A 55,408-nucleotide genomic window follows, 5' to 3' on the forward strand; every position below is an offset into this window, starting at 1 on the left:
TGCAGCGGGAACCCGACATCGTCCTCGGTGTACCAGGAATGCATCCGGTCAATCAGGTCCTTGGCGAACTCGATGAAACTTGCGGGCTCACGGAACCCGCCGCCAAAGCCCGGCCAATAGCTCGTGTGCACATCCTCGACGATATACATCCCCCGGTCGCGCAGACGGGGCCAGAGATGGCGGAAGCTGGTGATCTGCTGGTGCATCTTGTGACCGCCATCGTCGACGATCAGGTCAAAGGGGCCGTAAGCGGCACCAACCCGTTCCAGAAAGGCAGGATCGGCCTGATCGCCGATCTCGACCTGCGTTCCCGGCAGCTCCAGCGCCTTGCAGGCCGGGTCGATGTCCAGGAACAGCAGCCGCGACTGCGGCCCGAGGAACCCCTGCCACAGCGGCAGCGACCCGCCCTTGTAGATGCCGATCTCCAGAAACGACAGGTCGCGTCCCTGCCGATCGGCCAGAAGCTCGTCGTAGATCTCCAGATAATGCTCCATCTTGAACAGCATCCGGTTGCCGGTTCGGGCCGGGAAGTCCCGGAAATATCGCGTCATCACCGGGCCTCTCCCGCTTGCTGTCCCGAACCAGTGTCGCGGCTTCGCAGGCCCCGGTCCAGCCACAAGGCTACATGATCGGCGCGTCGCTTGTTTCGAAGACCAGCGTCGGCAAGGCACCCGTCGCGTCGGCGTCCGGAGCCGCCCGGGTAGCGATCAACCGCTGGCTCCACACCGTCTTCTGCCCGGCCTGAGCAACCAGCCGCAGCCGCAGATGCGCGCGGTCCTCGCTCCAGGCCCCCTCGATGTGCAGGTCAAGGCCCTCGGGGATCGGTTCGCCCGCAGTGTCCCGCAGCAGGTATTCGGCCGCCATCCGGGCAATCGCGCCGGCCAGGTCGCGGGCGATCCCGACCTCGGTGCCTTCGGGCAGGGCGCCAAGCCGCAGCCGGAACGGCTGGGCCAGGCCGGACCGCGTCCCGGCGCCGACCCCGAACCGCTGCGCCAGCCGCTGCCGTTCCTCGGCCAGCCAGTCGCGGAACGCCGCGTCCATGATGTCGATCCCTTCCAGGAAGTCGCGGCCCTGGCTCATGGCCAGCCGCACGGCGTCGGGATCCTGCTGGATGTCGGTGACAAACCCCGTCAGCCTCACGCAGTCGCGGTCGCTTTGCAGGTGCCCTGCCAGCGGACCCAGGGCCTTGCGCACTTCGGTCAGCGCCTGCCGCAGACTGCCCGAGGCCTGCTCCTGCCCGCGATCCGACCAGAGCCGCATCTCCAGCCAGCGGCGCGGACGGCAGTGGTCGGGTGTCTGGCACAAGAGCGCCAGGATCGCCCGTGACTTGGCCCCCCGTGGCGTAAGGTCCCGCCCCGCTGCGTCCTGTATCTGGAACTGTCCGATCAGCCGGATGAACATCGCCGTCGCCTCGCATGTCGCTGCGGTTTTCCTGTGCGGCGACTGTCGGACAGCCAGCGTGAAATTTACGTCAATCGACCCGGGCCCCAGTGCCGAAGCGAGAGAAAATCGTGAAATCGCGGGAAAGGCGGGCCGTGAAACCGCCGCGATCACGGCTGATTCGCCGCAGCCCGACCCGCCTGGCCCGCAGATTTCCGGGGATATCGGCGTTTCACGGGGAATTAACGCGCAGTTTTCCCCCTTGACGTCAGGGTCAGACAGGGATGGCGGCAAACCCTGCCCAGGTCCAGACCCCGGACACCGCAGAAAGGCCGCATCATGCCCAGACCCGCTCTTGCCCAGACCGAAAAGCCTGCGTCCGATGGTCTTGCCCGGCTTCTGGCCGGCGGCCTGTTACCGGCCTGCCCCAACCCTCCCGCCGACCGGCTTCGGCCCGGAGCCGACTTTGCCAGCCTGAATGCGCTGGGACTGACCGCACAAACCGAACCCGACGCAGCTGTCGGGCCGACGATGCCGGACCTTGCGCTGGAACAGCGGATCGCGGCGCAACTGTGCCTGCCCAAGGCCGTGATCTACGCCTCGGGTACGGACGCCATCCGGTACACGGTCGCTGCCCTCCTGCGTCCGGGAGATCAGGTTCTGGTCGATGCCGGGTCCGATCCCGCCATGTTCGGGACTGTTCTGGCAAGCCGCGCTCACCTCCACCGCTTCCCTTCGGGCTCGGTCGAGGCGGTGGAACGACGCCTCCGGCGCCTGTCCCGCCAGCCGCATCACGGGCGGCTGGTGATCGCTGTTCCCGCAGTCTCGGCCCTTGGGTCGCGCGTGTCGGACATCGCCGGTCTCTGCGACCTCGCCCGCCAACACGGCGCCCTTCTGATCGTCGATGCGTCGCAGGACTTCGGCACCATGGGCCTCAACGGCGGGGGAGTGCTGGAGATCCAGAACTGTCTCGGCCGGGCGGATGTCGTGCTGGGCAGCCTGTCGCGCTGCTTCGGAAGGCCGGGCGGCTTCGCCGCGTTCCGCGATCTCGACCCGTCAAGAGCCGCCCGACACGCGCCCCGTCTGTCGTCGGGGGCTGTCGCAGCATTGACCTCGGCCGCCGCAAAGGTCCTCGGCGCGCCGGGCCGCGACCTGCGCCGCAATCTGCTCGGCGTCTCGCTTCGGCTGCGCAATCACCTGATGGCCGATGGCACGCGGGTGCTTGGCTCGGCGTCGCCCTTCGTGCCGGTCCTGCTCCCGCCGCCGACCGCGCTGCCCCGCACTGCGCTGCTGGAAAGCGCCGGACCGCGCGTCACGCTTTTGCTGCCGCCGACCGTCGCACCGCAAGCTCCGCGCTGGCGGATCGAGCTTGGCACCCGTCACACCCTGTCAGACATCGACGATCTCGCCGACCTGATCCGAGACGTCAGCCGCGCCTTCGACAGGCGACCGTTCCGGGCCCGGTCAGGCCTCTATCCCTTCACCGATGCGGTGACATAGTTGCAGCTCAGATCCCGGTCCGACAGGCTCCACCGCCAGGTCACCGGGTTGAACACCATCCCCTTGCGATCCACCGGGCGCAGCCCCGCCTTTTCGATCAGCGCATACAATTCGTCCGGGGTGATGAACTTCTGCCAGTCATGCGTGCCCTTCGGCAGCCAGCGCATCACCCATTCCGCGCCGATGATCGCCATCATGAACGACTTCGGGTTCCGGTTCAGCGTGGAACAGATCATCAGCCCGCCCGGTTTCAGCAGCTGCTGACAGGCGGTAAGGTAAGCCTGCGGATCGGCCACATGCTCCACGACTTCCATGTTCAGCACCACGTCGAACCGCTCGCCCGCTTCGGCCAAGGCTTCGGCGGTCGTGTGGCGATAGTCGATCTCCAGCCCCGACTGCCGAGCGTGCGCCTGGGCCACCGGAATGTTGCGTGCCGCAGCATCCGCCCCCACAACCTCGGCCCCCAGCCGCGCCATCGGCTCCGACAAGAGCCCGCCCCCACAGCCGATATCCAGAATCCGCAGCCCCTTGAACGGGGCCGACCCCGCCAGGTCCCGCCCGAACTCGGCGGCGATCTGCGCGCAGATATAGTCCAGCCGACAGGGGTTCAGCATGTGCAACGGCTTGAACTTGCCGTTCGGGTCCCACCACTCGGCCGCCATGGCCTCGAACTTGGCCACTTCGCCGGGATCAACCGTATCCACCGCCATTCTTGTCTCCTTTGCCCTTCGACTCCGGGCATTCCCGACGCTATATAGGGTGAATATGGATCAGAGATCAGGTCAAAAGCGCGCAGTCGAGTACCTATACCCGCCGATCGACCCTTTCGATCAGCGCGTGATCGACGTGGGCGATGGCCACCGGGTCTATGTCGAACAATGCGGCCGTCCCGACGGCATCCCCGTCATCGTCTTCCACGGCGGCCCGGGCGGAGGCTGCTCTCCCGCCATGCGCCGCTACTTCGACCCCCGCGTGTTCCGCGTCATCCTGTTCGACCAGCGCGGCTGCGGCCGCTCGCGCCCCCATGCCTCGGTCACCGCCAACACCACCTGGCACCTCGTCCAGGATGTCGAGACGATCCGCACCTCGCTTGGCATCGACCGATTCATCGGCTTCGGCGGCAGCTGGGGCGCTACCCTGGCGCTGATCTACGCCATCACCCACCCCGACCGCGTCGCCCAGCTTGTCCTGCGCGGAGTGTTCCTGGCCACCAGGGCCGAGCTCACCTGGTTCTACGGCGGCGGGGCAGGGGCTTTCTTCCCCGACCTGTGGTCCCGCTTTGTCGAAGTCATCCCCGAGGCCGAGCGGTCCGACCTCATCGCCGCCTACCACCGCCGCCTGTTTTCGGGAAACCTTGTCGAGGAAACCCGTTTCGGCCGCATCTGGGCCAACTGGGAAAATGCGCTCGCCTCGATCCAGAACGAAGGCGCGCTGGGCGAAAGCCCCTCGGACTATGCCCGCGCCTTTGCCCGCCTGGAAAACCACTATTTCCAGAACGCAGGCTTCCTCGAACGCGACGGCTGGATCCTGCGCGAGCGTCCGCGGATCGAGCATATCCCGACGACGATCATCCAGGGCCGCTACGACATGATCTGCCCGCCGCAGTCCGCCTGGACGCTGGCCAGGGGCTGGCCGAAATGCGAACTGAAGATGGTCCCGATGGCCGGCCACGCCCTGTCCGAACCCGGCATCTCCGAGGCCCTTGTGCGGGTCATGGACAGCCTCCGTCAACCCTGACAGGCCCTAGCGGCCCCCGTTCTCCCGGCCAATTCCCAGAAGCCGCTGCATCGCGGTCCGCAACTCGTGCGTGACGGTCGACCTGACAAAGGGCAGTTCCAGCACGCGAAACTGCGCCGGGACGTCGCTGCCCTCGTGGCCCATAAGCACCACCATCGCCCGCATCGCCTCCAGCCTCTCGACCAGACCCGTCCGCGCCAGCGCCAGCGGCGACAGGTTCAGGAAGGCAATGTCCACCCGATGGTCGCGCAGGATTTCCGCCGCCCTCTCGGGCGTGCTTGCCATCAGCATCCGCGTCCCAGGCATCGCGTCATCCACCATGGTCAACAGGTCCTCTGCCACCAGGGCAACGGGTTCCAGGACCAGGCACGTCAGTTTGATGTCATTTTCCACAGCTCCAATGGAACGCTTTCGGGCCCGCCCGCATTAACCTGTGTTATGTTTGCAGAGGTTACTGCCGAAGATGATCGATTGCGCCGCCTGTCCGTTGCAGAAACGCTCGATGTTCCTGCCCTTCACGCCCGAAGAGATCGTCTTCATGCGAGCGTTCAAGCACGGCGAGGCAACTTTCCAGCCTGGCGAAACTCTCCTGTCGCAGGGCGAACGCTCCGACCGCCTGTTCACCGTGCTGGAGGGCTTTGCCACCCGGTCGATCCAGCTGGAAGACGGCCGCCGCCAGGTGGTGAACTTCGTCTTCCCGGGCGATTTCCTCGGCCTTCAGGCCGGGATCATGGGCGAAATGCGCCATTCGGTGCAGGCCACGACACCGATGCGGGTCTGCGTCTTCCAGCGCAGCCGGCTGTGGGACCTGTTCCGCGACAAGCCGGACCGCGCCTACGACCTGACCTGGATCGCCGCGGTCGAGGAGCACTTCCTCGGCGAAACCATCGCCACTCTCGGCCAACGCGACGCGACCGAACGTGTCGCCTGGGCCCTGGCACGGATCTGGCAGCGGCTGTCTGCTCTGGGACTTGGCACAAGCGACGGCGTCCATCTGCCCTTCCGCCAGCATGAACTCGCCGACGCGCTCGGCCTGTCCACCGTCCACACCAGCCGCACCGTCTCGATCCTGCGCGGCATGGGCCTTCTAGTCTGGAAGCGCGGCCGGCTGAACATGCTCGACCCCGAACGCATGTTCACCCTTGCGGGCCTGCCGATGGAGCGTGAGGAACGCCGTCCGCTGATCTGATCCCGATCAAGGATGCGGGCCGATCCGCAGCTACGCCCGCTTGCCCACCACCGCGACGCCCAGCGCCTCAAGCACCTTCGCCTCGATATGCGCCGCGTCCAATCCCGCGACCCGATACATCGCTTCGGGGCTGGCCTGGTCGATGAAGATGTCGGGCAGGACCAGGCTGCGGAACTTGAGCCCCCGGTCGAACACCCCTTCCTCGGCCAGAAGCTGCGCCACATGGCTGCCGAACCCGCCGATCGCGCCTTCCTCGACCGTCAGCAGCGCCTCATGATCCCGCGCCAGCTGCAGGATCAGCTCCCGGTCCAGCGGCTTGGCAAAGCGCGCATCCGCCACCGTCACCGACACGCCCCGCTGGCCCAGGGCCTCTGCCGCCTTCAGACTTTCCGCCAGCCGGGTCCCGAAGGACAAGAGGGCCACGCGCGAGCCTTCCCGGACCACCAGGCCCTTGCCGATCTCCAGCGGGACCCCGCGCGCGGGCATCTCAACCCCCACGCCCTCGCCGCGAGGATAGCGGAAGGCAATCGGGCCGTCGTCGTGCGCCGCCGCCGTTGCCACCATATGCACCAGCTCGGCCTCGTCCGCCGCGGCCATCACCACAAAGCCCGGCAGGTTCGCCAGAAAGGCCACGTCGAAGGCCCCCGCATGGGTCGCCCCGTCTGCGCCCACCAGCCCCGCCCGGTCGATGGCAAAGCGCACCGGCAGCCGCTGGATCGCTACATCGTGCACGACCTGATCGTAGCCGCGTTGCAGGAAGGTCGAGTAGATCGCACAGAACGGCTTCATTCCGCCCGCCGCCAGCCCCGCGCTGAAGGTCACCGCGTGCTGCTCGGCAATCCCCACGTCGAAACACCGCTTCGGAAAGCGCCCGGCGAACAGGTCCAGCCCCGTCCCGTCCGGCATCGCCGCCGTGACGGCGACGATCTTGTCGTCCCGCTCCGCCTCGGCGATCAGCGACTGCGCGAAGACCTTGGTGTAGCTCGGCGCATTCGACGCCGCCTTGACCTGCACGCCCGTCAGCACGTCGAACTTGCCCGTCGCATGGCCCCTGTCCCGCGCCGCCTCGGCCGGGGCATAACCCTTGCCCTTCTTCGTCAGCACATGCAGCAAGACCGGCCCGGTCGCCCGCGCCTTCAGCGTCCGCAACACCGGCAGCAACTGGTCCAGATCATGCCCGTCGATGGGTCCGACATATTCGAACCCCAGCGACTCGAACAGCGTCCCGCCCACCGCCATGCCCTTCAGCATGTCCTTGGCCCGCTTCGCCCCCTCTTGCAGCGGCGAGGGCAGAAGGCCCACGATCCCCTTCGCCACCTGCTTCAGGTCCTGCATGGGTGCGGCGGCATAGATGCTGCTCAGATAGGCCGACAGCGCCCCGACCGGCGGAGCGATCGACATCTCGTTGTCGTTCAGGATCACGAACAGCCGCTTCTTCAGATGGCCCGCGTTGTTCATCGCCTCGAAGGCCATGCCCGCGCTCATCGCCCCGTCGCCGATCACAGCGATCGCATCGCCCGGGTCGCCGCCCAGATCGGCCGCCATGGCGAACCCCAGCGCCGCACTGATCGAGGTCGAGGAATGCGCCGCCCCGAACGGGTCATAGGGGCTTTCCGACCGCTTGGTGAACCCGCTCAGGCCCCCCTCCTGCCGCAGCGTGCGGATCCGGTCCCGCCGCCCGGTCAGGATCTTGTGCGGATAGCACTGGTGACCGACATCCCAGATCAGCTTGTCGCGCGGCGTGTCGAACACGGCATGGATCGCCACCGTCAGTTCGACCACCCCCAGCCCCGCCCCCAGATGCCCGCCGGTCTGCGACACCGCCGAAATCGTCTCGGCCCGCAGTTCGTCTGCCAACTGACGAAGCTCCCGGTCGCTCAGCGCCTTCAGGTCCGAAGGCAGCGTCACCCGGTCAAGCAGAGGGGTCTTGGGTCGGTCGGTCATCATGCCTGCATTTGCCGGGTCAACTGTCCCGCGCGATAACGAAGCGCGCCGCGGCGATCAAGTTGGCCGCCGCAGCCCCATACCCGAAGACAGCCGCCTCGGCCTCGGCCACCAGCTCCGCCGCCCGGGCCCGCGCGCCCTCAAGCCCCAGCAGCGAGACGAAAGTCGCCTTTCCCGCTTCGGCGTCCTTGTGCAGCCGCTTGCCTGTCCTGGCCTCGTCGCCCGTCACGTCAAGAATGTCGTCGGCGATCTGAAAGGCCAGCCCCAGCGCCGCCGCATATCGCCGCAGGGGGCCAGGGTCCGCCCCCGCAATCACCGCCCCCGCCTCCGCCGCAAAGCCTATCAGCGCCCCGGTCTTGCCCGCCTGCAACACGGTGATCTCCTCCAGCGTCAGCGCGCGCCCTGCGGTTTCGGCCGCGATATCCAGCGCCTGACCCAGCACCATCCCGTCAATCCCCGAGGCCTTCGCCAGCCCCGCAACCAACGCCATCCGAACTTCGGCAGACCCCAGCGCCGGATCGCACAACAGCTCGAAGGCCAGCGTCTGCAGGGCATCCCCCGCCAGAACCGCCGTCGCCTCGTCCCACTTCCTGTGAACCGTCGGCTGCCCGCGCCGCAGGTCGTCGTCGTCCATGCAGGGCAGATCGTCATGCACCAGCGAATAGGCATGCAAGGCCTCGATGGCCGCCGCCGCGCTCACCGCCCGGGCCTCTGGAACCCCCAGCATCCGCGCGCCTTCCAGCACCAGAAACCCGCGCAACCGCTTGCCCCCGCGCACCGCATAACGCATCGCCTGCGTCACCGGCTGGTCCGCGCGCCCTTCCAAGGCAGACAACAACCGTGCCTCAACCAGCCCGGCATCCGCCGCCAACCTTTGCGGGAAATTCACATCCCCTCCGCCGGAGTCGTGCCCACCGCCCGGCCTTCCTGCGCCCGGATCAGCTCCACCTTCTCCTCGGCCTCGGCCAGCTTCTTCGCGCAATGCGCCTTCAGCGCCGCCCCCCGCTCATACAGCGCGATCGACTGCTCCAGCGGCACCTCGCCGCGCTCCAGGGCGCCCACGACCTGCTCCAGCGCGGCCATCGCCTCCTCGAAACTCATCGCCTCAACGGCCTTGTCGCTCATCGGCCCCGCTCCTCCAGCACGCCCACATGCGCCGCGACGCTTGCCGCCAGCGCGTCCAGATCATAGCCCCCCTCCAGCGAGGACACCACCCGCCCCCCCGCGAAATCGCACAGCCGGTCGGTCAGCCAGCGATAGTCCTCCGCCTGCCATTCCAGCCCGGCCAGAGGATCGTCGGCATGGGCATCGAACCCGGCGGAAACAAGCAGCAGCTCCGGGTTCCAGGCCGCGAGGGCCGGGAAAACCGCGCCCTCATAGACCTCCCGCATCGCCTTGCCGCCCGAGCCCGCCCGCAGCGGAACGTTCAGCACCTGCCCATGCGCCCCCCGCTCCTCGGGCCGCCCGGTCCCGGGATACAGGGGCATCTGGTGGCTGGAGACGAACAGACACCGCCCCTCGTCCCACAACAGATCCTGCGTCCCGTTGCCGTGATGGACGTCGAAATCCACGATGGCGACGCGGGCCAGCCCGTGATGATCCAGCGCCCGCTTCGCCCCGATGGCCACGGTTCCGAACAGACAGAACCCCATCGCCGCCTCGCGCTCGGCATGGTGCCCGGGGGGACGCCCGGCCACGAAGGCCGTCTTCGCCTCCCCGCGCAACACCGCATCGACCGCCGCACAGATCCCGCCCACCGCCCGCATCGCCGCCTGATACGACCCCGGCGACAGGAACGTGTCCCCGTCCAGCTGCGTCCAGCCCTCGCGCGGGACCGCGGCCTTCACCCGCTCCAGATACCCCGCCGGATGACAGCGCAGCACCTCGGTTTCCTCCCCGGACGGACAGTCCCGCCGCTCCACCGGCAGGCCGGCAAGCCCCCGCTCCACCGCCGCCAGCCGCTCCACCCGTTCCGGGTGCCCCGGCGGGGTCACATGACGCGCGCAGTCGGAATGCGTGAATACCAGCATGGCTTGCTCTTTTCGAAATACTCCACGGGGGTGCGGGGGTGTGAAACCCCCGCTGGCTTCAGCCTTCAATCCGGCTGCAACATATAGCCCTCGCCCCGCACCGTCTGCAGATAGCGGGGGGTCTTCGGGTCGTCCTCGATCTTGCGCCGCAGCCGGGTGATCTGCACGTCCACCGCACGCTCCTGCGCCGCGTCCTCGCCCTGGTCGGCCACCAGCTTCTCGCGGCTCAGCGGCACCCCCGGCTGCGCCGCAAAGATCCGCATCAGCGCCGCCTCGGTCGCCGTCAGCCGCACCGGAACCTCCCCGCGCCACATCTCGCCCCGGTCCAGGTCGTAGCGCACCGCGCCCATGTGCAGGAATTGCCGCACGGGCTCGGCAGCCTTGGCCACCGGGACGCGCCGCAGGATCGCGTTGATCCGCAGAAGCAACTCCTTCGGCTCGAAGGGCTTCACAAGGTAGTCGTCCGCCCCCGCCTCCAGCCCCTCGATCCGGTTGGCCGTCTCGCCCCGGGCGGTCAACAGCAGGACCGGAGTCGTCATCGTCTTGCGCAACTCGCGCGTCAGCGTCACCCCGTCCTCGCCCGGCATCATCACATCCATGACGATCAGGTCGAACTCCAGCCCGCCGAGGATGCGCCGCGCCTGAGAAGCATCGCGCGCGACAGAAACCAGAAATCCGTTGCGGATCAGGAACTTCTGCAACAGACCCCGGATACGCTCGTCATCATCGACGATCAGAAGATGCGCATCCGGCACCATCAGCCGCCCTCCTTCAGCCGGTTGTACTGGCGCCGCATCTCCGGGTCCATCATCGCCTCCAGCACCTGCCGGAAGCCCGCCACCGCCTGCGGCCCCGCCGCGCGATAGGCCGCCCGCATCCGCGCCCTTTGCGCGTCCGACAATTCCCGTTCCAGCATCTGTCCCTTGTCCGTCAAATGCAGATGCCGTTCCCGTGCATCCACCTTGCCCTTTTCACTGCGAACAAGGCCATCCTCGATCAGGGTGCGCAACACACGATTCAACGACTGCTTTGTAACACCAAGGATCGACAAAAGGTTGGAAACCGTCGTCCCGGGCGAGCGATGGATGAAATGGATCGCCCGGTGATGCGCCCGGCCATAGTCCATCCCTTCCAGAATCCGGTCCGGGTCGGCCGTGAAGCCGCGATAGGCGAAGAACATCGCCTCGATGCCCTTCCGCAGCTGTTCGTCGGTCAGGAACAGCAGGTTCTCGCCACCCGGTGTCTCGGCCATCACAGTCTCCTTTTCCCGGAATTTACGTCAGCCTTGTTGACTTTCCAAGCACGAACCCGTAACCCTCTTTCGATTTCGCGCAAGAATCTGTCCGATGCGGACCTTTCGGGCGCAACTTTCGCAAAGCTGGAGGGTCAAATGGCAGGTTATGACGATCGCGACGGGTTCATCTGGATGGATGGCAAGCTGGTGGAATGGCGGTCCGCGAACGTCCACATCCTGACTCACGCGCTCCATTATGCCTCGTCGGTCTTCGAAGGCGAACGCTGCTACAACGGCAAGATCTTCAAGGGCCACGAACATTCGCTGCGCCTTCTGCGCTCGGGCGAGCTTCTGGACATGCCGATCCCCTACAGTGCCGAACAGATCGACGCCGCCAAGGAAGCGACGCTCAAGGCCAACAACCTGACCGACGCCTATGTCCGCGCGATCGCCTGGCGCGGCGCGGGGCCGGACATGGGGGTCGCCTCGCTCCAGAACCCGGTCCGCCTGGCCGTCGCCTGCTGGACCTGGGGCAGCTACTATGGTGACGCCAAGTTCAAGGGCGCGAAACTCGACATCGCCAAGTGGAAACGCCCCTCGCCCGAGACCATCCCCTCCGAGGCCAAGGCCGCCGGCCTCTACATGATCTGCACCATGTCCAAGCACGCCGCCCAGGCCAAGGGTTGCTCTGACGCGATGATGTTCGACTATCGCGGCTATGTGGCCGAGGCGACGGGCGCCAACATCTTCTTCGTCAAGGACGGAGAGGTCCACACCCCCAAGGCCGACTGCTTCCTGAACGGCATCACCCGGCAAACGGTGATCCAGATGCTGAGGGACATGCAGATCAAGGTGCACGAACGCCACATCCTGCCCGAAGAGCTGGAGGGCTTCCAGCAGTGCTGGCTCACCGGAACCGCCGCCGAAGTGACCCCCGTGGGCCAGATCGGCGACTACACCTTCGAAGTGGGAGATCTGACCCGCCGCGTCGCCACCGAATACGAAAGGCTCGTCCGGGCCTGACCCGACCGCGCAAAGGAAAAAGGCCGGGCACCCTGCCCGGCCTTTCTCATGTCGCCGCCCGGATCAGGCGATTTCCGTCGTGACCTCGATGTTGCCCCTGGTCGCGTGCGAGTATGGGCAGATGAAATGCCCCCGTTCGGCAATCTTCTCGGCCACCGCGCGGTCGACGCCTGGCATGCTGACCACCAGTCGCACCTTCAGCCCGAATCCGCCGTCCGACCGGCCACCAATCCCGACATGGGCCGTCACGGTCGCATCGTCCGGCACCGTGCCCAGCTTTTCGCTGCTGGCCGCAAACCGCATCGCGCCCAGGTAGCAGGCACTGTAGCCAAGGGCGAACAACTCTTCCGGGTTGTGGCCCAGGCCCGAGCCACCCAGTTCCTTCGGGCTAGAATGGGTCACCGTCAGCTGACCATTCGCCAGCGAGGCAACCCCATTCCGCCCGCCGCCGGTGGCCTTGGCTTCGGTCCAGTATTTGACATCAACGGTCATTCCATAATCCTTCCACTACGATTATATCGTGCACGATTGATGTCTGTCAGAGCGTCTGCCGCCTGTCAAGCGCCTTGCTTCAAATCGCGCGCGATGTATCATCGTCGCATGACCCTGACGCCGTCTGACATGCTTTGCTTTGCGCTGCATTCGACCGCCCATGCGGTCCATGCCGCCTACGCCCCGCTGTTGCAGCCGCTGGGTCTGACCTATCCGCAATATCTCGCCATCTGTGCGCTCAATGCGGCGGACGGACTTACGATCAGCCAGCTTGGCGCCGAGTTGCGGCTTGAATCGAACACGCTGACCCCGCTTCTCAAGCGGATGGAGGCCGCCGGCTGGTTGACACGCAGCCGCGATACCAGGGACGAACGCCAGGTCCGTCTGCGCCTCACCGATGCCGGCCGTGACCTCGCCGCCCGCGCGGCCTCTGTTCCGCGGTCCTTTGCGGAAAAGACCGGGTTTCGGCAGTCCGAAATTGCCGACCTCCGCGACATCCTTGTCGAATTGCGGGACAGGCTCAAACCCGCGAAGGCCTGAGCCGCGCCCGCTCTGCCCGGCTCAGACGCTGCGCCCGCGATCGATCCGCAGGAACTGGACCAGTCGGGTCGCCCCCGAGGCCCCCCGGGGCCGCAGCCAGGTCTCGCGCGGCGTGCGGGCCAGTCGCAGGAAATGCTTGACGCGGCCCCCGCTGGACCGGGCGCGATGATCGGCAAGATGACGGCTCATGCTCTCCTCCCTCGGATCTGCAGGACCATCAGTCTGCACCCGAATCGGCGAAGTCCCAAGGCCGATCCGCAGGCCCCAAGCATCAAACCGCCGACCTCCGCTGCCGGTCGGACGGGTCACGTCGGCGGGCTCATGCCTTCGCCTGCAGCCGCGCCACCGCCCAGCGCGCCGCATCGGCCACGGCCGGATCGGCATCCTGCACCAATCCCTGTGCCACCGCAGCCAGATTGGCCGAATGCGAGTTTCCGATCGCATACAGCACGTTTCGCACGAACCTGTCGCGCCCGATCCGCTTGATCGGCGATCCGGCGAACCTTTCCCGAAACCCCGCATCGTCCAGCGCCGCCAGATCGGCCAACTCCGGCAACCCGTGTTTCGGCTGATACCCGATCTCGCGCGCCGCCACCGCGAACTTGTTCCACGGACAGACCGCCAGACAATCGTCGCAGCCGTAGATACGATTGCCGATACATTCACGCAGCTCTGTTTCCACGGGCCCCTTGTGCTCGATGGTCAGATAGGAAATGCATCGCCGGGCATCCAGTTGATAAGGCGCGGGAAAAGCCTTGGTCGGGCAGACGTCCAGACAGGCGGTGCAGGTCCCGCAATGGCTGACCTCCGGTGCGTCCGGTTCCAGCTCCAGCGTGGTGAAGATCGCGCCCAGGAACACCCAGTTCCCCAGATCGCGCCCCAGAAGGTTGGTATGCTTGCCCTGCCAGCCCAGCCCAGCCGCCTGCGCCAGGGGCTTTTCCATCAACGGGGCTGTATCGACGAACACCTTGATTTCGCCCCCGGCCGTCTCGATCAGCCAGCGCCCCAGCCGCTTCAGCCGTCGCTTGACAAGATCGTGGTAGTCCTTTCCCTGCGCATAGACCGAGATCACGCCCCGGTCCCGCTCGCCCAGCCCCGCCATCGGGTCGACCTCCGGCGTATAGGCTTCTGCCAGCATGATGACCGACCGCGCCTCCGGCCACAGCGCCGCCGGGTTGCCGCGCCAGGCCTCCCGCTCGGCCATCCAGCCCATCTGCCCCTGTCGCCCCGCCGCCAGAAACGCCCGCAGCCGACCCGCGGCTTCGGGGACCGCATCCGGGCGACAGATCCCGGCCTTGACGAAACCCTCCTCCAAGGCCCGCGCCACCAGCTGCTCTTTCGTCAGCCCTTTCATCTGTCCACAAATATCCCGGGGTCCGGGGCAGCGCCCCGGGGGCAGGGCTCAGAAATCCAGGTCGGCATAATGCGAGGCCGGCGGAAAGCCCGAAACCTGATCCGCCAGCAGCGGCCGGAAGGACGGCCGCGACTTGATCTTGGCATACCAGTCCTTCAGCACCGCATGGCGGTTCCAGTCGACATCGCTGATGTAGTCCAGACAGCTCAGATGCGCCGCCGCCGTGAAGTCCGCCAGCGTCATCACATCGCCCGCCAGCCAGCGCCTCTGATCCAGAAGCCAGGCCATGTAGTCCAGGTGATACTTGATCCGCATCGAGCCCAGCTTGACGTTCTTCGAATCCGGATAGCCCTGGCCGGTGACCTTCTTGTTCACCCGCTCGTACAACAGCTTCGACGTCACCTCGTGGTGAAACTTGTCGTCGAACCACGCACAAAGCCTGCGCACCTCATACCTGCCTTCGGCATCCTTGGGCATCAACGGCACCTGCGGCGAGATCTCCTCCAGATATTCGCAGATCGCCTGGCTTTCGCTCATCACCTTGGTGCCCATCTTCAGCACCGGCACCTTTCCGGCCGGGTTGCGCCGCAGGAAATCGGGCGAGGGCTCCCAATACCGTTCCTCGACCAGCTCCGCCTCGATCTTCTTTTCCGCCAGCGTCAGGCGGACCTTGCGGCAAAAGGGCGAAAGCGGGACGTGATACAGACGGTTCGTCGGGCGGTTCATCGGGCGGAGATCTCCGGTACGCCCCTTCATTGCCGCGACGGGGGCCGGAATTCAATCCCTCGCGCCCTATCGGTCCTCGAAACAGGCGGAACGACCGTCCGCGGCGATCGTCTCGGCGCCCGACATGATGCTGCGGGTCCGGCTCCTCACGAAGGTCGACGGTTTCGTCGGGCTCCACACCCGCGGGTTCGGCAGGATCGCCGCCAGCCGGGCCGCCTGCAGGGCCGTCAGGTCCTTGGCATCCACCCCGAAGTAATGTTGCGCTGCCGCCTGGATGCCGAACACGCCCTCATCGAACTCGGCCACGTTCAGGTAGACCTCCAGGATGCGCTGCTTGGACCACACCAGCTCGACCAGAGGAGTCAGGATCGCCTCCATCGCCTTCCTGCTCCAGCTGCGCCCGTGCCACAGAAAGACATTCTTCGTCACCTGCTGGCTGATCGTCGAGGCCCCGCGATTGCTGCCCGCCTCGATCGCCTGGCGGATGGCAGCCATGTCGAAACCCCAATGATTGCAGAAGTTTGCATCCTCGGCCGCCACCGCCGACCGCCCCATGACCGGGGCAATCTCGTCCCAGCTGACCCAGTCCTTCTCGATCCCGCCCAGCCGCCAGGATTCGCCCAGCTGATACAGGTTGATCGGCGGCGGCACGACGGCGAACAACAGGATCAGCGCCGCATAGAACGCCACCACCGCGCCCAGGCCCCGCAACAGCCAGCGGAGGCCCCGGCGCAGCCACGACACCGGCACAACCGGAGCAGCTTCGGCTTTTGCCTTCCGCTTCCGGGGCGTCGCGCCGGTCCTTGCGGCGGGCTTCTCGGCAGATTTCTCGGTCATGCTGTCACAAGGCCGCAGGCGGAACGCGCCCGTCAAGCCACAAGTCCTTCACGGGCCGTCTTGCACCAGGGCCGGCGCAACCACCGCCTCGGGGATCTGGCTCTGCATGTCCAACAGCGCCTCTTCGGTCTCTGCGCTCAGCCGGGTCCAGAGCAACATCGGGTTGCCGGCCAGACCGGTCAGCCTGCGTGTCACCCGGTCCCGGCCCAGAAGCCGGACCCGCATGCCGATGACAGCCCCGGTCTTGTCCAGCGCCGTTGTCGCATCCTGCAAGAAACCTTCATCCAGCCCGACCGCCCGGAACTGCGCCGCCAGCCCCCCTGGCCCCGACCGAGGATCGCGTTCATCCAGGAACAGCAGGCCGATCAGCGCGCCCCAGCGCCCCCCACCCAGCGGCCTGCCGGTGGCCATGTCGATCGACTGGTTGACCTGAACCCGGCCCGTGCCATCCCGGGTCACAACCACGATATCTTCCGCTTCCGTCCCCGCAGCGCGCTGAAAGGCCGCCAGCGCCTGGCCTGCCGCGAAGGCCGCGCTCGGCGTGCGGTAAAAGGCCAGGATCAGATCGGACATGTCGCGCACTCCTGCCGCAGGTTGATGCGCCCGTATCTAGGCGCGCCAGAAACGATGCAACAAGCGCAAACCGCAGCCCCGGCCATTTTCGCCCCGCCCGATCGCGGCCGTCGGCACATAAGCGCCCTTTTGCCCTTGACCCGCCGCAGCCGGAACTGTTCCCTGCCGCCCGTCGTGACGGGGGGCCCCGAGTGGGTCCCGTCCGGCACCTGCGGTGGCCAAAAGGGGGCAGGCCGGTGATCTCGCGCAGTCATTCCAGGTCCGGTACGCTGTCCGAGGCGGTCTATTCCGATTGCGAACGCTATCGCTATCTTCTGACGCGGACCTGGGGTCGGGGGCCCAAGGCGCTGTTTGTGATGCTGAATCCCTCGACCGCGACCGAGTTGCAGAACGACCCGACCGTCGAACGCTGCCAGCGCCGCGCCATGGCGCTGGGTTTCGGGGCGTTCCGGGTGACGAACATCTTCGCCTTCCGCGCCACGGATCCCAGGGTGATGCGCGCCGAAGCCGACCCCGTGGGTCCTGCCAATGATGCGGCCATCCTGGACAGTGCGGCCTGGGCAGACATGGTGCTTTGCGCCTGGGGGAACCATGGCCTGCACCTTGACCGCGGAGCCGCCGTTGAAGCCCTGCTGCGACAGACCGGGGCGCCTCTGTTCCATCTTGGTCTGACCGGCCAGGCCCAACCGCGTCACCCCCTCTATGTCGCTTACGATCAGCAGCCCCTGCCCTGGTAGGGTCAGCCGGTGACCAGCCGGATATCGGCAGGATCGACCGGGGCGCCGTTCACCACGGCAACCCGCGCGCCATCCAGATAGATGACCTGACCCTGCCCGCCTTCGTTCGGCCCGATGGTCAGGACCGGATCGGTATGGACCGAGGGGTCATAGACGATGACCAGCTGATCCTCGGACGGGTCATAGTCGGCAACCTGCGCGACATGGGTATCGTGCTGCCAATGCTGAAGGATGAACTCATCCGCACCGGCACCGCCTGTCGCATGGTCGCCCGCCCCCATCAGGATCGTGTCGTTCCCCGCCCCGCCGTTCAGGAAATCTCCCTCCTGGGCGTCCGGTCCGTCCTCGGCGCCGGACATCCAGTCGTCCCCGGCACCGCCATCGAGTATGTCCGACCCCTTTCCGCCGATCAGGCTGTCATTGCCAATGCCGCCTGCAAGCCAGTCATTCCCGTCGCCGCCATCCAGCCCGTCGTCGCCTTCACCGCCCAGCAGCGTGTCACCCCCGGCATCGCCCGACAGGCTGTCGTTGCCGTCGCACCCGGCAAGACTGTCATCCCCGGCGCCGCCCGAAATGACGTCATCGCCCGCCTGGCCGATCAGGCTGTCATTTCCGTCGCCCCCCCAGATCGTATCGTCACCGTCGCCGCCCCAGACCGCATCATTGCCGTCGCCGGCATCCATCCAGTCGTCGCCGCCCCGGCCGTCGATCAGGTCGGACCCGCCATAGCCGTGGATTTCATCGTCATTGCCAAGGCCTGACAGATTGTCGGCTTCATCACCGCCGTCCAGCGTGACGGGGTCGTCCACCGGGTCAGGGATGTCGTCCGACTCCGGCAGGCCCGGCTCGCCCAGTATCTCTGTCAGAAGATCGCCGTTGTCGGCTGTCTCTTCCTCGTCCTCCTGCGGCGGGTCGGACTCGTCCGCATCCTCCTGACGGCTGAACAGCATCGCATCGGCGGCGATACCGGCCACCAGGGCGCCGAACAAACCAAGAAACGCAAGCAAGACAGCCCACTCCCCTACTACGGGCTTCACACACCCAACCACAGGCTCTGTCTGTTAACTATATGTTAAAGAACGGAAACCTTCGTGATTCATACCACGACTCCGGTCACCGACAAAGCGCCGTTCGCGATGGCCGCGCGGGAATCTGGTCACATGGTTAAGGCAGGCTTGGCCCCTGCACCCAGACCCCTTTCCTTTTCCGACGATTCCGCCTATACGCCCGCATCCGCCTGATCGCGGACCCTCCAAGGGCCCTGCTGGACGACATCCCGGCTTGCGCCATAACCCTTTTGACAGGAGATCCCGATGTCGATCACCGTTGAAGAAAAAGCGAAGCTCATCAAGGAATACGCGACCAGGGAAGGCGACACCGGCTCGCCCGAGGTTCAGGTTGCGATCCTCTCCTCGCGCATCGCCACCCTGACCGAGCATTTCAAGAGCCACAAGAATGACAACCACTCGCGTCGTGGCCTGCTCATGCTCGTGGCCCAGCGCCGCAAGCTGCTGGACTACCTGAAGAAAACGGACGAAGCGCGGTATGCCTCGCTGATCGCCCGCCTCGGCCTGCGCCGCTAGGACCGGCCCACAGCCTTACGGAACGCCCGCCCCGAAAGGCGCGGGCGTTTTGCGTTGCGCCATCGCCGCGCCTATATAGGACGAAACAGAGGTTCCCATGGCAGACCACACATTCCCCGGCTGGCACGGCACCACCATCCTTGCGGTCCGGCGCGGGGGCGAAGTCGTGGTGGCGGGCGACGGCCAGGTCTCCCTCGGCCAGACTGTCATCAAGGGCACCGCCCGCAAGGTCCGCCGCCTCTCTCCCGGCGGGCATGACGTGGTCTGCGGCTTCGCCGGTTCGACCGCCGACGCCTTCACCCTGCTGGACCGGCTGGAGAAAAAGCTCGAATCCGCCCCCGGTCAGCTCGCCCGCGCCTGCGTCGATCTCGCCAAGGACTGGCGCATGGACAAGTATCTGCGCAATCTCGAGGCCATGCTGATCGTCACCGACGGAAAGGCCCTGTTCGTCATCACCGGCGCGGGGGACGTGCTGGAACCCGAACACGACGTCGCCGCCATCGGGTCCGGCGGCAACTTCGCCCTTGCAGCCGCGCGCGGCCTCATGTCAACCGACCTCGACGCCGAAACCATCGCCCGCCGCGCCATGGCCATCGCCGCCGACATCTGCGTCTACACCAACGGCAACCTGACCGTGGAACGGATCGCTGCGACCTAGCGCTGACCCATCTCTTTCTTCACCTGCATGTAGGCCTGCAGGACCGCGTTCATCCGGGTCTGATACCCTGGCCCCTGCGCCTTGAAGAACTCGATCACTTCGGGATCGACCCGCAGCGAGATCAGTTTCTTCCGCGACGGCTCTGGCAGCACCGCATCGGTCCAGGTCCCCGCCGACAGGGCCTCGCCATTCGTCTTGGCGACCTGCTCATCCGAGCCCAGCATCAACGGCCCGTTCAAAGCCCGCTTTTCGGCAATGCTCAGCCGTTTCGGACCCTCTTCCACCATTCACCAACTCCCTCGGACGACCGGTGCTTCTGCCCTGGTTCCTTGCGATTTCAGTCCCTTGTTCCCCGAAGCTCACATATTTACGCCCCGTAGCTACGTCCCGGGCGAGTATATACTTCAGGTACATACCAATTTACCCGACTTGGTTTGCGGCCACAAACCCCTTATCTCTGCCTGACCGATTTCCCGCCGAGGCACACCCCGAATGACCCCCGAAGACCTGCGCGCCGCTGTTGCTGCCGGAATTCTAAGCGAAGCGCAGGCCGCCTCGCTTGCCGCCCTTGCCCAGGACCGCGCCGGAAAACGCGCGGGCCTCCCCCAGGAAGACGAACCGTTCGAATTCTTCCGCGGCTTCTCCGAGATCTTCATCTCGGTCGGCCTCGTGATCCTGCTCAGCGGGGCGACGGCCCTGCTGACGGTTTTCGGCGGCTTTGCCCTCCTGACCCTCGTCCCGCTTGCGACGGCCGGCATCGCCTGGTGGTGGGCCGGCTATTTCACGCTCAAGCGCCGGATGACGCTGCCGTCGATGGTGCTGGCCACAGCCTATGGCATCGGGATCGTGATCTTCGCCTTCACCGCACTGGCCCAGACCGGGCTGGACGAGCGCATGACCGCCATTCTCGGCTTTTCCGCCTCTGCCCTGGCCCTGGTCGCCTGGTATCGGCGCTTTCGCTTGCCCTTTGCGGCCTTCCTGACCGGCGCCGCCGTGCTGGCCACGCTCTACGCGATCACCGCCTCGGCGGCGAATGTGATCGGGCTGTTCGGGGCTGGGGGATATCGGGCGCTGTTCGATCTCGGCGAAAGCCCGGCCTTTGCCACCGCCACCCTCGTTTTCGGGATCGGCGCCTTCCTCGTCGGCATGTGGTTCGACACCCGCGACCCGCACCGCCTCGGCCGCCATTCCGCCACCGCCTTCTGGTGCCACCTCCTCGCCGCGCCCGCGCTGGTCAACACCGTGGCCGTCACCCTTCTGAACGGCGGCGGCACCGGGTTTCTTGCCATCGCGCTGATCCCGATCGCCCTGCTTGCCCTGGTGATCGACCGCCGCAGCTTCCTGACCGCCGCCATCGCCTATATCGCCATCGTCATCGGTTGGGCGATGGGCGACGGGGGCGGCACCGGCTGGATCTTCACCCTCCTTCTCCTCGGCGCCTTCATCACCGCCATCGGCACCTGGTGGGTGCAGTTGCGCGCCGCAGTGATGCGCGCCCTTCCCGATTTTCCCGGAAAATCCCGCCTGCCGCCCTATGGATCAACCGAATGACCGACCTCACCCCCCGCGAAATCGTCTCCGAGCTTGACCGCTTCATCATCGGCCAGCGCGAGGCCAAGCGCGCCGTCGCCGTCGCCCTGCGCAACCGCTGGCGGCGCAAGCAGCTGGGCGACGACCTGCGCGACGAGGTCTATCCGAAGAACATCCTGATGATCGGCCCGACCGGCGTCGGCAAGAGCGAAATCAGCCGCCGTCTCGCCAGGCTGGCCCGCGCCCCCTTCCTCAAGGTCGAGGCGACCAAGTTCACCGAAGTCGGCTACGTCGGCCGCGATGTGGATTCCATCGTGCGCGATCTTGTCGATGTCGCCATGAACGACACCCGCGCCCGAATGCGCGAAGAGGTCAAGGCCAAGGCCCAGAAATCCGCCGAGGATCGGGTGATCGAGGCCATCGCCGGCAAGGATGCCCGCGACCAGACCCGCGAGATGTTCCGCGCCAAGCTGAAGCGCGGCGAACTGGACGACACGATGATCGAGATCGACGTGACCGACGCCGCCCCGGCGATGCCTCTGGGCTTCGGGATGCCCGGCATGGAACAGCAGATGCAAGGGTTGCAGGACCTGTTCAAGGCCTTCGGCGGCCGCTCGACCCGCAAGCGGATGACCGTGGCGCAAAGCTACGAGATCCTGATCGGGCAAGAGGCCGACAAGCTTCTCGACGACGAAGCCGTCCGCGCCGCAGCACTGGAGGCCGTCCAGGAAAACGGCATCGTCTTTCTGGACGAGATCGACAAGATCTGCGCCCGCTCCGACGCCCGCGGCGCCGATGTCTCCCGCGAAGGCGTCCAGCGCGACCTTCTGCCCCTGATCGAAGGCACCACCGTCAGCACCAAGCACGGGCCGGTCAAGACCGACCACATCCTTTTCATCGCCTCCGGCGCCTTCCACATCGCCAAGCCCTCCGACCTCTTGCCCGAACTTCAGGGACGCTTGCCGATCCGCGTCGAACTCGCCCCCCTGACGGAAGAGGATTTCGTTCGCATCCTGACCGAAACCGACAACGCCCTCACCCGGCAGTACACCGCCCTGATGGCGACCGAAGAGGTGACCGTCACCTTCACCCCCGACGGCATCGCCGCCCTGGCCCGCATCGCGGCCGAGGTGAACCGCAGCGTCGAAAACATTGGCGCCCGCCGCCTCTACACGGTGATGGAGCGCGTTTTCGAGGACCTCAGCTTCCACGCGCCCGACCGCTCCGGCCAGTCGGTGACGGTGGACGCGGCCTTCGTCGAGACCAATCTCGGCGCGCTGGCCCGCTCCGCCGACATCTCCAGATATGTGTTGTAGGCCAGGGCCGGTCCCCAACCCCTCCACGCCATTTGCCTTTTTTCCAAATACTCCCGCCGGAGGCATCCGACCGAAGACCCGGGCACTCCGCCCCGGCAGACGCGGGCCATTGCAGCCGGGCGCCTCCCCTCCCCCTCCGTGGGGAGGGGATGGGGGTGGGGGTCGCCCACCGAAAATCCTGACGCCCGGCAATCAGCCGCTGCCAACCCCTTGATTTCAAACACCCCCAAAACCCGCCGCGCGCGGACACCCCCCTTTCCCGACGGCCCCCCAGCCGATACTCTCCGCTCACCAAAGGGGGACCGCAGTGACCGAAGACACCGTCACGCCGATGATGGCGCAGTATCTGGAGATCAAGGCCCAGAACCCCGGCGCCCTCCTCTTCTACCGGATGGGCGACTTCTACGAGATGTTCTTCGACGACGCCGTGGCCGCCGCCGCCGCCCTCGACATCGCGCTCACCAAGCGCGGCCTCCACCTTGGCGAGCCGATCCCGATGTGCGGCGTCCCGGTCCATTCCGCCGAGGGCTACCTCCTGACCCTGATCCGCAAAGGCTTCCGCGTCGCCATCGCCGAACAGCTGGAAGACCCCGCCGAGGCGAAGAAGCGCGGCTCGAAGGCCGTGGTCAGACGCGACGTGGTCCGCCTCGTCACCCCCGGCACGTTGACCGAGGATTCCCTCCTCGAAGCCCGCCGCCACAACTTCCTCGCCGCCTATGCGGAGGTCCGCGACCAGGCGGCGCTGGCCTGGGCCGACATCTCGACCGGTGAATTCCGGGTGATGCCCTCCTCCCTCACCCGCCTCTCCCCCGATCTCGCCCGCATCGCCCCGCGCGAGCTTCTCCTCTCCGAAGCCCGCGAACGCGAGATCACGCCCCTCCTCGACAACCTCGCCGTGACCCCCCTCAGCCGAGGCAGCTTCGACTCCACCAACGCCGAGCGTCGCCTCTGCGACCTCTTTCAGGTCGCCTCCCTCGACGCCTTCGGCAGCTTCGACCGGGCCGAGATCTCCGCCATGGGGGCCCTCGTCGACTACCTCCACCTCACCCAGCGCGGGCGGATGCCCCTCCTCCGACCGCCGGTGAAGGAGCCCCTCGGCGGCACCATGCAGATCGACGCAGCCACCCGCCGCAACCTCGAACTGACCCAGGCCCTCTCCGGCGGCCGCGACGGCTCGCTCCTTTCCGCCATCGACCGCACCGTCACGGCCGGCGGCGCCCGCCTCCTCGAACGCCGCCTCTCCTCCCCCTCGCTCGACCTCCACACGATCCACGCGCGCCAGGCCGCCCTCGACTTCCTCCTCGAATCCCCCTCTCTCCGCGACCAGCTCCGCGAGGCGCTCCGCCGCGTCCCCGACATCGACCGCGCCCTCTCCCGCCTCGCGCTCGACCGCGACGGCCCCCGCGACATGGCCGCCATCCGCGCGGGTCTCGAACAGGCGGGCCGCATCGCCACCCTTCTGACCGACGCTCCGCCGCTCCTGGCCGAAGCCGCACAGGCCCTCGTCGGCCATGACGCGCTGGTGGACCTCCTCACCCGCGCCATCGTCGCCGAACCCCCGCTCCTCAGCCGCGACGGCGGCTATATCGCGCCCGGCTTCGACCCCGAACTGGACGAAACCCGCGCACTGCGCGACGAAGGCCGCAGCGTCATCGCCCGGATGCAGGCCGACTACATCGAGGCCACCGGCATCCAGTCCCTCAAGATCAAGCACAACAACGTGCTGGGCTATTTCATCGAGACGACGACCACCCACGAAGACCGCATGCGCGCCATGCCGGAGCTCTTCATCCACCGCCAGACCACCGCCGGACAGGTCCGCTTCACCACCCTCGCCCTCTCCGACCTGGAAACCCGCATCCTGAACTCCGCCAACCACGCCCTGGACATCGAAAAGCGTCACTATTCCGCCCTCAAGGCCGAAATCCTCGACGCCTCCGCCCCCATCGCCCGGGCCGCCCGCGCGCTGGCCGAGATCGACCTTGCCGCAGCCTTCGCCGATCTCTCCGCCGAGGAAGGCTGGTGCCGCCCCGAGGTCGACGACAGTCGCGCCTTCCAGATCAGCGCTGGCCGCCACCCCGTTGTCGAACGCAGCTTGCGCCGCGACGGCCAACCCTTCGTCGCCAACGACTGCCAACTCACCGACAAGAGCACCCCGGCGATCTGGCTGCTGACCGGCCCCAACATGGCCGGGAAATCGACCTTCCTGCGCCAGAACGCCCTCATCGCCCTTCTCGCCCAGGCCGGCAGCCACGTCCCAGCCGCTTCAGCCCGCATCGGCCTCGTCTCCCAGCTGTTCAGCCGGGTCGGGGCGTCCGACGACCTCGCCCGTGGCCGCTCGACCTTCATGGTGGAAATGGTCGAAACCGCCGCGATCCTGAACCAGGCCGACGACCGCGCGCTGGTGATCCTTGACGAGATCGGCCGCGGCACCGCCACCTACGACGGCCTCTCCATCGCCTGGGCCACGCTGGAACACCTGCACGAGGTCAACCGCTGCCGCGCGCTGTTCGCCACGCATTACCACGAGATGACCGCGCTGGCGGGCAAGCTGCCGGGCGTGAAGAACGCCACCGTCACGGTGAAGGAATGGGAAGGCGAGGTCATCTTCCTGCACGAAGTCCGCGAAGGCGCCGCCGACCGCAGCTATGGCGTGCAGGTCGCGCGGCTTGCAGGCCTTCCCGCATCGGTCATCGAACGCGCGAAGGTCGTCCTTGAGGCGCTGGAGAAGGGCGAGCGCGAGGGCGGCAAGCAGGCCACCCTGATCGACGACCTCCCCCTCTTCCGCGCCGCGCCCCCGCCTCCCCCGCCGCAGAAGCAGAAGGTCTCGGCGGTGGAGGAACGGCTGAAGGACATCCACCCGGATGAGCTCACCCCGATGGACGCCCTGAAATTGATCTATGAAATCAAAAGCCTGGTGTAGGGTGCGCTACAGCGCACCCTACGGTTCACTCCGCCGTGTTCGACGACACCCCGACCTGCGCGGGCCGCAACAGGCGGTCGTGCAGCATGAACCCTTCGGTCGCCACCTGGATGATCTGCCCGGCCTTCGTCCCCGGCAAGGGCGCCTCGAACATCGCCTGATGCAGCTGCGGATCGAACTGGTCGCCCACGGCGGGCGAGATCATCGTGATTCCATGCTTTGTCATCACATTGGTCAGCTCGCGCAGGGTCAGCTCCACCCCCTCGATCAGCGCCGCCGAGGCCGCCCGGGACTCTTCCGGGATCGCCTGGATGGCCCGGTTCAGATTGTCGTAGACCGGCAAGAGGTCCCGCGCGAGCCGCGTGCTCCCATACATCTCGGCCTCTTTCCGGTCGCGTTCCGCCCGCTTGCGGCTGTTCTCGGCATCCGCCAGCGCCCGCATGAACTTGTCGCGCAACTCGTCGCGCTCGGCCCGCAAGGCCTCAAGCTCATCGACTTCGGGGGTTTCAAGCTCTTCCAGCTCCACCTGCTCGGCAGAGATTTCTTCCTGCGACATTCGTCCGTCCTTTTCAGCCCTTGCCGCGGTCACTGACCAGGCGGCCCACCAGCTGGGCGGTGTAATCGACGATCGGGACGATCCGGCCATAGTTCAGCCGGGTCGGACCGATGACGCCCACCGCGCCGATGATCTTCCGATCCGCGTTCATATAGGGAGAAACCACCAGACTTGAACCGGAAAGTGAGAAAAGCTTGTTCTCGGACCCAATAAAAATGCGCACGCCTTCGCCCGCCTCTGTCAGGTTCAGGAATTCGGCAATATCCCGCTTGCGCTCCAGATCGTCGAACAGTACGCGGATCCGCTCGATTTCAGCCTGATCCGCCACGTTGTCGATCAGATTGGACCGGCCGCGCACGATCAGCCGCTCCGACGGCTCGCCCGCGTTCTCCCACAGCGCAATGCCGCTTTCGACCAATTCCCGCGCCAGCGAATCGATCTCCTGCCGGCGCCGGGCGATTTCGCTGGCCATGCTGGATCGCAGCTCCGACAGGGTCCGCCCCTCGGCCAGCGCATTCAGGAAATTCGCCGCTTCCCGCATCGAGGACGGCGTCTGCCCCGGCGGCGGCACGAAAACCCGGTTTTCCACCTGCCCGTCGGCAAAGACCAGCACCACCAGCGCCCGGTCGGCGGCCAGGCTGACGAACTCGATATGCCGGATCGCCGCCTCGCGCTTGGGCGCCAGCACCACGCTTGCCCCCCGGGTGATCACCGACAGCGCCGCGCCCACCTCGTCCAGCAGGGTCGTCACGTCGTGGTCGTTCATGCCCAGGGTCGCGTCGATCTTTTCCTGATCCTCCGGCGCGACCTGGCCCACCTCCAGCAGGCTGTCCACGAATATCCGCAGGCCCATCTGTGTCGGCACCCGCCCGGCCGAGACATGCGGGCTGTCCAGCAACCCCAGATACTCCAGATCCTGCATGACATTGCGCACCGTCGCGGCCGAGACCTTCTCGGACATGCTCCGCGTCAGCGTGCGCGACCCCACCGGCTCGCCCGAGGACAGATAGCCCTCCACCACGCGGCGAAACACCTCGCGCGTGCGGTCGTTCATGTCGGCCAGAATGGGTTGCGGCGTCGTCATGGTAATCGGGGTTGCATCCGTGGCTCTTGGTTGCATATGTGGCCGCATTCCCAGGAAAGGTTCGGCAATGCGCCCGTCAGGCAGAAAACTAAGCGATCTTCGGGCGGTTTCAATCGAAACCAACGTGATGAAACATGCCGAGGGCTCCTGCCTCATCAGGATGGGCGAAACCCACGTCCTCTGCTCGGCCACGATCGAGGACAAGGCGCCCCCCTTCCTGAAGAATACCGGGCAGGGCTGGGTGACTGCCGAATACGGAATGCTGCCGCGCGCGACAAACTCGCGCACGAGGCGAGAGGCGGCGGCGGGCAAGCAATCGGGCCGGACGCAGGAAATTCAACGGCTTATCGGACGAGCCCTGCGGGCGGGCGTGGATCGGCAGGCCCTGGGCGAACGGCAGATCGTCATCGACTGCGATGTGATCCAGGCCGATGGCGGCACCCGCTGCGCCTCGATCACCGGCGGCTGGGTTGCGCTGCGGCTGGCCGTGAACAAGCTGCTGGCCTCCGGCCTCATCACCTCCGACCCGATCCTCGACCACGTTTCGGCGGTCTCTTGCGGCGTCTATGCCGGTCAACCCGTCCTCGACCTCGACTATGCCGAAGATTCGGCGGCCGGGACGGACGGCAATTTCGTCATGACCGGCGCGGGCAAGCTGATCGAGGTGCAGATGTCCGCCGAGGGGTCCGCTTTCAGCCAGGACGAGCTTCTGCACCTCCTCGACCTCGCCCGCCAGGGCAACGCCGCCCTCGTCACCGCCCAACGCGCGGCCTTGGGCCTCTAGGATGCTCAAGCGCGGGGATCGACTGCTGGTCGCCACGCATAACCGTGGCAAGCTGGAAGAGATCGCCGATCTCCTCTCTGACTTCGACGTGACCGTCGTCGGGGCCGGAGAGCTCGGCCTGCCCGAGCCCGAGGAAACCGAGACCACCTTCGTCGGAAACGCGCGCCTCAAGGCCCATGCTGCCGCGAAAGCCTCGGGCCTTGTGGCGCTGGCCGACGACTCGGGCCTCGCGGTCGATGCCCTTGGCGGGGCCCCCGGCGTCTTCACCGCCGACTGGGCCACAACCGCGAAAGGCCGCGACTTCAAGATCGGAATGGAGCGCGTCTGGCGCGAGCTGGAGGCAATCCACGCCCCCGAACCGCGCACCGCCCAGTTCTGCTGCACTCTCGTCCTCGCCGCGCCCGATGGCCGGGACCTTGTCTTCGAAGGCAAATCCCCCGGCCGCCTCGTCTGGCCCGGCCGCGGCGAGCAAGGCCACGGCTTCGACCCGATCTTCCTGCCCGATGGCTACACCCAGACCTTCGGCGAGATGGACCGCTGGGAGAAGAACCGCCTCTCCCACCGGGCCGACGCCTTCCGCAAACTCGTCGCGGCTCTGGTCCCCTGATGGAGGACTGGCGCCACGCGGGCTTCGGCCTGTATATACACTGGCCCTTCTGCCAGTCGAAATGCCCCTACTGCGACTTCAACAGCCATGTCGCCGCCCGCATCGACCAGGCCCGCTGGCTGCACGCGTTTCAGGCGGAAATCGACCGCATCGGCGCGCTGACCCAGGGCCGCATCCTGAACACCGTCTTCTTCGGCGGCGGCACGCCTTCCTTGATGGAGGCCGCCACCGTCCAGGGCATCCTCGACCGCATCCGCGCCACCTGGACCCTGGCGAACGATGTCGAAATCACCCTTGAAGCCAACCCCGGCAGCGTCGAAGCCGCCCGCTTCGACGGCTACGCCAAGGCCGGCGTCAACCGCGTTTCCCTTGGAATTCAATCGCTTGATCCAGACGATCTGCGTCGCCTCGGCCGGATGCACACGGTGGACGAGGCCGCCAGGGCCATCGCCATCGCCCAATCCACCTTCGACCGCGTCTCCATCGACCTGATCTACGCCCGCCAGAACCAGACCCTCTCCGCCTGGCGCGACGAACTGAACCGCGCGCTGGACTTCGGCACCTCGCACCTGTCGCTGTACCAGCTGACCATCGAGGACGGCACTGTCTTCGGCCAGATGCACGCAAAGAACCTGCTGAAGGGCCTGCCCGAGGAAGACCTCGCCGCCGACATGTTCGAACTGACGCAAGAGATCACTCGCGCCGCCGGCCTCCCCGCCTACGAGGTGTCGAATCACGCGCGCCCGGGCGACGAATCACGCCACAACCTGATCTACTGGCGCATGGGCGATTATGCGGGAATCGGCCCCGGCGCACATGGCCGACTCACCCTCGATTCGGCCCGATTCGCCACTGAAGCAGAGCGTCAGCCGACCCCCTGGCTGGATCAGACCCTGGCCCACCCCGGGTCAGCGGAACGCGTCGAACGCCTCACGCCCGAGGACCGCGCCGCCGAATACCTGATGTTCGCCCTGCGGCTGAAAGAGGGGGCATCGCTCTCGCGGTTCCAGGCTCTTCGGGGATCGCCCCTGTCTGCGGCGGGCCTTGCCGAAATGATCGATCTCGGCTTCCTGCATCAGGACGGCGACCGCGTTCATACGACCGAGACCGGGGTCATGATGCTGAACGGCATCCTCCGCGCCTTGCTGGCGGACCGGCAAAGCGCGGGCTGATCAATCTTCATCTGGTAGCTGAGACAGAATTCGGCACAACCTGTCGAGGTCGTCCAGCGATCCATAGCGGATCACCAGCTCCCCGCTCTCTCCGCCCGGCGCATGTTCGATCCGCACCGGCATCTTCAGGTTCGCCGAAAGATCCCCCTCCAGTGCCCGCGTGTCCGCGTCCTTCTCCGCTCCACTGGCAGCCTTCGCAGATGGTGTTTTCGCCGTCTCCTGCGCCTTCATCAGACGCTCGACCTCGCGCACCGACAGGCCCTTGGCCACGATCTGCGCGGCCAGTTCGCTGGCTTTCGGGCTGCCGATCAGCGCCCGGGCATGACCGGCCGACAGCTTCCCGTCGCGCACAAGATCCTGCACATCATCCGGCAGCGTCAACAGCCGCAGCAGATTCGCGACATGGCTGCGGCTCTTGCTCAGCGCCTCGGCCAGCTTCTCCTGCGTGTGCCCGAATCGGGTCATCAGCTGCCGGAACCCAAGCGCCTCTTCGATGGCGTTCAGATCCGATCGCTGGATGTTCTCGATGATCGCGACTTCCAGCACTTCCGTATCGCTAAGCTCCCGCACTACAACAGGAACTTCGTGCAGCTGAGCCAACTGCGCCGCCCGCCAGCGCCGCTCGCCCGCGACGATCTCATACACATCCCGCCCCGGCTTCCGCCGCACGATCAGAGGCTGGATCACGCCCTTCTGCCGAATCGAATCAGCGAGGCTCTCCAGCTCGTCCTGCCGGAAATCCAGCCGTGGCTGTTGCGGATTCGGCTCCAGCTTTTCCACCGGGACGTGCAGCTCTGCCTTGCGCGGTGCCGCCATCTGCTCCGGACCCGCCAGATGGACGTCCGCCATCAAGGCGGACAACCCACGGCCAAGGCCCCTCTTCTCCGTCTTTGACATGCTCAAGCCTCTGAAACTTCCGGGGTTTTGCGGCGGTCGGCGATTTCCCTCGCCAGCGCGCGATAGGCTTCCGCACCCTTCGACGCCGGATCGTAAGTCAGTACCGGCAGCGCATAGGACGGCGCTTCGCTGATTCGCACGTTGCGCGGAATTGTTGTCTTCATCACCAGGTCGCCCATGTTCGCCCGGGCATCAGCCTCGACCTGAGCAGTCAACCTGTTGCGCCGATCATGCATGGTCAACACAATACCTTCGATCCGCAGGTCCGGGTTGGCCGATCGCCGCACGTCCCGGATCGTCAGCATCAGCTGAGAAAGCCCTTCCAGAGCAAAGAACTCGCATTGCAGCGGGACAAGCACCGAATCGCTTGCGACAAGAGCGTTGACTGTCAGCAGGCTCAGCGCCGGCGGGCAGTCGATCAGGATGTAGTCAAAGCCGTAGGCGTCCATTTCCGGCCGCCGCAGCGCATCGTGCAGCAAGTAGCTGCGCTTCTCGTTGGACACGATGTCCAGGTCGGCCGACGCGAGATCCGCGTTCGCCGGAATGATCATGACGTCGGGAATTCCGGTCTCGATCACAACATCCTGTAGGTCTGCCCCGTCGACAATCAAGTCATAGCTCGTCTTCTTCCGTGCGTCCGGGCGGATGCCAAGACCGGTCGAAGAGTTCCCCTGCGGATCGGTGTCGACGAGAAGAACTTTCTTCCCCAGCTCTGCGAGGCCAGCTGCCAGATTGATCGCTGTTGTCGTCTTTCCCACGCCACCTTTCTGGTTAGCCAGCGCAAGGATGTAAGTCTCGTCAGTCTTGGGCACGGCGGATGTTCCTGATCACTAGAAGAGCTGCCTCTGCATCGGAAAGGCTAGGCTGGTGGACGACGTCGAATGACCACGCTTTGCGGGCTTCGACAACTTCAGTCTCATAGCGTGCGCCCTTGGGGAAGATCGCAACGCCATCAAGAGCAAGATGCTGATCAGCAAACGCGAGAAGGTCGGCAAGGTGAGCAAGCGCACGAGCAGAAACAACGTCCGCAGACAAAGCTGGAACTGATTCGATTCGTTTGCTCAGAATAGTAACGGACAGATCCAGTGCTTGCGCTGCCTGGCGCAGGAACGTTGCTTTCCGCAGATCGGATTCGACAAGCGTTACTCTCAAGCTTGGCTTCAATTCTCGCGAGAGGATCGCAACAACAAGCCCCGGAAGCCCAGCTCCAGACCCCAGATCAGCCCAAGTCTGAGCTTTTTCGGGGCAGAACGTGAAGACTTGCGCTGAATCGACGATGTGTCGCACCCAGAAATCCGCGAGCGTGCTCTTGCTTACCAGGTTGATTGCTGTGTTCCAGCGCTGCACAAGCGATTCGTACGCTTGCAAGGCAGATAATGTTTCACGTGAAACATCCAGCCCGGGAAGACCGCGTGTCATTGTCATCCTGCAAGCCGATCTGCAAGCGGCTTCCGCAAATGCGCAAGCAGAAGCAGCAGCGCTGCTGGAGTAACCCCTTCGATTCGCGAGGCTTGCAGAATCGATTCGGGCTTCGCTCGACCAAGCTTCTGTTTCAGCTCGTTTGACAGGCCTGAAATCCGCGTGTAGTCAAAGCCCGAAGGGATACGCTGCGTTTCCTGCCGCCGCAGATCGGCGATTTCCTTGGCCTGACGATCGGAATATTGATCGTATGTCGCGTCGATTTGCAGCTGCTCAAGCACCTCGCGGCTCAACATCCGGTAGGCCGGCAGCGCATTTTCCACTACATTCAGATCCACACCCGGAAGGGACAGCACGTCGTAGGCAGAGCGCCGCCCGCCATCCTTGCTGACTGCGATACCGATTTCGTTCAGCACTCTTGGCGCGATCATTTCAGCCCGCAAAGCCGCACGGCCCGATTCCAGCGCGTCGAGTTTCGCTTCGAACGCCCGCTGCCGCGCGACCGAAACGCAGCCGGCTGCGATGCCCACGGGCGTCAACCTCCGGTCGGCATTGTCGGCCCGCACTGTCAGCCGGAACTCGGCGCGCGACGTGAACATCCGGTAGGGCTCCGTCACCCCCCTTGTTGTAAGATCGTCGATCATCACGCCGATGTAGCTGTCGGTCCGGCTGAACTCTACGGGATCGCAGCCCCTAGATGCTGCTGCTGCATTAAGGCCAGCCACAATGCCTTGCGCCCCCGCTTCTTCATATCCCGTCGTTCCATTGATCTGGCCCGCAAAATACAGACCGCGGATCGCGCGGGTCTCCAGCGTCCGATGCAGGCTGCGCGGGTCGAAATAATCGTATTCGATGGCATAGCCGGGTTGCAGGATAGTGGCCTGTTCCAGGCCGGGAATCGTTCGGATGTAGGCGTGTTGCACATCTTCGGGCAGAGAGGTCGACAGTCCGTTCGGATAAACGGTGCTATCGTCCAGTCCCTCCGGCTCCAGAAAGACCTGATGCGAGGTCTTGTCTGCGAATCGCACGACCTTGTCTTCGATCGACGGGCAATAGCGCGGGCCGACACCTTCGATATGGCCCCCATACATGGCGGAGCGACTCAGGTTATCCCGCACGATCTGGTGAGTCGCCTCGGACGTATGGGTGATTCCACAGGAAATCTGCCTGGCCTCGGGGGCGCGGTTCAGGAACGAAAACACGGACGGAACTTCGTCCCCCGGCTGGCTCTCCAGTCGCGACCAGTCGATGGTCCGCCCGTCCAGCCGCGGCGGAGTGCCCGTCTTCAGCCGCCCCACGGGCAGCGCAAGTTCGGACAGTTGCGCTGCAAGGACCTTCGAGGGCGAATCACCCATCCGTCCGCCTGCCATCCGACGGTCGCCAATGTGAATCACGCCGTTCAGGAACGTCCCTGCCGTCAGCACCACATGGCCCGACGACAACTCGACGCCCGAGGCAAGAACAACCCCCGCCACAGCACCGCCGGACAGCCGCAGCCGCGCCACCTCACCCTCGATGACCTCCAGCCCCGGCGTCGCCAGAAGCTCGGCCCGCATCGCCTCGCGGTAGAGACGCCGGTCGATCTGCGCGCGCGGGCCCTGCACTGCCGGGCCCTTGCGCCGGTTCAGCAAGCGGAACTGGATTCCCGCCCGGTCCGCCATCCGGCCCATCAGCCCGTCCAGCGCATCGATCTCACGCACGAGGTGACCCTTCCCCAGGCCTCCGATCGCCGGGTTGCAGGACATCGCGCCCAAGGTCTCGATCCGCAACGTCACCAAGGCCGTCGCTACGCCCATCCGGGCCGCTGCCGCTGCCGCCTCGGCGCCCGCATGGCCGCCGCCGATCACGATGACGTCGTAGTGTTTCACGTGAAACCCTCACTTACCGATGCAGAAGCTGGCGAAAATCTCGCCCAGAAGGTCGTCCACATCCACTCGGCCGACCAGGGCATCCAGTGCCCGGACGGCCTGCCGCAGATGCTCTGCCGCCAGCTCGACGCGCGAGTCAGGTCTTACCACTTCCGCTCGTGACTCGGCCAGAGCAGCAATCGCAGTTGTGACCGCCACGCGATGCCGTTCGCGCACCAGGGCGCCGGCCGAACCCACCCGCTCACCAAGGATTTCACCGATCCGGGCCAGAAGTTCCGGCACACCCGCCCCAGTCTTTCCCGAGACAGCCAAGCCATTAACACCTGATCTTGTGTCAGACTTACCTAAAACCACAAGATCATCGCCTTCTGGGTCCAGCCCTGGCAAGGGTGATCCGTCCGTCAGGAACAGGCGCAAATCCGCCGCCCTGGCACGCGCCAGGGCACGCTCGATCCCCGCCTGCTCCAGAGGATCGGCGGTATCCCGCAGGCCCGCCGTATCCAGGAACGTCACCGGCAGCCCGGCGATCTCCATCCGCACTTCGATCACATCCCGCGTCGTCCCTGCGATCTCCGACGTTATCGCCGCCTCCCGCCCCGCCAGTTGGTTCAGCAGCGTGGACTTCCCTGCATTCGGCGCGCCCACGATCGCCACCTCGAACCCGTCGCGGATGCGCTCTGCCGCGGCCACCCCCGCCGCCTCGCGCCCGAGGTCCGCCATCAGCCCGTCGATCAGCGCCAGCACTTCCGGCGAGACATCCACCGGCACGTCCTCATCGGCGAAATCGATGGTCGCCTCCAGCAGCGCCCCCGCCCGGATCAGATCGCGCCGCCAGCCCTCGACCTTCTGACCGACCGACCCCGACAGCACCCGCACCGCCTGCCGCCGCTGCGCTTCCGTCTCGGCGTCGATCAGGTCGGCCAGCCCCTCGACCTGCGCCAGGTCCAGGACGCCATTCTCCAGCGCCCGCCGGGTGAACTCGCCCGGTTCGGCCAGCCGCAAACCCGGCTGTTCCGACAGCGCGCGAAGCACCGCCCCCACGACCGCCGGGCCGCCGTGACAATGCAGCTCCACCACCGCCTCGCCAGTAAAGCTTGCGCCTTCGGCAAAGGACAGCACAAGCGCCTCGTCCAGAAGCTCTCCATCCCACATCAGCCGCCGCAGCCCCGCCCTCCGCGCAACCGGCAGCGCCCCGCACAGCGCGGAACCGGCCGCAAACGCCGCCGGTCCCGAGATCCGAACCACGGCGAGGCCCGACCGACCCCGCGCCGTGGCGAGGGCATAGATCGTGTCCATCGCCGCGCGCCTTTACGTGTTCATCGATTCGAAGAACTCGGCGTTGGTCTTGGTCTGCTTCAGCTTGGAGATCAGGAACTCGATGGCATCGGTGGTGCCCATTGGGTTCAGGATGCGGCGCAGGACATAGGTCTTCTGCAGGTCCATCTTGTCAACCAGCAGGTCCTCTTTCCGGGTGCCGGATTTCAGGATGTCCATCGCCGGGAACACGCGCTTGTCGGCGACCTTGCGGTCCAGCACGATCTCGCTGTTGCCCGTGCCCTTGAATTCCTCGAAGATGACCTCGTCCATCCGGCTGCCGGTGTCGATCAGCGCGGTCGCGATGATGGTCAGCGACCCGCCCTCCTCGATGTTCCGCGCCGCGCCGAAGAACCGCTTCGGTCGTTGCAGGGCGTTGGCATCCACACCGCCGGTCAGCACCTTGCCCGAGCTTGGCACCACCGTGTTGAAGGCGCGGCCCAGGCGGGTGATCGAGTCCAGCAGGATCACCACATCGCGCTTGTGTTCGACCAGGCGCTTGGCCTTCTCGATCACCATCTCGGCCACCGCAACGTGCCGCGTCGCCGGTTCGTCGAAGGTCGAGGCCACGACCTCGCCCTTCACCGTGCGCTGCATGTCGGTCACCTCTTCGGGGCGTTCGTCTATCAGCAGGACGATCAGATAGCACTCCGGGTGGTTGGTCGCGATAGAATGGGCGATGTTCTGCAACAGAACGGTTTTACCCGTGCGCGGCGGCGCCACGATCAGCGCGCGCTGGCCCTTCCCGATCGGAGCGATCAGGTCGATGATCCGGGCGGACCGGTCCTTGATCGTCGGATCGTCGATTTCCATCTTCAGCCGCTCGTCGGGATACAAGGGCGTCAGGTTGTCGAAATGGACCTTGTGCTTCGCCTTTTCGGGATCGTCGAAGTTGATCTTCGTGGCCTTGGTCAGGCTGAAATAACGCTCGTTGTCCTGCGGCGCCTTGATGACGCCTTCGATGGTGTCGCCGGTGCGCAGCGAAAACTGGCGGATCATCTCGGGCGAGACGTAGATGTCATCCGGACCGGGCAGATAGTTGGCTTCCGGCGACCGCAGGAACCCGAACCCGTCCTGCAAAACCTCCAGCACGCCGTCGCCGCCGATTTCCCAGCCTTCCTCGGCGTGCTCTTTCAGCAGCGAGAACATCATCTCGCCCTTGCGCATGCTGGGCGCGTTCTCGATCTCCCACTCCTCGGCCATGGCCAAGAGGTCAGCGGGGGTCTTGGCCTTCAGTTCGGCAAGGTTCAAGCGGTCAACGTTCATGGAATACCTTCGGGCGGACCACGCCCGTGAGGGGGGTCTCGGCAGATGTGCAACGGGAGATGCCTTGGGCCGGACGGCCCTGCAATGCCGCACCTAATGCCGCAGGGACCGAAAGTCAATCAGTAGCGGAGGATCACCGAAAAGACGATGACCAGCATCAGCACGGTCGGCACCTCGTTCATCATCCGGTAGGTCCGGCCCGAGCGAGTGTTGGTGCCCGCGATGAACTCTTTCCGGCGCAGGCCCAGCCAGTGGTGGAACCAGGTCATCCCCAGCACCGCTGCCGCCTTCGCCCAGGGCCAGGCGAAGGACCAGTCCACCACGCCGGGCGTGAAGACCAGCGCCAGTCCGAAGACCCAGGTCGCCACCATGGCCGGGTTCATGATCCCGCGCAGCAACCGCCGCTCCATCGTCTGGAACATCGCGTCCGTGGCAGACCCCGCCTGCACCTGCTCCACATGATAGACGAACAGCCGGGGCAGATAGAAGATCCCCGCCATCCACGAGATCACCGACACCACATGCAGCGACTTCGTCACCAGATACCAGTCGGCCAGAAAATCCGTGATCGTCTCAAGCATCTTGTCCACCAGAGGGCCGCTGTTCTTCCTTCTATAAAGAAAGAATGAAAGAAGGAATGTGGATGATGTAGAGCCTGTTGATGACGGGATTTCCGCGGTCGCCCCCAGAAGCATCCACAAGGGCGACCCTGGGGACAAGTTCGGGAAAACGATCGGCCCGGGAGCAAAGATCAGGAAATATTCAATTAAATCAAATTCTTGCTCTGAAACTACTGAGGATTTCATCCACAGGATGTGCGGGGAAGAACCCGTGCATCAGGTTTTCTCCCGTCCCTCGTGACAATGCCGTGCACAGCGGGATATCTCTGGCCCGGGCACCCCGGACTGCGTCACTTGCCCACAGCCCCCCCTGCGACCCGGCTTTCGCCCCCGCCATGACCCCAGGAACAAACTGCGGATATCCACACCCCCCATGATCCTCGCCTCCACCTCTCCCACCCGCCTCGCCATGCTCCGCGCCGCGGGCCTCGACCCCACCCCCGTCGCCCCCCGCGTCGATGAGACGACGATCCGCGACGCTCTTGTGGCCGAGGGTGCCTCCCCCCGCGACATCGCCGACACCCTGGCCGAGATGAAGGCCCGCAAGGTCGCCGAGAAGCACCCCACCGACCTTGTCCTCGGCTGCGACCAGGTCCTCGCGCTCGACCGTCAGACCTTCGCCAAGCCCGCAACCCCCGACGACGCCCGCGCCCAGCTCCGCGCCCTTCGGGGCAAGACCCACAAGCTCCTGTCCGCCGCCGTCGTCTACCAGGCGGCCCGACCCGTCTGGCGTCACGTCGGCGAAGCCCGCCTGACCATGCGCGATTTCTCGGACGCCTATCTCGAGGACTACCTTGCCCGGAACTGGGACAGCATCCGCCACTCGGTCGGCTGCTACCGGATCGAAGAGGAAGGCGTCCGCCTGTTCTCGGCCATCCAGGGCGACCACTTCACCATTCTCGGCCTGCCGCTGTTACCGCTGTTGGCTTGGGCGGGCACAAAGGGCATCATCCCCGCATGACCGACCACCCCCGCATCCCGCTTGCCGCCGTCATCGGCCATCCGATCGCCCACAGCCGCAGCCCCGCGCTGCATGGCTACTGGCTGAAACGCTACGGCATCAAGGGCCACTACATCCCCATCGACATCGCGCCCGTCGACCTGCCCCGCCTCCTCCGCACCCTGCCGGACCTGGGCTTCGTCGGTTGCAACGTCACCATCCCGCACAAAGAGGCCATCCTCCAGATCGCCGATGTCGTCACCGACCGCGCTGCGCTGATCGGCGCCGCCAACACGCTGATCTTCCGCAAGGACGGCAAGATCCACGCCGACAACACCGACGGCTCCGGCTTCATCGCCAACCTGCGCCAGCAGGCCCCGGACTGGAAACCCGCCTCCGGCCCCGCCGTGGTGCTTGGCGCCGGGGGGGCCGCCCGCGCCGTCGTCGCGGCCCTGATCGAGGTCGGCGTGCCGGAAATCCGTCTTGCCAACCGCACCCGCGCCCGGGCCGACGCGATCCGGCACGACTTCGGCGCCAAGATCCACGTCCATGAATGGGTGCAGGCCCCGAACCTCCTCGACGACGCCGTGACCGTCATCAACACCACCGCGCTCGGCATGACCGGCAAGGCCGAGTTCAACGTGCCGATGCACCGCCTGAACCCCGGCGCGGTCTGCAACGACCTTGTCTATACCCCGCTCAAGACCCAGTTCCTGATCGAGGCGGAAGAGCGTGGCGGCATCATTGTCGATGGCCTCGGCATGCTGCTTCACCAGGCCGCGCCCGGTTTCGAACGCTGGTTCGGCATCCGGCCCGAGGTGGACGAGGCCACCCGCAAGGCCGTCCTTTCGGCATGAGCTTCATCCTCGGTCTCACCGGCTCCATCGGCATGGGCAAATCCACCACCGCCCGGATGTTCGCGGACGAGGGCCTTCCCGTCTGGGACGCCGATGCCGCCGTGCATCGCCTGTATCAGCCCGGCCAGCCCGCCGCGCGCGCGGTGAAAACGCTTTTCGCCGAAGCCATAGACGCCGACGGCAGCGTCAACCGCGCCAGACTTCGCGCGCTGATCCAGACCGACAGCACCGTTCTCGACCGGCTGAACGCCGCCGTTCACCCGTTGGTCGCTGCCGACCGGGCGGCCTTCCTGAAAGCCCATGAAGCAGACGACATCGTGCTTCTCGACGTTCCCCTTCTGTACGAAACCGGCCTGGACGCCGCCTGCGATGCCGTGGCCGTGGTTTCCGCCCCTGCCGAGATCCAGCGCCAGCGCGTCCTCGACCGCGGCGCGATGACAGAGGCCGAGTTCCAGACCATCCTCGCCCGCCAGCTGCCCGATGCCGAAAAGCGCGCGCGGGCGGACTACATCATCCCCACGACCAGTCTTGCAGCCGCCCGGCAGGCGGTGAAAGATGTGCTGGCAGACATCCGGCGGACCCTTGATGCGTGAAATCGTCCTCGACACCGAAACCACGGGTTTCGAGCCCGCCGAAGGCCACCGCATCGTCGAAATCGGCGCGGTCGAGCTTTTCAATCACCTGCCCACGGGCCGCACGTACCACCAGTACATCAACCCCGAACGCCCCATGCCGAAAGAGGCTTTCGAGGTGCACGGCATCGGCCATGACATCCTTGACCCCCCCGGCCAGCCCGTCCCGGGGGGCGTGACCCTGCGCGACAAGCCGGTCTTCGCGCGCATCGGCCGGGCCTTCCTCGATTTCGTCGGCGACGCGCAGCTGGTGATCCACAATGCCGCCTTCGACATGAAATTCCTGAACTTCGAACTCGAACGCGCGGGCCTGCCGGGCCTGCCGTTCTCGCGTGCGACCGACACGCTGATGCTCGCCCGGACGAAATTCCCCGGCTCCCCCGCCTCGCTCGACGCGCTCTGCCGCCGGTTCGGCATCGACAATTCGATGCGCGAAAAGCACGGGGCGCTCTTGGACAGCGAAATCCTGGCCGAAGTCTATCTGGAGCTGATCGGCGGCCGCCAGCCGGATCTGGTGCTTGCCGCCGCCGCCCCGGCCTCGGCGCGCAATGCCAGCGGCGAGGCGATCACCTGGCGCCCGCGCCCGCGCCCCGAACCGCTGCCCCCCCGGATCACCGAAGACGAGGCCGCCGCGCATGCCGCATTTCTCGGCAAGCTCGGCGATGCCGCCATCTGGAAGAAGACCGTCTAGGGCGACGTTACAACGGGAAACCCCGTCCCGGGCCTGACCCGGGACCTCCCCCGTTGCCCGAGGCCCCGGCACAAGGCCGGGGCGGGGTCTCTCAGTTGACCTGCTCGGTCGGCGCCGCCGATGCCGCCTGCGCCTGCGCGCGCCGGGCCAGTTCCTGCCGGTACAGCGCCATGAAGTCCACCGTATCGACGTTCAGCGGCGGGAAGCCTCCGTCGCGCGTCACGTCCGAGATGATCCGGCGGACAAAGGGGAACATCAGGCGCGGGCATTCGATCAGCAGGAAGGGGTGCAGCTGCTCTTCGGCCACGCCCTCGATGTGGAAGGTGCTGCCGTATTCGACTTCCAGCAGGAACAGCACATCGCCGTTGACCTTGTTCTTCGAGGTGACCTTGTACTTGGTCACCACCTCGTACTGGTTCGGCGCCGGGCGCTTGCGGGCGTCCAGGCTGACCGCGACCTGGATGTCCGGCTGGACCTCGCCGGCGCTCAGGCCCTTCTGCACCACCACGTTCTCGAAGGAAAGATCGCGGACATACTGTGCAAGCACCTGCATCCTGATCTGCGCAGGGGCCGCCGCCGCGCCATTCCCTGCCGGGGTTTCGTCTGCCATGTTCCGGTTCTCCCAAACGGATTTGCGGCCTTCTATCAGACCGGGGGGCCGCTCTCAATGCCGCCGTTCTGAGGAACCGAAAAGGCCAGCCCGAAGGGCCGGCCAATTCCTAACGATTCGTGAATGCCCACGGCCAAGTGCCTGATTTCATTCACTCGAAAAAAGTGACCACGCGCGGCGCACCCTCAGAGGATCTCGCTCATCTTCACTACCCGCCCCTCGGCGACCGACTTCAAGGCCGCCTCGGCGAGGGCGAGCGCCGCCAGCCCGTCCTCCCCCGAAGGCTGCGCCTTGGCCTTGCCGCCCATCGCATCGATGAAGGCCGCGATCTCGGCCGCGTAGGCCTCGGTATAGCGGGTCATGAAGAAGTCATGCAGCGGCGGCCGGGTATAGCCCGCCCCGGTGGCCACCTCGATGCTGACGGGCCGCTGGTTCTCGGCCGCCACCATCCCGCCGGACCCATGCACCTCGATCCGCTGGTCGTAGCCATAGGTCGCCCGGCGGCTGTTCGAGATCACCGCCATCTTCCCCGTGGCCGTCTTCAGCATCACCTGGACCGAGTCGCTGTCCCCCGCCTTGCCGATCTCGGGATCGACCAGCACCGAAGCCATGGCCGAGACCTCGGTCACCTCCTCGCCCAACAGAAACCGCGCCATGTCGAAGTCATGGATCGTCATGTCCCGGAAGATCCCGCCCGACCGCCGGATGTAATCGACCGGAGGCGCGCCCGGGTCGCGGCTGGTGATGACCACCATCTCCACCGCTCCGATGGTCCCCTTGTCGATCTCGCCCCGCACCGCCCGGAAATGCGGGTCGAAGCGGCGGTTGAAGCCAACCATCAGCGTGCCGTTGTGGGCGCGGACGACCTCCAGGCACTGCTTGACCCGGGCCAGGGACAAGTCGATGGGCTTTTCACAGAACACCGCCTTCCCGGCCTTCACGAACTGCTCGATCAGGTCGGCATGGGTATCGGTCGGCGTGCAGATCACCACAGCGTCGATGTCCCCGGCCGCCGCAATCGCGTCGATGGTCCGCACCTCGCAGCCATACTGATCCGCAATCGCCCGCGCCGCCGCAGGCATCGCATCCGACACCGCCACCAACCGCGCGCCCGGGTTCCCCGTCACCGCCTTCGCATGAACCTTCCCGATGCGCCCCGCACCCAGAAGCCCGAACCTGATCGTCATTTTCTCTCCTTGTCCCGGGCCGACCCCGGCTTTCCACTGTCAGGCGTAGGCGGCGTCCGAACCGCCCTTCACGCCGGTGATGTAGCTGACGATGTCATTGCCGTCGGTCTCGTCCTTCCGCAAGGAGGCGACGATGCGGCCCCGGCGAAAAACCACGATCCGGTCCACCAGATCGAACACCTGCCGGAGGTTGTGGGAAATCAGGATCATCGGAATGCCCCGGTCCTTCAGCCCGCGGATGATGTTCTCGACCTGCGCCGTCTCCTGCACCCCCAAGGCGGCCGTCGGTTCGTCCATGATGACCAGCTTTGACGCAAAGGCCGCCGTCCGCGCGATGGACACGCACTGGCGCTGGCCCCCGCTCATGTTGCGGATCGGGTTGTCCACGTTCGGAATCTTCACCGCCGTCGTCTTCAGCGCCTCAAGCGTCCGGTCCCGCATCGTCTTGCGATCCAGCCAGGAAAACGGCCCGAGACGGAACTTGAACAGCTCGCGCCCGAGGAACAGGTTGGACGGGACGTCCAGATCATCAGCCAGCGCCAGCGTCTGGAACACCGTCTCGATCCCGGCCTGCCGTGCCTCGAGCGGGCCCGCGAAGTGCACCGGCTGGCCGTCGAAGATGATCTCGCCGGAGGTGCGCTGCTCCACCGCCGTCACCTGACGGACGAAGGTGGACTTCCCCGCCCCATTGTCGCCCACCACGGCGACATGCTCGCCCTCATGCAGAATGAAGTTCGCATCTTCCAGCGCATGCACGCCGCCGTAGTGCTTGGTCAGGCCGCGGGTTTCAAGAATGATCTTCGACATCGACCTACCCCCGGCTGCGCTTGCGTTGACGCCACTGATCCAGCACCACCGCGCCCACGATGATCGCGCCCTTGACCATCTCCTGGTAGTAGGCGTCCAGCTTGATCGACGTGAAGCCCGAGATGATGACGGAGAAGATCGCGGCACCCAGCACCGTGCCAAGGATCGACCCGCGACCCCCGGCCAGCGAGACGCCCCCGATCACCGCCATCGCGATGGCGTCAAGTTCGTACATCACCCCCATCCCGGCCTGGGCGGTCAGGTTCTTCGAGGTGAGAAGCACCGCTGCAACCGCCGAAAGCAGGCCCGCGATGACATAGACCAGCACCTTGTGCCGGTCGACGTTGATCCCCGACATCCGCGCCGCTGCCTCGTTCGAGCCGATGGCATAGCAGCGCTTGCCGTAGAGGGTGTAGGTCATGATGACGTGGAACAGGATCGCCAGAAGGACGAATACCACGGCGGGGTTTTGCCCGGGCCAGTGCAGCAGGCCGAAGGTCATGCCGCCGAGAAGATCGCCGTTGGCGAGTTGTCCGTATTCGGCAGTCGGAAAGCTGACAGGCTGGCCGTTCGACCACCAGCGCGCGGCGCCACGGGCGCTGACCATGACACCAAGGGTTGCGATGAACGGAGGGATCCTGGTGTAGGCAATCAGCAAGCCGTTGATGAGTCCTGCAAAAAGTCCGCAGGCAAGGCCGATCGCAATCGGCACGATCACCGGCAGATCCATTGCCCAGTCCCCGAAGATCGCCTTCGGATTCGGGTTGCCGTTGACCATCGCGGTCTGGGCAAAGCTCATCACGACCATCGCTGTCGCGCCCACTACCGACCCTGACGACAGGTCGATGCCGCCGATGATGATGACCTGCGTCACCCCCAGGGCGATGATCCCGATGATCGCGACCTGAAGGATCATGATGTCGAGCCGCTGCTGGTTGAAGATCGCGTCCACGTTGTCGCGCATGTTGAACAGGAAGCTTCCGCCCTGCATGCGGTTCAGGATCTCGAAGATCAGGATGATCAGGACCAGCGCGCCGAACACGTTCCATTCTGGCGCCCGCGACCGTTTCGCCGGATCGTATTTCAGGCCGCCAAGCCCATGCGTTGCCTCTGCCACGTCGTCCTCCCTTCCCCCAAGGCTTCGGCAAGGCAGACCGAGGATACCTTGCCCGCGCCAGCAATAAACGGGGCGACCGTGACCGGCCGCCCCTGAGATGCCCGGAAGGGGCCTAGTTCTTCGCCATGTACTCGGCCATGTTGGCGGGGGTCACCAGTTCGAACGGGATGTAGACCTTCTGGTCCACCGCCTCGCCCTTCGCCAGCTTGACCGCTGCATCCAGCGCGCCGCCGCCCTGGGCCGCCGCGTTCTGGAACACGGTGATGTCAAGTTCACCGGCCTGCATCGAGGCCAGCGCGTCCTGGGTTGCGTCGACCCCCGAGACGATGACCTGGTCCATCGGAATGCCTGCCGCCTTGATCGCCTGGAGCGCACCCAGCGCCATCTCGTCGTTGTTGGCCAGCACGCCGTCGAAGGCGGCGCCGGTCGACAGCCAGTTGGTCATGAGATTCTGCGCCTCGTCCCGCGACCAGTTGGCGGTCTGCTGGTCGATCACGTTGACCTTCACCGCGCAGAGCCCCTCGTTCATCACGTCATAGTAGTTCTGGGTACGCTGCACGGCGGCCTGGTTCGACAGCTGGCCTTGCAGGACATAGACGTTGACCTCGTCCTTTCCGGCGGCCTTCCACTGGTTGCACTGTTCGATGAAGCCTTGACGCGAACTGTCGCTTTCGTTCGAGGCGACGAAGGCCTGGTTGTCGGGCAGGGTGTCAACGTTGATCGGCTGGCGGTTCACATAGACCAGCGGCACGCCGGCGGCTGCGGCGGCGTCCGACATCGCCTGGGTGGCCGAGGTGTCGACCGGGTTCACGATGATCGCATCGACTCCGCTGGCGATGAAGTTGTTGATCTGGTCCAGCTGTTTGGCGACATCGTCCTGGGCGTCCTCGATCTGGACCGACAGGCCTGCGGCGTCGGCCTGCGCCTGGATGCCGTTGCGCAGGACGGTCAGGAAGTTGTCGTCGAACCGGGCCATCGACACGCCGATCCCGTCGGCCATTGCCGTGGTGCCAAGAAGCGCGGCAAAGCCTGCGGCGATAATGGTCTTTTTCATGGGTCTCTCCTCCCTTTGTTGCCCGCTGTCCGTTACAGCGGATCACTTCATTTCCGCAGCGCGCCTCCCGCGTGTCGCGGATATCTCGTCAGCCCGTGACTCACGGGCTGCGCCATCATCCTTTCAGCAACGACTGATTCTTGCAACCGGTTGCAAAACTAATCAGGCGGGAATGTGCGCCAGATGATTCATGCTGGCCCGCAGCGCGCCTGCCGGGTCGGAAAGGGCGTGTACTGCGGGCGAAAAGGCCTCGAAACTCACCGGCCCGTCCCATCCTGCGGCCTGCAACGCGGCGATCTGCTCGACGTTGCCAAGACGGTCGCCCGGCGTCACCAGCACACGGTGCGGGTCGCGCATGTCCGACAGGCCCAGCGTTTGATCGACCACGCCCGAGACATGGACGATGCCGGTGTGGTCCGGGAAGAACGGTCCGCCGTGGGCAAGCGCATGGTGAAACGTGTCGTGAACCAGTCTGAACCGGCCCTTGCCGCCGACCGCCTCGATCGCCTCGACCGCCTCTGCCTTGTAGCGCAGCGCGCAGGTCTCGAAGCCCAAAGGCTCGACCAAGCCGATCAGACCGTGATCCTCCAGCATCGGCTTCAGCGCCTTCAGTGCGACGCGCAAGGCGGCCTGGCGTTCGCCATTGCCCATGCCCTGGTTGTCGTTGCGGGGGATGAGGCTGATCGCCTCTGCCCCGGCCGCGTTGGCAATCCGCATCAGGGCGAGCGCCTCGGCCTCCTTGTCGGCGGACCAGTCGTTGAAGCGCTTCACTTCCGCGACAGCCAGCAGGCGCAGGCCGTTCTCGCGGATACGCGCGCCTGCCCTGGCCGGGTCCAGCCCGTCGAACAAGGGCTGCGACAGGTCGTTGCGCAGCTCGATCCCGATGCAGCCAAGCTGCGCGGCAAGCGCGACGAGATCATGAAACGAAAGACGGGCCACCGTCATGTGGTTCAGCGCAAAATCTGGCATTGCCGACCCCCCCGAGCCGTCCTCTGCGGCGGGGCCAACGATCCACGACCGCATGACGGGGCGTCAATCCGCCTTGCGGCGAACACATCACCCCTGACGAAATCACGGTCAGGGCGATGATTGCTTTTCGTCAGACGCTTTCGGGAAGATAGAGGTCAGGCGGCAGGAAGTGCTGCCCTTGAACCGGGATGATCCCTCCGCTGACCGACTCGGCCGCGAGCCTGACCAGGTCGTCACACAGCCGCCGGAGCGGGGTCGCGATGACCATCGTCACATGCCGGCTGATGAGCGCCGCCCGGCTTTCCGGTGTGAGCTCATTGACGACAAGGGCAACTTCGCCGGGTTGCCGAGCCTCGCGCACGGCGGCGATGGCGCCCTCCATCCCGCCGCCTGCGCAATAGATGCCGCGCAAGTCCGGGTGGCGGGACAGAAGATCCAGCGTCGCCTCGTAGGTCAGTTGCCGGGTTTCCAGGTTGATGAGCGTGTCGAGAATCTGGAACTGGGGCGCATATTCGCGGAAATAACTGCGCACTCCGGTTTCGCGCAACTCGTGCCCGTGCCAGCGGTAGCCTCCAACGAAAACCGCGATCTTGCCCGCGTGATGGGATGCCGTCGCGATCATGTGCGCCGCAATCCGACCGACCTTCAAGTTGTTGAGACCAAGGTAATTCTGCCGGACACCCTGCCCGAAGTCATTCAGCAGAGAGAAGCAGGGGATGCCCTTTGCATTCAGTCGGACCACGGCCTCGGTCACCTCGGGATGGGTGACGGCGGTCGCGGCGACCACATCGACCCGACTGGAAAGCCCCTCCATCAGCTCGGTGAAATCGCGCGGAGATTGCGAGGTGGCAAAGGCCACCTGGAGCGAGGCGCGAACACCCGTGGCTTGTGTGACGGCACGCTCGGCCTCGGCCTTGAAAGCCTGATAGAAGGCCTGTCGTTCCTTGTGCAGCACAAGCCCCAGCCGCAGACGCGGAAGGTCGGCCTGGACGCGCTGCCCGATCAACGGCGCGGCGTGGTATCCGATCAGCCGGGCGGCCTCATACACCTTACGCGCGGTGTCTTCGCGAACCCTTTCACGACCATTCAACACGCGGTCGACGGTCGCGCTGGACACCCCCACCTCACGGGCGACATCAAGGATCGTGGGTCGTTTGGCCATTGGCTCTGACGAATTCACATCATGGATACGCCAGAAGATGATGGATCGTGACGCAACCTGCAAGCGCGCCTCTTGGTGTTTCCTCCGGTGCGGCCTTATCCACGACTCATGGCGGGGCCGTTCGGGGCGCGTGATCCGGGGGCGGCCCACAAAGGGGGACCAGATGGGCAAGCGCGACTACAGCCTGCTTGGGGCCGATGGAAAGCGGGCGGTGGAGTCTGGCCTGACTGCGGCGGAGTGGTATCACTCGGACGTGCCGCGCAAGGTGATGAAGGACCTGATGGCGCGCAGCGACGGCCCGGCGATCCGCGACACCGTCACACTATGCGGCTGCATGATCCTGTTCGCGGGGATCGGAATTACCCTCTGGCCTTCGTGGTGGTCGGCGCCGTTCTGGCTGGCTTACGGTGTTCTGTACGGTTCGGCGTCGGACTCGCGCTGGCATGAATGCGGACACGGCACTGCGTTCAAGACGCCGTGGATGAACAACGTCGTCTACGAGATCGCAAGCTTCATGATCATGCGCAACTCGGCTACCTGGCGGTGGAGCCATGCGCGTCATCATTCGGAAACCTATCTCGTGGGCCGAGACCCCGAGATCGCCGTGATGCGACCGCCCGAAGTGGCCAAACTGGTCCTGAACTTCTTCGGGATCATGGATGTGATCGCTTTCTTTCCCCGGATCCTTTCGAATGCGGTTTCGGGACCTACAGCCGAGGAGCGGACCTATGTTCCGCACAACGAGTGGGGAAAGGTGCAACGCGTCGCCATCATCCACGTCGCAACCTATGGGGCGACGGTTGGGCTTGCGGTCTGGATGGGCTCGATCCTGCCACTGATGGTGATCGGCCTGCCACGCATGTATGGCGCCTGGCATCATGTCATGACCGGACTGCTTCAGCATGGCGGGTTGGCGGACAATGTCATCGACCACCGGCTGAACAGTCGGACGGTCTACATGAACCCGATCTCGCGCTTCATCTACTGGAACATGAACTACCACGTCGAACACCACATGTTCCCGATGGTCCCCTACCACGCCCTGCCGCGACTGCACGAGGCGATCAGGGACGACCTGCCGCCCCCGAACCGGTCGATCGCCGAGGCCTTCCGCGAGATGTGGCCGGCGATCAGGCGGCAGGTGCTGAACGAGGACTACTACGTTCGCCGCGCCCTGCCGCCGACGGCCAAACCCTATCGGGAAGACCTTCACCAATATGTGCCCGGCGTCACACAGCCTGGCGCCGCCGAATGAGGACAAGCTCATGCCCTGGATCGATGCCTGTTCGAGGGACGACATAGATGTGGAAGACCTGATCCGCTGGGATCACGCGGGCCAGACCTTTGCCATCTATCGCTCGCCTGAGGGGGAGTTCTACGCGACCGCCGGCCTTTGCACCCACGAGAACGTCCATCTGTGTGACGGGCTGGTGATGGGTCACCTGATCGAGTGCCCGAAGCACAACGGTCAGTTCGACTATCGTACGGGCGAGGCCAGGCGCACCCCGGCCTGCGTGAACCTGCGAACCTTTCCGGTGAAGATCGAGGGCGACCGCGTGTTCGTCGAGTTGGCGTGATGGGACCGCAGAACCGGGCGGACTGCGGCCTGGCCGTGGTCAAGGCCTTTCCGGGCGGGCGGAACAGGTCGGGCTCACCGGGACCTGCTACAGATGCGTGCGGATCCCGTCGACAAGACGCTGTGCGGCCGGGGTGAGCTGTGATCCGACGCGGGTCACCAGACTGAACGGGGCGACGGCCAGTCCAAGGTCGATCGGCAGGGTGACGAACGGCACCGACGGGTTGCCCGAAAGGCTGTCAACCACCGGCGTCGCCAGCGGGGCGATGGCGTCGGTCTGGTTCAACAGGGCCAGAGTGAACAGGAAGGACGAGGTCGAGATGCGACGGTTCGGGATCGGCACCCCGATCTCGGTCAGGCGCGACATCACCGTCTGGGTCAGGAGCGTCTCATCATCGCCCATCACCCAGTCGTACTGGAGCAGATCAGCCACCGTGATCTCGGGCCGGACAAGCAAGGGATGACCGCGCCGGACCACCAGCGACAGGGGTTCATTGGCCATCACGTCTGCCTTGAGCTGACTTTCCCCGGCGGTCACCCGGGCAAGGGCAAAGTCCAGTCGGCCCTCCCGCAGCATGTCGCACAGGGTGATGGAGGTGGCGACCGTAACCTCTGCCCGGAAGTCGGGCAGGGTCTTCTGCATGGCTGTCAGCACGGGCAGGACAAGACTAAGCGCGGGTCCGGTCACCGCGCCGACGCGGACGACCCCTGCCCGTCCCGTCGCAGCCTCGGCCACTTCTTGCGCCGCGTCGAACAGTTCCATCTCGATCCGTGCGGCTCGCCGTGCCAGTGCGGCGCCTACATGCGTCAGGCGCAGACCCCGGCCCTGGCGTTCATGCAAGCTGAGGCCGAGGGCGTCCTCCATCTCTGCCAGCAGTCGGGATGCGGCCGGTTGCGCGATGCCGATCCTGGAGGCGGCCTCGCCCAAGGCGCCCACCTCGCCAAGATGCGCAAGCAGGCGCAACTGCACCGGCTTGAGGCGGCGCAGCTGGGTCATCAGGGCCGAGGGCGTCGGAGTCATGGCAAAATCGTTATGAATAGTCACCCAAGGCCTATTTGACAGGTATGGGTCTACCGCGCAATCTGCGCTTCGTCCGTAAGCAAGGGCCGCGTCGGCGTGCTCATTGCGGATGCAAACCAATATCATCGGGAGGAAACAGATGATCTTGACCCGCCGCGGCCTCATGGCCCTTGCCGGCACCACCGCCGCTCTGTCGGCCTTGCCGGCCTTCTCCCAGGACAAGGGCACTATCGGTATCGCCATGCCGACCAAATCCTCCTCGCGGTGGATTTCGGATGGTGAATCGATGGTGAAAGCCTTCACCGAGGCTGGCTACACCGCCGATCTGCAATATGCCGAGGACGACATCCCGACGCAGCTTGCGCAGATCGAGAACATGATTACCTCGGGCGTCAAGGCACTGGTGATCGCGGCCATCGACGGCACCACGCTTTCTAACGCGCTGGACAACGCCGCCGCCATGGGCATCAAGGTGATTGCCTATGACCGCCTGATCCGGGACTCCGGCTCGGTCGACTATTATGCCACCTTCGACAACTTCAAAGTGGGCGTGCAGCAGGCGGAATCGCTGGTTGCCGGTCTGAAAGAGCGTTTCGGCGACGTGAAGCCTTGGAACGTCGAACTGTTCGGCGGCAGCCCGGACGACAACAATGCCTTCTTCTTCTACAACGGCGCGATGTCGATCCTGCAACCGCTGATCGACGCGGGCGACATTGCCATCCCGTCGGGCCAGATGGGCATGGACGTCGTCGGCACGCTGCGTTGGGACGGTGCGGTGGCACAGGCGCGGATGGACAACCTTCTGTCGTCGAACTATGGCGACAAGCAGTTGCACGGCGTGCTGTCGCCCTACGATGGGCTGTCCATCGGAATCCTGTCGTCGCTGAAAGGCGTGGGCTACGGCTCGGGCGATCTGAAGATGCCGATCGTCACCGGCCAGGATTGCGAAATCCCCTCGATCAAATCGATCATCGCCGGGGAACAGTATTCCTCGATCTTCAAGGACACCCGAGAACTGGCCAAGGTCACCGTCAAGATGGTGGACGCGGTCCTCTCGGGCGCCGAGCCGGAGATCAACGACACCTCGACCTACGACAACGGCGTCAAGGTCGTGCCCTCCTACCTTCTGGAACCCGTTCCGGTGAACGCGACGAACTACGAAGAGGTCCTCGTCGGATCGGGCTACTACACGGCGGACCAGCTGAAGTAAGCTGATCCGAAGGGCCTGCCTGTGCCGCTCCCGTGCAGGCAGGTCCCTGGGGGGAGGGACCATGTCGACACTTCTGGAAATGCGGGAGATCACCAAGATCTTCCCGGGCGTCAAGGCGCTTGACCGGGTCAGCCTGACTGTCGAGGCCGGCGAGATCCACGCAATCTGCGGTGAAAACGGCGCGGGGAAATCCACGCTGATGAAGGTCCTGTCCGGGGTCTACCCGCATGGCAGCTATGACGGCGAAATCATCTACGACGGCCAGCCCCTGCAAAATCGCGGCATCCGCGACAGCGAGGCGAAGGGCATCATCATCATCCACCAGGAACTTGCGCTGATCCCGCTGTTGTCGATCGCCGAGAACCTGTTCATGGGCAATGAGGTCGCCAAGAACGGCGTGATCTCCTGGCCCCTTGCCATGCAGAAGACCGGCGAATTGCTGCGCCAGGTCGGCCTGAACGAACCCCCCAGTGCCGTGGTCGGAAAGCTGGGCGTCGGCAAACAGCAGCTGATCGAGATCGCCAAGGCCCTGTCCAAGAACGTGCGACTGCTGATCCTTGATGAGCCTACCGCCGCCCTGCAGGAAGCCGACGCCGACCGTCTTCTGGACCTGATGCTGGAGTTGAAGGCCAAGGGCGTCACGCAGATCATCATCAGCCACAAGCTGAACGAAATAGGCCGCGTGGCCGACCGGATCACGGTGATCCGCGACGGCACTTCGGTTTCGACCTTGAACAAGGCCGACATCTCCGAAGACCGCATCATCCGTGACATGGTCGGTCGCGACATGGCCCACCGCTACCCCGAGCGCATCCCGAACGTGGGAGAGCTGCTGTTCGAGGTCGAGAACTGGTCCTGCATGCACCCGGAACAGACCGGGCGCCAGATCATCAAGGACGTGTCGCTGAACGTGCGCAAGGGCGAGATCGTGGGCATCGCGGGCCTGATGGGCGCCGGCCGCACGGAGCTTGCCATGTCGATCTTCGGGCGCAGCTATGGCAAGGGCCACGCGGGCACGGTGAAGATGCATGGGAAACCCGTGGACGTCTCGACCGTGACGAAGGCGATCAAGGCCGGGATTTCCTACGTCACCGAGGACCGCAAGGCGCTGGGCCTTATCCTGGAAGAACCGATCCTGAGGAACATCAGCCTGGCGAACCTTTCCGGCATTGCGAAGAACTCTGTCCTGGACAAGCGACGCGAGGCGCAGGTGGCCGAAGGATATCGCCGGCAGCTTGCCATCCGCACACCCAGCGTGCAGCAGAAAGTGGTGAACCTGTCGGGCGGCAACCAGCAGAAGGTGGTGCTGTCGAAGTGGCTGTTCACCGACCCCGAGCTTCTGATCCTGGACGAGCCCACCCGGGGCATCGACGTGGGCGCGAAGTTCGAAATCTACACGATCATGAAAGAGCTTGCCGAGCAGGGACGCGGGGTTCTGATGATCTCGTCCGAAATGCCCGAGTTGCTGGGCATGTGCGACCGTATCTATGTGATGAACGAGGGGCGGATCGTGGGCGAGCTGACGCGCGACGAGGCGAGTCAGGAGAAGATCATGGCCCTGATCGTGAAAGACAACGGCAAGACCACGGAGAAGGTGGCGTAAATGGCTGAAAATCAAAGTGCTCTGGGTGGACACCTGCGCGAAAACGGGATGCTTCTGGCCCTGGTCGCCATCGTGGCGCTCTTCTCGGTGCTGGTCTCGTATCAGGGCAAACCGATGTTCCTGCAGGCGCCGAACATCACCAACATCTTCCTGCAGAATGGCCATGTCATCATCCTGGCGCTGGGGATGCTTCTCATCATCGTCGCCGGGCATATCGACCTGTCGGTCGGATCGGTTGCCGCCTTCACCGGGGCGGTCGCGGCCTATCTGACCGTAAGCCTCAAGCTGCCAGTCTATGCGGTCATTCCCCTGACGCTGATCGTCGGCGGACTGATCGGAGCGGCGCAAGGCTATTGGGTCGCCTACTGGCGCATCCCGAGCTTCATCGTGACCCTGGCCGGGATGCTGGTCTTCCGGGGGGCGACGCTGTGGCTCTTGGGCGGGCAGAACATCGGGCCGTTCCCGAAGGAGTTTCAGGCGATGTCCTCGGGCTTCATTCCCGACCTGACCGGCATCGGCAAACCTCATGGTCTGACGCTGGTGATCGCCGTCGTCGCCATTGCCGTCGTGATCTGGATCGGGTTGCGCGCCCGGCGGCGCGACATGGAATTCGGCATCACTCCCGAACCGGCGGGCCTGTTCTGGGGTCGGTCGCTGGTCATCGCTGCCGCCATGGCCTTTGTCGGCTGGCAGCTTGCAAGCTTTCGCGGCCTGCCGAACGTGCTGGTGGTGCTGGCTGTCCTGATTATCCTCTATGCCTTCTTTACCGAGAACACGGTGCAGGGCCGGCGCATCTATGCGGTGGGCGGCAACTACAAGGCCGCCCAGCTGTCCGGGATCGGCACCGAGCGGCTGGTCTTCTTCTGCTTTGTCAACATGGGCGTCCTTGCTGCGCTTGCCGGGATGATGGTCACCGCGCGCCTGAACTCGGCCACGCCCAAGGCCGGGACCGGGTTCGAGCTTGACGCCATCGCTGCCGTCTTCATCGGCGGAGCCTCGATGGCGGGGGGTTCGGGCAAGATCATCGGTGTCGTCATCGGCGCGCTTATCATGGGCGTGATGAACATGGGCATGTCGATCCTGGGCGTCGGCATCGACTACCAGCAGATGATCAAGGGTCTGGTGCTGCTCCTCGCCGTGATCTTCGACGTCTACAACAAGAACAAGTAGGGCAGGAGATGATGCATCTATCCACCGTAAAGGGCGTGGGCGTCGTCGTCCGGCAGGCGGGCGAGGCGCGTGTGCTGCGGAATACCGCGTCGGTCTATGAGCTTGCGACTGCAGCGATTGCATCGGGTCATGGCCTTGCCGCAGAAGTCGCGCGCCGGGAGCTTGGCGAGACCGTCGATCTGACCCGTGCCGAGTTCGAGCTTCCGGTCAGCCACCCGGACCCGGCCCATCTGCATCTGACCGGGACGGGTCTGACCCATCTGGGCAGCGCCTCGGCCCGCGACGCCATGCACGCGAAACTGGCCGGAGCGGAAACGCTGACCGACAGCATGAAGATGTTCCGCATGGGGATCGAGGGCGGCCGCCCGCCCGCGGGCGAAGTCGGCGCGCAGCCGGAGTGGTTCTACAAGGGCAATGGCTACGCCGCGGTCGCGCCCGGTGCCGCGCTCGAGGCTCCGGGATTTGCCGAGGATGGAGGCGAGGAACCCGAGCTTGCGGGCATCTACCTGATCGGACCGGACGGCACCCCGCACCGCATCGGCTGGGCGCTGGGCAACGAGTTTTCCGACCACGTCACCGAACGGGTCAATTACCTGTGGCTGGCGCATTCGAAGCTGCGGGTTGCCTCATACGGGCCGGAGATTCTGGTGGGCGATCTTCCCGTCGATGTCAGGGGCACCAGCGCCATCATCCGGGGCGGAAGAACGCTGTGGGAGAAGCCCTTCCTGTCCGGCGAGGCGAACATGTCGCACAGCTTTGCCAACCTCGAACACCACCACTTCAAGTACGACATCTTCCGACAGCCTGGCGATCTGCATGTTCACTTCTTTGGCACGGCGACGCTATCCTTCGCGGACGGGATCAGGACCGAAGCCGGAGATGTCTTCGAAATCGCGGTTGCCGACTTCGGCCAGCCGCTTCGCAATACCCTCACCTTTGCGCCCAAGACCACGGGCCTCACACAAGTACGCCCGCTTTAAGGAGTTCTGGCCATGACAAAATTCAAACCCGCCACCTGGCCCCGCAAGCTCCGCAGCCAGGAATGGTTCGCCGGAACCTCGAAGGACGCGATCTATCACCGCAGCTGGATGAAGAACCAGGGGCTCCCCGCCGACCTCTTCGACGGTCGCCCGGTGATCGGCATTCTGAACACGTTCTCGGAACTGAACCCCTGCAACGCGCATCTGAACGACCTTGCCGATCGGGTAAAGCACGGGGTCTACGAGGCGGGCGGCCTCCCGGTCATCGTTCCGGTGTTCTCTGTGTCGGAGTCAGGCTTCCGCCCCACCGCGATGATGTTCCGCAACCTTGCCGCCATGGCGGTGGAGGAAACCATCCGTGGGCAGCAGATGGATGGCGTTGTCTGCCTTGTCGGCTGTGACAAGACAACGCCCTCTTTGCTGATGGGCGCGGCATCTGTGGACCTGCCGACGATCATGGTCTCGGGCGGGCCGATGCTGAACGGGTACTACCGGGGCGAACGCGTCGGATCGGGGACCCATCTGTGGAAATTCAGCGAGGCGGTGAAGGCGGGTGAGATGACCGCCGAGGAGTTCGTCGAGGCCGAGGCGTCGATGAGCCGTTCGCCGGGATCGTGCAACACGATGGGGACAGCCTCGACCATGGCGTCGATGGTCGAAGCACTGGGCATGACGCTGTCGGGCAACGCGGCCATTCCCGCAGTAGACAGCCGTCGCCGGATGATGGCGCATCTGACGGGTCGCCGCATCGTTCAGATGGTGAAGGACGACCTGAAACCGTCGGACATCCTGACGCGCGAGGCGTTCCAGAACGCGATCCGCACCAATGCGGCGATCGGTGGCTCGACCAACGCCGTGATCCATCTTCTTGCCATTGCGGGTCGGCTTGGCGTGCCGCTGACGCTGAACGACTGGGACGAATGGGGGCG

Annotated in this window: 60 protein-coding genes (2 of these 60 cut by a window edge); 25 read left to right on the forward strand and 35 right to left on the reverse strand. The window is 65.4% G+C overall.

The annotated features are described in order from the left end of the window. Both D5084_RS14970 and D5084_RS14975 read right to left on the reverse strand, forming a co-directional pair. Window positions 1-551 carry the 5' portion of a class I SAM-dependent methyltransferase gene (locus tag D5084_RS14970; RefSeq protein ID WP_128516306.1) on the reverse strand. The gene continues 160 nt to the left of window position 1, outside the view, so only the first 551 of its 711 coding nucleotides appear in the window; its start codon is at window positions 549-551; the stop codon falls past the left edge of the window. Between the two features lie 70 nt (window positions 552-621). Continuing rightward, window positions 622-1,401, reverse strand: coding sequence for an AfsR/SARP family transcriptional regulator (locus D5084_RS14975; protein WP_128516307.1), 780 nt, complete (start codon window positions 1,399-1,401; stop codon window positions 622-624). Window positions 1,402-1,719: 318 nt separating this feature from the next. Between D5084_RS14975 and D5084_RS14980 the strand changes: the two genes are divergently transcribed. Then, window positions 1,720-2,880 (forward strand): aminotransferase class I/II-fold pyridoxal phosphate-dependent enzyme, encoded by a 1,161-nt coding sequence (locus D5084_RS14980; protein ID WP_128516308.1) that lies wholly within the window; start codon window positions 1,720-1,722, stop codon window positions 2,878-2,880. Here the strand turns inward: D5084_RS14980 and ubiG are convergent. Next, entirely contained in the window at window positions 2,853-3,590 is a 738-nt protein-coding gene (gene ubiG / locus D5084_RS14985; RefSeq protein ID WP_128516309.1) for a bifunctional 2-polyprenyl-6-hydroxyphenol methylase/3-demethylubiquinol 3-O-methyltransferase UbiG, read from the reverse strand. The two genes, D5084_RS14980 and ubiG, sit on opposite strands and share 28 nt — an antisense overlap. 55 nt (window positions 3,591-3,645) lie before the next feature. Between ubiG and pip the strand changes: the two genes are divergently transcribed. Continuing rightward, window positions 3,646-4,617, forward strand: coding sequence for a prolyl aminopeptidase (pip, locus tag D5084_RS14990; protein ID WP_128516310.1), 972 nt, complete (start codon window positions 3,646-3,648; stop codon window positions 4,615-4,617). 6 nt (window positions 4,618-4,623) lie between these two features. Here pip and D5084_RS14995 read toward each other — a convergent pair whose 3' ends face one another. Next, window positions 4,624-4,959 carry a hypothetical protein gene (locus tag D5084_RS14995; protein WP_128516311.1) on the reverse strand — a complete coding sequence of 112 codons (336 nt, stop codon included), beginning with the start codon at window positions 4,957-4,959 and terminating at the stop codon, window positions 4,624-4,626. Window positions 4,960-5,080: 121 nt separating this feature from the next. Here D5084_RS14995 and D5084_RS15000 point away from each other — a divergent pair, with 121 nt between their 5' ends. Beyond that, window positions 5,081-5,806, forward strand: a complete 726-nt coding sequence (locus tag D5084_RS15000; protein ID WP_238382670.1) for a Crp/Fnr family transcriptional regulator — start codon at window positions 5,081-5,083, stop codon at window positions 5,804-5,806. A gap of 30 nt (window positions 5,807-5,836) precedes the next feature. Here D5084_RS15000 and dxs read toward each other — a convergent pair whose 3' ends face one another. From dxs to D5084_RS15030, 6 genes are all read right to left on the reverse strand, one after another. After that, window positions 5,837-7,750 carry a 1-deoxy-D-xylulose-5-phosphate synthase gene (gene dxs / locus D5084_RS15005; RefSeq protein WP_128516312.1) on the reverse strand — a complete coding sequence of 638 codons (1,914 nt, stop codon included), beginning with the start codon at window positions 7,748-7,750 and terminating at the stop codon, window positions 5,837-5,839. A 19-nt stretch (window positions 7,751-7,769) separates the two neighbouring features. Continuing rightward, window positions 7,770-8,639, reverse strand: coding sequence for a polyprenyl synthetase family protein (locus D5084_RS15010; RefSeq protein WP_435532679.1), 870 nt, complete (start codon window positions 8,637-8,639; stop codon window positions 7,770-7,772). Beyond that, window positions 8,636-8,875, reverse strand: a complete 240-nt coding sequence (locus D5084_RS15015; protein ID WP_128516314.1) for an exodeoxyribonuclease VII small subunit — start codon at window positions 8,873-8,875, stop codon at window positions 8,636-8,638. Before D5084_RS15015 ends, D5084_RS15010 begins: the two co-directional genes overlap by 4 nt. Beyond that, window positions 8,872-9,780, reverse strand: a complete 909-nt coding sequence (locus tag D5084_RS15020) for a histone deacetylase family protein (protein WP_128516315.1) — start codon at window positions 9,778-9,780, stop codon at window positions 8,872-8,874. Before D5084_RS15020 ends, D5084_RS15015 begins: the two co-directional genes overlap by 4 nt. Before the next feature lie 65 nt (window positions 9,781-9,845). Beyond that, window positions 9,846-10,541, reverse strand: coding sequence for a response regulator (locus D5084_RS15025; protein ID WP_128516316.1), 696 nt, complete (start codon window positions 10,539-10,541; stop codon window positions 9,846-9,848). Then, window positions 10,538-11,032 (reverse strand): MarR family winged helix-turn-helix transcriptional regulator, encoded by a 495-nt coding sequence (locus D5084_RS15030; RefSeq protein WP_128516317.1) that lies wholly within the window; start codon window positions 11,030-11,032, stop codon window positions 10,538-10,540. Before D5084_RS15030 ends, D5084_RS15025 begins: the two co-directional genes overlap by 4 nt. A 138-nt stretch (window positions 11,033-11,170) precedes the next feature. Between D5084_RS15030 and D5084_RS15035 the strand changes: the two genes are divergently transcribed. Continuing rightward, complete coding sequence (locus D5084_RS15035; protein WP_128516318.1) at window positions 11,171-12,037, forward strand: branched-chain amino acid aminotransferase; 867 nt, start codon at window positions 11,171-11,173, stop codon at window positions 12,035-12,037. A gap of 63 nt (window positions 12,038-12,100) precedes the next feature. Here D5084_RS15035 and D5084_RS15040 read toward each other — a convergent pair whose 3' ends face one another. After that, window positions 12,101-12,529 carry an organic hydroperoxide resistance protein gene (locus D5084_RS15040; protein WP_128516319.1) on the reverse strand — a complete coding sequence of 143 codons (429 nt, stop codon included), beginning with the start codon at window positions 12,527-12,529 and terminating at the stop codon, window positions 12,101-12,103. Window positions 12,530-12,637: 108 nt separating this feature from the next. Here D5084_RS15040 and D5084_RS15045 point away from each other — a divergent pair, with 108 nt between their 5' ends. Beyond that, window positions 12,638-13,069 (forward strand): MarR family winged helix-turn-helix transcriptional regulator, encoded by a 432-nt coding sequence (locus D5084_RS15045; protein WP_202910071.1) that lies wholly within the window; start codon window positions 12,638-12,640, stop codon window positions 13,067-13,069. A 21-nt stretch (window positions 13,070-13,090) separates the two neighbouring features. On the opposite strand, the gene D5084_RS18560 is transcribed toward D5084_RS15045, so the two are convergent. From D5084_RS18560 to D5084_RS15065, 5 genes are all read right to left on the reverse strand, one after another. Continuing rightward, the gene (locus D5084_RS18560; protein ID WP_187644577.1) at window positions 13,091-13,258 is read right to left on the reverse strand and encodes a hypothetical protein; all 168 of its coding nucleotides are present in this window, start codon (window positions 13,256-13,258) and stop codon (window positions 13,091-13,093) included. Between the two features lie 130 nt (window positions 13,259-13,388). Then, complete coding sequence (gene queG, locus D5084_RS15050; protein ID WP_128516321.1) at window positions 13,389-14,423, reverse strand: tRNA epoxyqueuosine(34) reductase QueG; 1,035 nt, start codon at window positions 14,421-14,423, stop codon at window positions 13,389-13,391. Window positions 14,424-14,471: 48 nt separating this feature from the next. Next, complete coding sequence (fzlA, locus tag D5084_RS15055; protein ID WP_128516322.1) at window positions 14,472-15,149, reverse strand: FtsZ-binding protein FzlA; 678 nt, start codon at window positions 15,147-15,149, stop codon at window positions 14,472-14,474. 66 nt (window positions 15,150-15,215) lie between these two features. Beyond that, window positions 15,216-15,986: a monofunctional biosynthetic peptidoglycan transglycosylase gene (mtgA, locus tag D5084_RS15060; RefSeq protein WP_128516323.1), complete on the reverse strand. Its 771-nt coding sequence runs from the start codon at window positions 15,984-15,986 to the stop codon at window positions 15,216-15,218. A 48-nt stretch (window positions 15,987-16,034) separates the two neighbouring features. Next, window positions 16,035-16,559, reverse strand: a complete 525-nt coding sequence (locus D5084_RS15065; RefSeq protein WP_128516324.1) for a DUF1269 domain-containing protein — start codon at window positions 16,557-16,559, stop codon at window positions 16,035-16,037. Window positions 16,560-16,795: 236 nt separating this feature from the next. Between D5084_RS15065 and D5084_RS15070 the strand changes: the two genes are divergently transcribed. Further along, on the forward strand, window positions 16,796-17,296 hold the full coding sequence (locus tag D5084_RS15070; RefSeq protein WP_128516325.1) for a DUF1643 domain-containing protein: 501 nt from the start codon (window positions 16,796-16,798) through the stop codon (window positions 17,294-17,296). 2 nt (window positions 17,297-17,298) lie between these two features. Here the strand turns inward: D5084_RS15070 and D5084_RS15075 are convergent, their stop codons facing one another. Continuing rightward, a complete protein-coding gene (locus tag D5084_RS15075) occupies window positions 17,299-18,270 on the reverse strand; it encodes a calcium-binding protein (RefSeq protein ID WP_128516326.1) in 972 nt (323 codons plus the stop codon). 339 nt (window positions 18,271-18,609) lie between these two features. On the opposite strand from D5084_RS15075, the gene rpsO reads away from it, so the two are divergent. Both rpsO and hslV read left to right on the forward strand, forming a co-directional pair. After that, on the forward strand, window positions 18,610-18,879 hold the full coding sequence (gene rpsO, locus D5084_RS15080; RefSeq protein WP_128516327.1) for a 30S ribosomal protein S15: 270 nt from the start codon (window positions 18,610-18,612) through the stop codon (window positions 18,877-18,879). A gap of 97 nt (window positions 18,880-18,976) precedes the next feature. Further along, window positions 18,977-19,537, forward strand: coding sequence for an ATP-dependent protease subunit HslV (gene hslV / locus D5084_RS15085; RefSeq protein WP_128516328.1), 561 nt, complete (start codon window positions 18,977-18,979; stop codon window positions 19,535-19,537). On the opposite strand, the gene D5084_RS15090 is transcribed toward hslV, so the two are convergent. Beyond that, on the reverse strand, window positions 19,534-19,824 hold the full coding sequence (locus D5084_RS15090; protein WP_128516329.1) for a BrnA antitoxin family protein: 291 nt from the start codon (window positions 19,822-19,824) through the stop codon (window positions 19,534-19,536). The genes hslV and D5084_RS15090 overlap by 4 nt on opposite strands. A gap of 205 nt (window positions 19,825-20,029) precedes the next feature. Here D5084_RS15090 and D5084_RS15095 point away from each other — a divergent pair, with 205 nt between their 5' ends. The 3 genes from D5084_RS15095 (at window position 20,030) to mutS (ending at window position 25,306) form a co-directional block, all read left to right on the forward strand. Then, on the forward strand, window positions 20,030-21,088 hold the full coding sequence (locus D5084_RS15095) for a hypothetical protein (RefSeq protein WP_128516330.1): 1,059 nt from the start codon (window positions 20,030-20,032) through the stop codon (window positions 21,086-21,088). After that, on the forward strand, window positions 21,085-22,383 hold the full coding sequence (gene hslU, locus D5084_RS15100) for an ATP-dependent protease ATPase subunit HslU (RefSeq protein WP_128516331.1): 1,299 nt from the start codon (window positions 21,085-21,087) through the stop codon (window positions 22,381-22,383). Before D5084_RS15095 ends, hslU begins: the two co-directional genes overlap by 4 nt. 307 nt (window positions 22,384-22,690) lie before the next feature. Continuing rightward, entirely contained in the window at window positions 22,691-25,306 is a 2,616-nt protein-coding gene (gene mutS / locus D5084_RS15105; RefSeq protein ID WP_128516332.1) for a DNA mismatch repair protein MutS, read from the forward strand. A gap of 25 nt (window positions 25,307-25,331) precedes the next feature. On the opposite strand, the gene D5084_RS15110 is transcribed toward mutS, so the two are convergent. Both D5084_RS15110 and hrcA read right to left on the reverse strand, forming a co-directional pair. Continuing rightward, complete coding sequence (locus tag D5084_RS15110) at window positions 25,332-25,862, reverse strand: nucleotide exchange factor GrpE (RefSeq protein WP_128516333.1); 531 nt, start codon at window positions 25,860-25,862, stop codon at window positions 25,332-25,334. A 13-nt stretch (window positions 25,863-25,875) separates the two neighbouring features. Then, the gene (gene hrcA / locus D5084_RS15115; protein ID WP_128516334.1) at window positions 25,876-26,946 is read right to left on the reverse strand and encodes a heat-inducible transcriptional repressor HrcA; all 1,071 of its coding nucleotides are present in this window, start codon (window positions 26,944-26,946) and stop codon (window positions 25,876-25,878) included. Between the two features lie 67 nt (window positions 26,947-27,013). On the opposite strand from hrcA, the gene rph reads away from it, so the two are divergent. Genes rph through hemW form a run of 3 tightly spaced genes read left to right on the forward strand, consistent with a single transcriptional unit; the run spans window position 27,014 to window position 29,509 of the window. Continuing rightward, window positions 27,014-27,730, forward strand: a complete 717-nt coding sequence (gene rph, locus D5084_RS15120) for a ribonuclease PH (protein ID WP_128516335.1) — start codon at window positions 27,014-27,016, stop codon at window positions 27,728-27,730. A gap of 1 nt (window position 27,731) precedes the next feature. Next, window positions 27,732-28,337: an RdgB/HAM1 family non-canonical purine NTP pyrophosphatase gene (rdgB, locus tag D5084_RS15125; RefSeq protein WP_128516336.1), complete on the forward strand. Its 606-nt coding sequence runs from the start codon at window positions 27,732-27,734 to the stop codon at window positions 28,335-28,337. Continuing rightward, a complete protein-coding gene (gene hemW, locus D5084_RS15130) occupies window positions 28,337-29,509 on the forward strand; it encodes a radical SAM family heme chaperone HemW (protein ID WP_128516337.1) in 1,173 nt (390 codons plus the stop codon). Before rdgB ends, hemW begins: the two co-directional genes overlap by 1 nt. Here the strand turns inward: hemW and D5084_RS15135 are convergent, their stop codons facing one another. From D5084_RS15135 to D5084_RS15165, 7 genes are all read right to left on the reverse strand, one after another. Beyond that, the gene (locus tag D5084_RS15135; protein ID WP_128516338.1) at window positions 29,510-30,406 is read right to left on the reverse strand and encodes a ParB/RepB/Spo0J family partition protein; all 897 of its coding nucleotides are present in this window, start codon (window positions 30,404-30,406) and stop codon (window positions 29,510-29,512) included. It lies immediately after the preceding gene. Between the two features lie 2 nt (window positions 30,407-30,408). Next, window positions 30,409-31,218 (reverse strand): ParA family protein, encoded by an 810-nt coding sequence (locus D5084_RS15140; protein ID WP_128516339.1) that lies wholly within the window; start codon window positions 31,216-31,218, stop codon window positions 30,409-30,411. Then, window positions 31,205-31,825, reverse strand: coding sequence for a 16S rRNA (guanine(527)-N(7))-methyltransferase RsmG (gene rsmG, locus D5084_RS15145; protein WP_354001227.1), 621 nt, complete (start codon window positions 31,823-31,825; stop codon window positions 31,205-31,207). Before rsmG ends, D5084_RS15140 begins: the two co-directional genes overlap by 14 nt. Before the next feature lie 2 nt (window positions 31,826-31,827). After that, the gene (mnmG, locus tag D5084_RS15150; protein WP_128516341.1) at window positions 31,828-33,693 is read right to left on the reverse strand and encodes a tRNA uridine-5-carboxymethylaminomethyl(34) synthesis enzyme MnmG; all 1,866 of its coding nucleotides are present in this window, start codon (window positions 33,691-33,693) and stop codon (window positions 31,828-31,830) included. A gap of 9 nt (window positions 33,694-33,702) precedes the next feature. Further along, window positions 33,703-34,989 carry a tRNA uridine-5-carboxymethylaminomethyl(34) synthesis GTPase MnmE gene (gene mnmE / locus D5084_RS15155; protein ID WP_128516342.1) on the reverse strand — a complete coding sequence of 429 codons (1,287 nt, stop codon included), beginning with the start codon at window positions 34,987-34,989 and terminating at the stop codon, window positions 33,703-33,705. 12 nt (window positions 34,990-35,001) lie between these two features. Continuing rightward, entirely contained in the window at window positions 35,002-36,273 is a 1,272-nt protein-coding gene (rho, locus tag D5084_RS15160) for a transcription termination factor Rho (protein WP_128516343.1), read from the reverse strand. A 119-nt stretch (window positions 36,274-36,392) separates the two neighbouring features. Continuing rightward, window positions 36,393-36,854 carry a CopD family protein gene (locus D5084_RS15165; RefSeq protein WP_128516344.1) on the reverse strand — a complete coding sequence of 154 codons (462 nt, stop codon included), beginning with the start codon at window positions 36,852-36,854 and terminating at the stop codon, window positions 36,393-36,395. A gap of 412 nt (window positions 36,855-37,266) precedes the next feature. On the opposite strand from D5084_RS15165, the gene D5084_RS15170 reads away from it, so the two are divergent. From D5084_RS15170 to dnaQ, 4 genes are read left to right on the forward strand one after another with little or no spacing between them, the layout of a single operon-like run. Continuing rightward, on the forward strand, window positions 37,267-37,854 hold the full coding sequence (locus tag D5084_RS15170; RefSeq protein WP_128516345.1) for a Maf family protein: 588 nt from the start codon (window positions 37,267-37,269) through the stop codon (window positions 37,852-37,854). Then, window positions 37,851-38,690 (forward strand): shikimate dehydrogenase, encoded by an 840-nt coding sequence (locus D5084_RS15175; RefSeq protein WP_128516346.1) that lies wholly within the window; start codon window positions 37,851-37,853, stop codon window positions 38,688-38,690. Before D5084_RS15170 ends, D5084_RS15175 begins: the two co-directional genes overlap by 4 nt. After that, on the forward strand, window positions 38,687-39,283 hold the full coding sequence (gene coaE, locus D5084_RS15180) for a dephospho-CoA kinase (protein WP_128516347.1): 597 nt from the start codon (window positions 38,687-38,689) through the stop codon (window positions 39,281-39,283). The genes D5084_RS15175 and coaE overlap by 4 nt, the downstream gene beginning before the upstream one ends. Further along, window positions 39,276-40,013: a DNA polymerase III subunit epsilon gene (dnaQ, locus tag D5084_RS15185; RefSeq protein WP_128516348.1), complete on the forward strand. Its 738-nt coding sequence runs from the start codon at window positions 39,276-39,278 to the stop codon at window positions 40,011-40,013. The genes coaE and dnaQ overlap by 8 nt, the downstream gene beginning before the upstream one ends. Window positions 40,014-40,104: 91 nt before the next feature. Here the strand turns inward: dnaQ and secB are convergent, their stop codons facing one another. From secB to D5084_RS15220, 7 genes are all read right to left on the reverse strand, one after another. Further along, the gene (secB, locus tag D5084_RS15190) at window positions 40,105-40,623 is read right to left on the reverse strand and encodes a protein-export chaperone SecB (RefSeq protein ID WP_128516349.1); all 519 of its coding nucleotides are present in this window, start codon (window positions 40,621-40,623) and stop codon (window positions 40,105-40,107) included. Window positions 40,624-40,808: 185 nt separating this feature from the next. Further along, on the reverse strand, window positions 40,809-41,810 hold the full coding sequence (gene iolG, locus D5084_RS15195) for an inositol 2-dehydrogenase (protein ID WP_128516350.1): 1,002 nt from the start codon (window positions 41,808-41,810) through the stop codon (window positions 40,809-40,811). A 39-nt stretch (window positions 41,811-41,849) separates the two neighbouring features. Next, window positions 41,850-42,617, reverse strand: a complete 768-nt coding sequence (locus D5084_RS15200; protein ID WP_128516351.1) for an ATP-binding cassette domain-containing protein — start codon at window positions 42,615-42,617, stop codon at window positions 41,850-41,852. A gap of 4 nt (window positions 42,618-42,621) precedes the next feature. Next, complete coding sequence (locus tag D5084_RS15205) at window positions 42,622-43,734, reverse strand: ABC transporter permease (RefSeq protein ID WP_128516352.1); 1,113 nt, start codon at window positions 43,732-43,734, stop codon at window positions 42,622-42,624. A 112-nt stretch (window positions 43,735-43,846) separates the two neighbouring features. Beyond that, window positions 43,847-44,788: a substrate-binding domain-containing protein gene (locus D5084_RS15210; protein WP_128516353.1), complete on the reverse strand. Its 942-nt coding sequence runs from the start codon at window positions 44,786-44,788 to the stop codon at window positions 43,847-43,849. 162 nt (window positions 44,789-44,950) lie between these two features. Further along, window positions 44,951-45,757, reverse strand: coding sequence for a TIM barrel protein (locus D5084_RS15215; RefSeq protein WP_238382671.1), 807 nt, complete (start codon window positions 45,755-45,757; stop codon window positions 44,951-44,953). 130 nt (window positions 45,758-45,887) lie between these two features. After that, entirely contained in the window at window positions 45,888-46,919 is a 1,032-nt protein-coding gene (locus tag D5084_RS15220; RefSeq protein ID WP_128516354.1) for a LacI family DNA-binding transcriptional regulator, read from the reverse strand. Window positions 46,920-47,082: 163 nt separating this feature from the next. Between D5084_RS15220 and D5084_RS15225 the strand changes: the two genes are divergently transcribed. Further along, window positions 47,083-48,174, forward strand: coding sequence for a fatty acid desaturase family protein (locus D5084_RS15225; protein WP_128516355.1), 1,092 nt, complete (start codon window positions 47,083-47,085; stop codon window positions 48,172-48,174). A 10-nt stretch (window positions 48,175-48,184) separates the two neighbouring features. Beyond that, a complete protein-coding gene (locus D5084_RS15230; RefSeq protein ID WP_128516356.1) occupies window positions 48,185-48,496 on the forward strand; it encodes a MocE family 2Fe-2S type ferredoxin in 312 nt (103 codons plus the stop codon). Window positions 48,497-48,583: 87 nt separating this feature from the next. On the opposite strand, the gene D5084_RS15235 is transcribed toward D5084_RS15230, so the two are convergent. After that, window positions 48,584-49,516 (reverse strand): LysR family transcriptional regulator, encoded by a 933-nt coding sequence (locus tag D5084_RS15235; RefSeq protein ID WP_162302450.1) that lies wholly within the window; start codon window positions 49,514-49,516, stop codon window positions 48,584-48,586. Between the two features lie 163 nt (window positions 49,517-49,679). On the opposite strand from D5084_RS15235, the gene chvE reads away from it, so the two are divergent. The 5 genes from chvE to araD form a co-directional block, all read left to right on the forward strand. Beyond that, window positions 49,680-50,726, forward strand: coding sequence for a multiple monosaccharide ABC transporter substrate-binding protein (gene chvE / locus D5084_RS15240; protein ID WP_238382674.1), 1,047 nt, complete (start codon window positions 49,680-49,682; stop codon window positions 50,724-50,726). 61 nt (window positions 50,727-50,787) lie between these two features. Beyond that, window positions 50,788-52,329 (forward strand): multiple monosaccharide ABC transporter ATP-binding protein, encoded by a 1,542-nt coding sequence (mmsA, locus tag D5084_RS15245; RefSeq protein WP_128516359.1) that lies wholly within the window; start codon window positions 50,788-50,790, stop codon window positions 52,327-52,329. Further along, window positions 52,330-53,499 carry a multiple monosaccharide ABC transporter permease gene (gene mmsB, locus D5084_RS15250; RefSeq protein ID WP_128516360.1) on the forward strand — a complete coding sequence of 390 codons (1,170 nt, stop codon included), beginning with the start codon at window positions 52,330-52,332 and terminating at the stop codon, window positions 53,497-53,499. A gap of 8 nt (window positions 53,500-53,507) precedes the next feature. Then, complete coding sequence (gene araD1 / locus D5084_RS15255) at window positions 53,508-54,479, forward strand: AraD1 family protein (RefSeq protein WP_274378901.1); 972 nt, start codon at window positions 53,508-53,510, stop codon at window positions 54,477-54,479. Window positions 54,480-54,491: 12 nt separating this feature from the next. Further along, window positions 54,492-55,408 carry the 5' portion of an L-arabinonate dehydratase gene (araD, locus tag D5084_RS15260; protein ID WP_128516362.1) on the forward strand. Its footprint extends 829 nt past the window's final position, so only the first 917 of its 1,746 coding nucleotides appear in the window; the start codon lies at window positions 54,492-54,494; its stop codon lies beyond the right edge, outside the window.

Source organism: Tabrizicola thermarum (assembly GCF_003574395.1).
GTDB lineage: Bacteria > Pseudomonadota > Alphaproteobacteria > Rhodobacterales > Rhodobacteraceae > Tabrizicola > Tabrizicola thermarum.

Coding starts and splice junctions, on each gene's coding strand:
- D5084_RS14975 (WP_128516307.1), bottom strand. CDS start 1,401: ATGTTCATCCGGCTGATCGGACAGTTCCAGATACAGGACGCAGCGGGG.
- D5084_RS14980 (WP_128516308.1), top strand. CDS start 1,720: ATGCCCAGACCCGCTCTTGCCCAGACCGAAAAGCCTGCGTCCGATGGT.
- ubiG (WP_128516309.1), bottom strand. CDS start 3,590: ATGGCGGTGGATACGGTTGATCCCGGCGAAGTGGCCAAGTTCGAGGCC.
- pip (WP_128516310.1), top strand. CDS start 3,646: ATGGATCAGAGATCAGGTCAAAAGCGCGCAGTCGAGTACCTATACCCG.
- D5084_RS15000 (WP_238382670.1), top strand. CDS start 5,081: ATGATCGATTGCGCCGCCTGTCCGTTGCAGAAACGCTCGATGTTCCTG.
- dxs (WP_128516312.1), bottom strand. CDS start 7,750: ATGACCGACCGACCCAAGACCCCTCTGCTTGACCGGGTGACGCTGCCT.
- D5084_RS15015 (WP_128516314.1), bottom strand. CDS start 8,875: ATGAGCGACAAGGCCGTTGAGGCGATGAGTTTCGAGGAGGCGATGGCC.
- D5084_RS15020 (WP_128516315.1), bottom strand. CDS start 9,780: ATGCTGGTATTCACGCATTCCGACTGCGCGCGTCATGTGACCCCGCCG.
- D5084_RS15030 (WP_128516317.1), bottom strand. CDS start 11,032: ATGGCCGAGACACCGGGTGGCGAGAACCTGCTGTTCCTGACCGACGAA.
- D5084_RS15035 (WP_128516318.1), top strand. CDS start 11,171: ATGGCAGGTTATGACGATCGCGACGGGTTCATCTGGATGGATGGCAAG.
- D5084_RS15040 (WP_128516319.1), bottom strand. CDS start 12,529: ATGACCGTTGATGTCAAATACTGGACCGAAGCCAAGGCCACCGGCGGC.
- D5084_RS15045 (WP_202910071.1), top strand. CDS start 12,638: ATGACCCTGACGCCGTCTGACATGCTTTGCTTTGCGCTGCATTCGACC.
- D5084_RS18560 (WP_187644577.1), bottom strand. CDS start 13,258: ATGAGCCGTCATCTTGCCGATCATCGCGCCCGGTCCAGCGGGGGCCGC.
- queG (WP_128516321.1), bottom strand. CDS start 14,423: ATGAAAGGGCTGACGAAAGAGCAGCTGGTGGCGCGGGCCTTGGAGGAG.
- fzlA (WP_128516322.1), bottom strand. CDS start 15,149: ATGAACCGCCCGACGAACCGTCTGTATCACGTCCCGCTTTCGCCCTTT.
- mtgA (WP_128516323.1), bottom strand. CDS start 15,986: ATGACCGAGAAATCTGCCGAGAAGCCCGCCGCAAGGACCGGCGCGACG.
- D5084_RS15065 (WP_128516324.1), bottom strand. CDS start 16,559: ATGTCCGATCTGATCCTGGCCTTTTACCGCACGCCGAGCGCGGCCTTC.
- rpsO (WP_128516327.1), top strand. CDS start 18,610: ATGTCGATCACCGTTGAAGAAAAAGCGAAGCTCATCAAGGAATACGCG.
- hslV (WP_128516328.1), top strand. CDS start 18,977: ATGGCAGACCACACATTCCCCGGCTGGCACGGCACCACCATCCTTGCG.
- D5084_RS15090 (WP_128516329.1), bottom strand. CDS start 19,824: ATGGTGGAAGAGGGTCCGAAACGGCTGAGCATTGCCGAAAAGCGGGCT.
- D5084_RS15095 (WP_128516330.1), top strand. CDS start 20,030: ATGACCCCCGAAGACCTGCGCGCCGCTGTTGCTGCCGGAATTCTAAGC.
- hslU (WP_128516331.1), top strand. CDS start 21,085: ATGACCGACCTCACCCCCCGCGAAATCGTCTCCGAGCTTGACCGCTTC.
- D5084_RS15110 (WP_128516333.1), bottom strand. CDS start 25,862: ATGTCGCAGGAAGAAATCTCTGCCGAGCAGGTGGAGCTGGAAGAGCTT.
- hrcA (WP_128516334.1), bottom strand. CDS start 26,946: ATGACGACGCCGCAACCCATTCTGGCCGACATGAACGACCGCACGCGC.
- rph (WP_128516335.1), top strand. CDS start 27,014: ATGCGCCCGTCAGGCAGAAAACTAAGCGATCTTCGGGCGGTTTCAATC.
- rdgB (WP_128516336.1), top strand. CDS start 27,732: ATGCTCAAGCGCGGGGATCGACTGCTGGTCGCCACGCATAACCGTGGC.
- hemW (WP_128516337.1), top strand. CDS start 28,337: ATGGAGGACTGGCGCCACGCGGGCTTCGGCCTGTATATACACTGGCCC.
- D5084_RS15135 (WP_128516338.1), bottom strand. CDS start 30,406: ATGTCAAAGACGGAGAAGAGGGGCCTTGGCCGTGGGTTGTCCGCCTTG.
- rsmG (WP_354001227.1), bottom strand. CDS start 31,825: ATGACACGCGGTCTTCCCGGGCTGGATGTTTCACGTGAAACATTATCT.
- mnmE (WP_128516342.1), bottom strand. CDS start 34,989: ATGGACACGATCTATGCCCTCGCCACGGCGCGGGGTCGGTCGGGCCTC.
- rho (WP_128516343.1), bottom strand. CDS start 36,273: ATGAACGTTGACCGCTTGAACCTTGCCGAACTGAAGGCCAAGACCCCC.
- D5084_RS15165 (WP_128516344.1), bottom strand. CDS start 36,854: ATGCTTGAGACGATCACGGATTTTCTGGCCGACTGGTATCTGGTGACG.
- D5084_RS15170 (WP_128516345.1), top strand. CDS start 37,267: ATGATCCTCGCCTCCACCTCTCCCACCCGCCTCGCCATGCTCCGCGCC.
- D5084_RS15175 (WP_128516346.1), top strand. CDS start 37,851: ATGACCGACCACCCCCGCATCCCGCTTGCCGCCGTCATCGGCCATCCG.
- coaE (WP_128516347.1), top strand. CDS start 38,687: ATGAGCTTCATCCTCGGTCTCACCGGCTCCATCGGCATGGGCAAATCC.
- dnaQ (WP_128516348.1), top strand. CDS start 39,276: ATGCGTGAAATCGTCCTCGACACCGAAACCACGGGTTTCGAGCCCGCC.
- secB (WP_128516349.1), bottom strand. CDS start 40,623: ATGGCAGACGAAACCCCGGCAGGGAATGGCGCGGCGGCGGCCCCTGCG.
- iolG (WP_128516350.1), bottom strand. CDS start 41,810: ATGACGATCAGGTTCGGGCTTCTGGGTGCGGGGCGCATCGGGAAGGTT.
- D5084_RS15200 (WP_128516351.1), bottom strand. CDS start 42,617: ATGTCGAAGATCATTCTTGAAACCCGCGGCCTGACCAAGCACTACGGC.
- D5084_RS15210 (WP_128516353.1), bottom strand. CDS start 44,788: ATGAAAAAGACCATTATCGCCGCAGGCTTTGCCGCGCTTCTTGGCACC.
- D5084_RS15215 (WP_238382671.1), bottom strand. CDS start 45,757: ATGCCAGATTTTGCGCTGAACCACATGACGGTGGCCCGTCTTTCGTTT.
- D5084_RS15220 (WP_128516354.1), bottom strand. CDS start 46,919: ATGGCCAAACGACCCACGATCCTTGATGTCGCCCGTGAGGTGGGGGTG.
- D5084_RS15225 (WP_128516355.1), top strand. CDS start 47,083: ATGGGCAAGCGCGACTACAGCCTGCTTGGGGCCGATGGAAAGCGGGCG.
- D5084_RS15230 (WP_128516356.1), top strand. CDS start 48,185: ATGCCCTGGATCGATGCCTGTTCGAGGGACGACATAGATGTGGAAGAC.
- D5084_RS15235 (WP_162302450.1), bottom strand. CDS start 49,516: ATGACTCCGACGCCCTCGGCCCTGATGACCCAGCTGCGCCGCCTCAAG.
- chvE (WP_238382674.1), top strand. CDS start 49,680: ATGGCCCTTGCCGGCACCACCGCCGCTCTGTCGGCCTTGCCGGCCTTC.
- mmsA (WP_128516359.1), top strand. CDS start 50,788: ATGTCGACACTTCTGGAAATGCGGGAGATCACCAAGATCTTCCCGGGC.
- mmsB (WP_128516360.1), top strand. CDS start 52,330: ATGGCTGAAAATCAAAGTGCTCTGGGTGGACACCTGCGCGAAAACGGG.
- araD1 (WP_274378901.1), top strand. CDS start 53,508: ATGATGCATCTATCCACCGTAAAGGGCGTGGGCGTCGTCGTCCGGCAG.